The sequence below is a fragment of the Oleisolibacter albus genome (assembly GCF_003336875.1).
Classification (GTDB): Bacteria; Pseudomonadota; Alphaproteobacteria; order Azospirillales; family Azospirillaceae; genus Niveispirillum; species Niveispirillum album.
Genome location: NZ_QGNJ01000003.1, coordinates 1 through 57671, shown reverse-complemented (window position 1 = coordinate 57671; position 57671 = coordinate 1). Strand labels below are relative to the sequence as shown.

General features: G+C 69.8%; 42 protein-coding genes and 1 pseudogene (1 of these 43 running past the window's edge). 18 read left to right on the top strand and 25 right to left on the bottom strand.

Features of this window, described 5'->3' with window-relative positions; genetic code table 11:
- Positions 1-520: the start of an HD domain-containing phosphohydrolase gene (locus DK368_RS05230; protein WP_114392697.1), read on the bottom strand. Its footprint begins 551 nt before the window's first position; the window shows 520 of its 1071 coding nt (coding positions 1-520); the start codon lies at positions 518-520; its stop codon lies beyond the left edge, outside the window.
- Between the two features lie 146 nt (positions 521-666).
- Here DK368_RS05230 and DK368_RS05225 point away from each other — a divergent pair, with 146 nt between their 5' ends.
- Together DK368_RS05225 and DK368_RS05220 are read left to right on the top strand one after the other, a co-directional pair.
- Positions 667-3981 carry a PAS domain S-box protein gene (locus tag DK368_RS05225; protein ID WP_162305877.1) on the top strand — a complete coding sequence of 1105 codons (3315 nt, stop codon included), beginning with the start codon at positions 667-669 and terminating at the stop codon, positions 3979-3981.
- 179 nt (positions 3982-4160) lie between these two features.
- A complete protein-coding gene (locus DK368_RS05220) occupies positions 4161-5081 on the top strand; it encodes a helix-turn-helix transcriptional regulator (RefSeq protein ID WP_162305876.1) in 921 nt (306 codons plus the stop codon).
- 57 nt (positions 5082-5138) lie between these two features.
- Here the strand turns inward: DK368_RS05220 and DK368_RS05215 are convergent, their stop codons facing one another.
- The 3 genes from DK368_RS05215 to DK368_RS05205 all read right to left on the bottom strand — a co-directional run bounded on the left by DK368_RS05215 (position 5139) and on the right by DK368_RS05205 (position 8330).
- Positions 5139-5432, bottom strand: coding sequence for a Nif11-like leader peptide family natural product precursor (locus tag DK368_RS05215; RefSeq protein ID WP_162305875.1), 294 nt, complete (start codon positions 5430-5432; stop codon positions 5139-5141).
- Positions 5433-5654: 222 nt separating this feature from the next.
- Positions 5655-6890 (bottom strand): TetR/AcrR family transcriptional regulator, encoded by a 1236-nt coding sequence (locus DK368_RS05210; protein WP_114392690.1) that lies wholly within the window; start codon positions 6888-6890, stop codon positions 5655-5657.
- Positions 6891-7085: 195 nt separating this feature from the next.
- Positions 7086-8330, bottom strand: coding sequence for a multidrug effflux MFS transporter (locus tag DK368_RS05205; RefSeq protein ID WP_114392688.1), 1245 nt, complete (start codon positions 8328-8330; stop codon positions 7086-7088).
- A 501-nt stretch (positions 8331-8831) separates the two neighbouring features.
- Between DK368_RS05205 and DK368_RS05200 the strand changes: the two genes are divergently transcribed.
- A complete protein-coding gene (locus DK368_RS05200; protein WP_162305874.1) occupies positions 8832-10208 on the top strand; it encodes a PAS domain-containing protein in 1377 nt (458 codons plus the stop codon).
- Between the two features lie 21 nt (positions 10209-10229).
- Here DK368_RS05200 and DK368_RS05195 read toward each other — a convergent pair whose 3' ends face one another.
- Complete coding sequence (locus DK368_RS05195) at positions 10230-10889, bottom strand: LysE family translocator (protein ID WP_114392684.1); 660 nt, start codon at positions 10887-10889, stop codon at positions 10230-10232.
- A gap of 362 nt (positions 10890-11251) precedes the next feature.
- Between DK368_RS05195 and DK368_RS05190 the strand changes: the two genes are divergently transcribed.
- Both DK368_RS05190 and DK368_RS05185 read left to right on the top strand, forming a co-directional pair.
- Positions 11252-12220: a ParA family protein gene (locus DK368_RS05190; RefSeq protein ID WP_240002346.1), complete on the top strand. Its 969-nt coding sequence runs from the start codon at positions 11252-11254 to the stop codon at positions 12218-12220.
- 2 nt (positions 12221-12222) lie between these two features.
- Positions 12223-13098 (top strand): ParB/RepB/Spo0J family partition protein, encoded by an 876-nt coding sequence (locus tag DK368_RS05185; protein ID WP_114392680.1) that lies wholly within the window; start codon positions 12223-12225, stop codon positions 13096-13098.
- A gap of 43 nt (positions 13099-13141) precedes the next feature.
- On the opposite strand, the gene pstB is transcribed toward DK368_RS05185, so the two are convergent.
- The 6 genes from pstB to DK368_RS05155 form a co-directional block, all read right to left on the bottom strand.
- Entirely contained in the window at positions 13142-13951 is an 810-nt protein-coding gene (gene pstB / locus DK368_RS05180; RefSeq protein ID WP_114393114.1) for a phosphate ABC transporter ATP-binding protein PstB, read from the bottom strand.
- Positions 13952-13953: 2 nt separating this feature from the next.
- Positions 13954-14805: a phosphate ABC transporter permease PstA gene (gene pstA / locus DK368_RS05175; RefSeq protein ID WP_114392678.1), complete on the bottom strand. Its 852-nt coding sequence runs from the start codon at positions 14803-14805 to the stop codon at positions 13954-13956.
- Positions 14806-14811: 6 nt separating this feature from the next.
- Positions 14812-15795 (bottom strand): phosphate ABC transporter permease subunit PstC, encoded by a 984-nt coding sequence (pstC, locus tag DK368_RS05170; protein WP_240002345.1) that lies wholly within the window; start codon positions 15793-15795, stop codon positions 14812-14814.
- Positions 15796-15942: 147 nt separating this feature from the next.
- Positions 15943-17007, bottom strand: coding sequence for a phosphate ABC transporter substrate-binding protein PstS (gene pstS, locus DK368_RS05165; RefSeq protein ID WP_114392676.1), 1065 nt, complete (start codon positions 17005-17007; stop codon positions 15943-15945).
- A 398-nt stretch (positions 17008-17405) separates the two neighbouring features.
- On the bottom strand, positions 17406-18551 hold the full coding sequence (locus DK368_RS05160) for a cytochrome-c peroxidase (RefSeq protein WP_205028052.1): 1146 nt from the start codon (positions 18549-18551) through the stop codon (positions 17406-17408).
- A gap of 11 nt (positions 18552-18562) precedes the next feature.
- Positions 18563-21049, bottom strand: coding sequence for a TonB-dependent receptor plug domain-containing protein (locus DK368_RS05155; RefSeq protein WP_162305873.1), 2487 nt, complete (start codon positions 21047-21049; stop codon positions 18563-18565).
- A gap of 259 nt (positions 21050-21308) precedes the next feature.
- Between DK368_RS05155 and DK368_RS05150 the strand changes: the two genes are divergently transcribed.
- Positions 21309-22127, top strand: a complete 819-nt coding sequence (locus tag DK368_RS05150; RefSeq protein ID WP_114392672.1) for an energy transducer TonB — start codon at positions 21309-21311, stop codon at positions 22125-22127.
- On the opposite strand, the gene DK368_RS05145 is transcribed toward DK368_RS05150, so the two are convergent.
- On the bottom strand, positions 22096-23727 hold the full coding sequence (locus DK368_RS05145) for a sensor histidine kinase (RefSeq protein ID WP_114392670.1): 1632 nt from the start codon (positions 23725-23727) through the stop codon (positions 22096-22098). The genes DK368_RS05150 and DK368_RS05145 overlap by 32 nt on opposite strands.
- A 238-nt stretch (positions 23728-23965) precedes the next feature.
- On the bottom strand, positions 23966-24364 hold the full coding sequence (locus DK368_RS05140; RefSeq protein ID WP_114392668.1) for a DUF2934 domain-containing protein: 399 nt from the start codon (positions 24362-24364) through the stop codon (positions 23966-23968).
- Between the two features lie 29 nt (positions 24365-24393).
- Between DK368_RS05140 and DK368_RS21255 the strand changes: the two genes are divergently transcribed.
- Both DK368_RS21255 and DK368_RS05135 read left to right on the top strand, forming a co-directional pair.
- On the top strand, positions 24394-24639 hold the full coding sequence (locus DK368_RS21255) for a hypothetical protein (RefSeq protein WP_155524477.1): 246 nt from the start codon (positions 24394-24396) through the stop codon (positions 24637-24639).
- 95 nt (positions 24640-24734) lie between these two features.
- The gene (locus DK368_RS05135; RefSeq protein WP_114392666.1) at positions 24735-25385 is read left to right on the top strand and encodes a LuxR C-terminal-related transcriptional regulator; all 651 of its coding nucleotides are present in this window, start codon (positions 24735-24737) and stop codon (positions 25383-25385) included.
- 62 nt (positions 25386-25447) lie between these two features.
- On the opposite strand, the gene DK368_RS05130 is transcribed toward DK368_RS05135, so the two are convergent.
- Positions 25448-25756 carry a SemiSWEET family sugar transporter gene (locus tag DK368_RS05130; RefSeq protein ID WP_205028051.1) on the bottom strand — a complete coding sequence of 103 codons (309 nt, stop codon included), beginning with the start codon at positions 25754-25756 and terminating at the stop codon, positions 25448-25450.
- Between the two features lie 248 nt (positions 25757-26004).
- Between DK368_RS05130 and DK368_RS05125 the strand changes: the two genes are divergently transcribed.
- The 3 genes from DK368_RS05125 to DK368_RS05115 all read left to right on the top strand — a co-directional run bounded on the left by DK368_RS05125 (position 26005) and on the right by DK368_RS05115 (position 30325).
- Complete coding sequence (locus tag DK368_RS05125) at positions 26005-27531, top strand: ribonuclease J (RefSeq protein ID WP_162305872.1); 1527 nt, start codon at positions 26005-26007, stop codon at positions 27529-27531.
- 111 nt (positions 27532-27642) lie between these two features.
- The gene (locus DK368_RS05120; protein ID WP_114392661.1) at positions 27643-29007 is read left to right on the top strand and encodes a PQQ-dependent sugar dehydrogenase; all 1365 of its coding nucleotides are present in this window, start codon (positions 27643-27645) and stop codon (positions 29005-29007) included.
- 97 nt (positions 29008-29104) lie between these two features.
- On the top strand, positions 29105-30325 hold the full coding sequence (locus DK368_RS05115; protein WP_114392659.1) for a hypothetical protein: 1221 nt from the start codon (positions 29105-29107) through the stop codon (positions 30323-30325).
- A gap of 7 nt (positions 30326-30332) precedes the next feature.
- Here the strand turns inward: DK368_RS05115 and DK368_RS22245 are convergent, their stop codons facing one another.
- From DK368_RS22245 to DK368_RS21600, 4 genes are all read right to left on the bottom strand, one after another.
- Positions 30333-31568, bottom strand: a complete 1236-nt coding sequence (locus tag DK368_RS22245; protein WP_275668472.1) for a methyl-accepting chemotaxis protein — start codon at positions 31566-31568, stop codon at positions 30333-30335.
- Positions 31569-31599: 31 nt separating this feature from the next.
- Entirely contained in the window at positions 31600-32124 is a 525-nt protein-coding gene (locus DK368_RS05105; RefSeq protein WP_114393110.1) for a PAS domain-containing protein, read from the bottom strand.
- Between the two features lie 276 nt (positions 32125-32400).
- A complete protein-coding gene (locus DK368_RS05100; protein WP_162305871.1) occupies positions 32401-33903 on the bottom strand; it encodes a PepSY-associated TM helix domain-containing protein in 1503 nt (500 codons plus the stop codon).
- Positions 33896-34468: a hypothetical protein gene (locus DK368_RS21600; protein WP_162305870.1), complete on the bottom strand. Its 573-nt coding sequence runs from the start codon at positions 34466-34468 to the stop codon at positions 33896-33898. Before DK368_RS21600 ends, DK368_RS05100 begins: the two co-directional genes overlap by 8 nt.
- A gap of 250 nt (positions 34469-34718) precedes the next feature.
- On the opposite strand from DK368_RS21600, the gene DK368_RS05090 reads away from it, so the two are divergent.
- Positions 34719-36917, top strand: coding sequence for a hybrid sensor histidine kinase/response regulator (locus DK368_RS05090; RefSeq protein WP_162305869.1), 2199 nt, complete (start codon positions 34719-34721; stop codon positions 36915-36917).
- A 6-nt stretch (positions 36918-36923) separates the two neighbouring features.
- Here the strand turns inward: DK368_RS05090 and DK368_RS05085 are convergent, their stop codons facing one another.
- Entirely contained in the window at positions 36924-38594 is a 1671-nt protein-coding gene (locus DK368_RS05085) for an aminotransferase class V-fold PLP-dependent enzyme (protein WP_205028050.1), read from the bottom strand.
- Between the two features lie 281 nt (positions 38595-38875).
- Between DK368_RS05085 and DK368_RS05080 the strand changes: the two genes are divergently transcribed.
- From DK368_RS05080 to DK368_RS05060, 5 genes are all read left to right on the top strand, one after another.
- Entirely contained in the window at positions 38876-41158 is a 2283-nt protein-coding gene (locus tag DK368_RS05080; protein WP_114392649.1) for a TonB-dependent receptor, read from the top strand.
- Positions 41159-41256: 98 nt separating this feature from the next.
- Positions 41257-43347, top strand: a complete 2091-nt coding sequence (locus DK368_RS05075; protein ID WP_162305868.1) for an alkaline phosphatase D family protein — start codon at positions 41257-41259, stop codon at positions 43345-43347.
- Between the two features lie 182 nt (positions 43348-43529).
- Positions 43530-43742, top strand: a complete 213-nt coding sequence (locus DK368_RS05070) for a hypothetical protein (RefSeq protein ID WP_114392645.1) — start codon at positions 43530-43532, stop codon at positions 43740-43742.
- Entirely contained in the window at positions 43742-45856 is a 2115-nt protein-coding gene (locus tag DK368_RS22240) for a cysteine peptidase family C39 domain-containing protein (protein WP_114392643.1), read from the top strand. Before DK368_RS05070 ends, DK368_RS22240 begins: the two co-directional genes overlap by 1 nt.
- Positions 45843-47783, top strand: coding sequence for an ATP-binding cassette domain-containing protein (locus tag DK368_RS05060; protein ID WP_114392641.1), 1941 nt, complete (start codon positions 45843-45845; stop codon positions 47781-47783). Before DK368_RS22240 ends, DK368_RS05060 begins: the two co-directional genes overlap by 14 nt.
- Positions 47784-47821: 38 nt before the next feature.
- Here the strand turns inward: DK368_RS05060 and DK368_RS05055 are convergent, their stop codons facing one another.
- From DK368_RS05055 to DK368_RS05035, 5 genes are all read right to left on the bottom strand, one after another.
- On the bottom strand, positions 47822-48358 hold the full coding sequence (locus DK368_RS05055) for a cyclic nucleotide-binding domain-containing protein (RefSeq protein WP_114392639.1): 537 nt from the start codon (positions 48356-48358) through the stop codon (positions 47822-47824).
- A gap of 42 nt (positions 48359-48400) precedes the next feature.
- Positions 48401-51271, bottom strand: coding sequence for an NHLP bacteriocin export ABC transporter permease/ATPase subunit (locus DK368_RS05050; protein ID WP_114392637.1), 2871 nt, complete (start codon positions 51269-51271; stop codon positions 48401-48403).
- Between the two features lie 15 nt (positions 51272-51286).
- The gene (locus DK368_RS05045; RefSeq protein ID WP_240002344.1) at positions 51287-53404 is read right to left on the bottom strand and encodes an NHLP family bacteriocin export ABC transporter peptidase/permease/ATPase subunit; all 2118 of its coding nucleotides are present in this window, start codon (positions 53402-53404) and stop codon (positions 51287-51289) included.
- A gap of 71 nt (positions 53405-53475) precedes the next feature.
- Positions 53476-54741, bottom strand: coding sequence for an NHLP bacteriocin system secretion protein (locus DK368_RS05040; protein WP_114392633.1), 1266 nt, complete (start codon positions 54739-54741; stop codon positions 53476-53478).
- 304 nt (positions 54742-55045) lie between these two features.
- Positions 55046-55594 (bottom strand): TetR/AcrR family transcriptional regulator, encoded by a 549-nt coding sequence (locus DK368_RS05035; protein WP_114392631.1) that lies wholly within the window; start codon positions 55592-55594, stop codon positions 55046-55048.
- A gap of 89 nt (positions 55595-55683) precedes the next feature.
- Here DK368_RS05035 and DK368_RS05030 point away from each other — a divergent pair, with 89 nt between their 5' ends.
- On the top strand, positions 55684-56703 hold the full coding sequence (locus DK368_RS05030; RefSeq protein ID WP_114393108.1) for an NADP-dependent oxidoreductase: 1020 nt from the start codon (positions 55684-55686) through the stop codon (positions 56701-56703).
- A 264-nt stretch (positions 56704-56967) separates the two neighbouring features.
- On the opposite strand, the pseudogene DK368_RS05025 reads toward DK368_RS05030, so the two are convergent.
- Positions 56968-57522 (bottom strand): annotated as a pseudogene (locus tag DK368_RS05025) (IS630 family transposase); the annotation flags it as partial.
- Positions 57523-57671: the final 149 nt, after the last annotated feature.

Here is a 57671-nt window from a genome sequence, read left to right as displayed (position 1 = left end):
CCCCGGTCTCCGGGTCGCGATGCTCCAGGGCGCCGGCCAGGCGCGACACCAGTTCACGTTCGCGCGCGCGGAGCTGGGCCGTGGCCGCCGCCACCTGCTCGGACAGCACCTGGGCCTGATGCGCCAAGGCCAGATGAGCCCGGCGCAACGTCAGCATATTGCGCAGGCGGCCACGCACCTCCGCCGGCTGCAGCGGTCGGACCAGGAAATCGTTGGCTCCCAGATCCAGCGCCTTTTGTCGCACGGCCCGGTCGTCATTGGCCGTGATCATGACCACGGGCACGCCTTCGTTGGCGGGATCGGCCCGGAACGCCTGAAGGAAGGCGAAGCCGTCCATACCCGGCATCATCCAGTCAACGACCACCACATCGGCCTGGTTCCGCCGGCACCAGTCCAGGGCCTCGGCGCCGTCGGACGCGCTGGAGACCTGCAGTCCCCCGATCTCTCCCGCAATGCTCTCCAGCAGAAAGCGGTTGACCGGCACATCGTCGATGACAAGGACATTGAGCCGTGTCCGCATGCGAATTCTCCGCCAATGTCCAACCCATCACCCTTCGCATAGATACCGGGAGATGGCCGGCAAAGTTAAGCTATCCACTGGGCTAGCGTTTGGTCTGGACACAATTCAAGATGAGCAATTCCGCGGCATTGCGGGGACATCGGCCGGTGATTGCGATCTGGGCGGTCACCGCCCTCGCAATCATGGCCCTGTGGATCACGGCCACTGCCCTCAACCAGCGTATCATGCGCGAGGCGCTGGAGCGCGCCGAACGTGATACGGGAAATCTGGCCCAGACCATCGCGGAGCAGACGCGCCGCACCATTGCCGGTGCCGACCAGGCGCTGCGTTTCATGGCCCTGGGTGTGCAGCGGGATGACGCTGCCATGGCGGATGTCGACAAGATCATGCGCACCGCCGTCGACAGTTCCGACACGGTGCTGCAGCTGGCCTATATCGGCGCGGACGGCATGCTGCGCCAGACCAGTGTGGCCGGGGCGAAGACCGGCATCGACCTGTCGGACCGGGAGCATTTCCGCGTCCACCGTGACCGCGCGGATGTGGGGCTGTTCATCAGCAAACCCGTTTTCGGCCGCGCCTCGGGCAAATGGTCGATCCAGCTGACGCGGCGCATCGAACTGGCCGATGGTCGCTTCGGCGGCGTGGTGGTGGCGTCGCTGGACCCCTATTATTTCAGCCGCAGTTTCGCCGACGTGGATGTCGGGCCGGGCGGGACCATCGCCATCCTGGGCCTGGACGGCGTGCTGAGGGCCCGTGCCGTGCTGGATGATGCCATCATGGGCGCGGATCTCAGCGGCAGCCCTGTGGTGGCGGCGGCCCGCACCCGGATGGCGGGGTTCATGACGCAGACCAGCGCCATCGACGGCATCGAACGGCTGGTCAGTTTCCGCCAGCTGCCGGGCTATCCGCTGCTGGTGGTGGCCGGAGTCTCCAAGGCGGCCTTCCTGGGCGATGCCCAACGCACATCCCTGCTCTATCGCATGGTCGCGGCCGCCTGTACCCTGGCCCTCCTGGGTTTGGCCCTTGTGGCCGCCCGCTTCGCGCGCAAGCAACTCCAGGCCCAGGCCGACCTGCGGGCCCAGACCGCCCGGCTGGAGATGAGCAAGCAGCGCTTCCGCGATCTGGCGGAAACCGCCTCCGACTGGTTCTGGGAAACAGACTCGGAGCTGCGGCTGACCGGCATCACCGGCCCCCATGCCCCCTCGCTCCAGGATGACACGACCATCCTGGGACAGCCCGTCATGGATGTCTTCCATCCCGGAGAAGCCGATATCCGCGCCATCTGGACCGCCGTATCCCAACGCACAGCCTTCCGCGGCCTGGAAGGCCATCTCGGCATCGGTGGCGAGGAGCATGTGCTGCTGATCAGCGGCCGCCCGGTGTTCGACGCCGACGGCCGCTTCATCGGCTATCGCGGGGCGGCCAGCGACATCACCGAGCGCCGCCGGGCCGCCGCCCGCCTGGAAGCCAGCGAACGGCGCTACCGCGCCATGTTCGAAGCCGCGGGACAGCCCATCATCACCATCGACGACACCGGCATCGTCGATGGCTTCAACCCGGCGGCCGAGCGGCTGTTCGGCTATGCGCCGGATGAGGTGCTGGGCCGCGACGTCACGCTGCTGATGAGCAGCTTCGAGGCGGCGCGCCACCTGCAACGGCTGGTCAATTACCTGCGCACCGGACGTGCCCCGCTACCGGGCACCGTGCTCCAGCTGGAAGGGCGACGGCGCGACGGCCAGGAGGTGCCGCTGGAGGTGTCGCTGTCCGGCTGGCTGGACGAAGGGCGGCGCTGCTTCACGGCCATGATCAACGATGTCACCGCCCATCGCCAGCTGGAAGCCGATCTGCGGCGGGCCCGCGACGAGGCCGACCGGGTCAGCCGGCTGAAGGGCGAATTCCTGGCCACCATGAGCCACGAAATCCGCACACCGCTGAATGGTGTGCTGGGCGCCCTCAGCCTGATCGAGCGGCCGGGGCTGGCGCCGGAGCAGCGGCGGCTGGTGGACATGGCGCTGGCCGCGGGTGCAGCGCTCCGCCAGCTCATCGACGAGATTTTGGACCTGTCGAAGCTGGAATCCGGCCGGGCGGAGTCCGACCCGGTGGATTTCGCCCCGGCGGCACTGCTGGACGAGATCCAGGCGCTGTTCCAGCCGGAAGCGGAGATCCGCCAGCTCGGGCTGAGTGTGCGGGTGGACCCCGATCTGCCGCCGCGGCTGCGGGCCGACCGCAGCCGCATCCGCCAGATGCTGCTGAATTTCATCGGCAATGCCCTGAAATTCACCGCGGCCGGCCGGGTGGAGGTGTGGCTGCGGCCGGATACCGACCAGACCGGCCGTGCCTGTCTGCGGGGCGAGGTCCGTGACACCGGCATCGGCATCGCGCCCGATGTGCTGCCGCGCCTGTTCGAGCGCTTTACCCAGGCCGACGGCTCCACCACCCGCCGTTTCGGCGGCACCGGCCTGGGACTGGCCATCTGCCGGGAGGTCTGTACCCTGTTGGGCGGCCGCATCGGGGTCGAAAGCCAGCCCGGACAGGGCAGCCTGTTCTGGTTCTCCGTACCCTGGGAGCCGGCGGCCGAGGAGCCGGCGGAGCCGCCGGCAGCGGAAATCCTCCCCGCTGGTGAGGTCGCGCCGGCCCCCGCCGTCATTGCGCCGCCGCCCCCCGTGCGGCCCGTGGCACCGGCCGACTTCCCGGCACCGGCCCGGCCGGCGGCCGGGATTCACCCCCTGCGCATCCTGGTGGCCGAGGACAGTGTCATGAACCGCGACATCGTCCGGCTGATGCTGCAGCGCGCCGGGCATGATGTGGTCGAGGTGCAGAACGGCCGCGAGGCGGTGGATGCGGCCAGCCGGGACGGCCTTGACCTGATCCTGATGGACATGCAGATGCCGGAGATGGACGGGCTGGAAGCCACCCGCCGCATCCGCAGCCTGGGCGGCGCCAAGGGCCGCGTGCCGATCCTGGCGCTGACGGCCAATGCCGCCGATGCCGACCGCGCCCGCTGCCTGGAGGCCGGAATGAACGGGTACACGGCCAAGCCCATCACACCGGACAAGCTGTTGACGGCCATCGTCAGCACCGTCCGGGATGCGGCGGCGAAAGCCGCGCCACCGGCCAATGTCCAGGCCATCCCCCCCGCCAACGACCGCGGCCGGGTGCTGTCGCTGATCGACGCCGATCAGGTGCATGCCATCCGCGCCGCCATCGGTGCCTCGGGCTGGCGCCGGGCCGTCACCATGCTGGATGACCAGGTGGCCCGTGACATGAGCGAGCTGGCCAATGCCGGCGACGATGGCACCTTCCGCTCCGTCGCCCATCGGCTGAAGGGCACCGCGGCCGGTATGGGCGCACAGCAACTGGCCCAGCTGGCGGCGGATGCGGAGCAGGAGGGCCGGATCGATGTGCCGGTGCTGCTGCGCGTCATCAACGAGACGGTCATGGCCCTCCAGGCCGTTGACTGACCTTCTGCCGGCGAATCTCAATCCCGGTTGATCTTTTCCCGCACGCCCTCGACGGCGCTGCGCAAAAGTGGCTGTCTTCCCGCGATATGCCGGCTCTGCCACCAAAGGACGTGGTGCGGCCCGGCGGTTCGGCCGGCAAGCCGTTCAGGCCCGGCATGGCTGACACAGGGAATGACGCCGTGGATCAGACCTGGGTGATCGGAGATGTGCCGCCCTCCGCGCATGCCGCCGCCGAACCCCGGCGGGACAGCCTCTGGCAAAGCCATGACCTGCGCCCGGACCTGAGCATCAGCCTGCTTGACGGCGCACCGGCCCAGCCGCTGCGCGTCAGCCACGCCGCGCCGGGAGCCTGGAACCATCTGCTCATCCTGTTGCAGGGCCGGGTCGATCTGTTGCCCGACGCCCGTGGCACCACGGGCTCGCAGCCGCCGTTGACGACGGGGCGGCTGCACCGGGTCCGGAGCTGCAACAGCGGCCTGCATCTGGCGCTGACCGCCGGCGAGACGGTACGTGGAATCATGGTGCATGCGTCGGCCTCCATGCTGCGGCCGCTGCTGCCGGACGACAATCCGGCATGCGGTCCGGAGCCGGTGCTGGACAGCCGGCCCGCCGGGGCCGCGTGCCTGCGTGTGGCGGACAGCCTGTTTGTCGACCGCATCGCCATCCCCGGCCTGCAGACGCTGATGCTGGAATCACGCTGCCTGGAGTTGCTGGCCCTGGCCCTGGCCGACCTCGCCCAGCCGCCGGCGGATGACAACGGTCTGTCCCGCCGCGAGCACAGGCTGGTGGCCGACGCGCGCGACCGGCTGCTGGCCGATCTCACCACCCCGCCCTCGTTGCGCCAACTGGCGGATGCCGTCGGGCTGAACGAGAAGCGCCTGAACGAGGGCTTCAAGGCCCTGTTCGGGGTCACGGTCTTCGAATGCCTGCGCAATGCCCGGCTGGAAAAGGCGCGCTGCCTGCTGTTCCAGGAGGAGCTGCCGTTGAAGGCCATCGCCTGGCAGGTGGGCTACAGCCACGTCAACAACTTCATCACCGCCTACCGCAACCGCTTCGGCGAACCCCCGCGCCGCCACCAGAACGGCCCGCGGGAAGGCTGATGGCGTAGACCGGGCGGGAGAATGGGATCCCGCCACGGCACCGCAACTCTCCTTGGTTCAGCCGGGCCAGCCGTCCTTGCTGCCATAGCCGCCGATGGCCCCGGACCCGGCGGAGACGATCTCCAGCTCCAGGTCGGTCAGGGCATCGTCATTGGCCAGATCGATGAAGGATTTCAGATCGCTGAGCGCCAGCTCCACGCTGGGCGCGTCCACGCTCAGGCCGCGGCGGGCGCTCTCCTCCACCACGGCGGCCACCAGCTCCTCCGGAGTGCGGCAGGCGGCGAGCCGGCCCATCACGGCCTCGTCCTCGCGGACCAGGCGGTAGAACTCGATCAGGGCGGCTTCACTCATGCTCGTCATCCCGGCGCAACGGACCTTGGGGAACCAGGGGCGACCGGCGCACGGCCGGACCTTGGGCCGCCCCGACGCGGGATGTCAAGCCAGCCCCGCCGCACCGCCGGCAGGGACGGATACGGACAACCAGTATGACGTGCCGGGCCACACGCCTTCCAGCCGGGCCGGCTCTGTCCGCCGGTGGAAACGCTATGCCCGCCCGCCAGGCCCGCGGCCAGCTCAGCCCAGCCGGGGCCGATCGGCATACAGCCCGAAGAACAGGGTGGAGGCGTAATAGGCGATGGCGCGGTCCTTGGGCATCTTGGCCGCCCAGCCCGTCAGCTCGTAGGAGGCGTTGACCATGGCCATCACCGCCTGACTGGCCACCAGCGGGTCGATGGTCGCCACCGATCCCTCGCTGATGCCGTCGATCATCATGCCGGCGAAGCGGCGGGCGATGCGGTTGGAATGGTCCACCACCTGCAGCCGCACATCCATGGGCAGGGCCTGCAGGGCGATGGTGCGCAACAGCGGCGCCTGCTCGTCGAACTGCACATTCAGCAGCGTCGCCGCCGCCGTGGCCAGCCGGTGGAAGTGGCTGCCCGGCTCCGTCAGGGCCACGCGCTGGGCCTGGGTGATGGTGGCCAGGCTGCGCCGGAAGCAGGCCAGGACAAGATCGTCCTTGGCGTCGAGGTGATGGTAGAAGCTGCCCTTGGTGACATTCAGCTCCGAGGCGATGCGGTCGACCGAGGCACCGCGATAGCCCCGCTCATTGATCAGCTTCGTGGCCGCCGCCAGGAAGTTGCGCTTGGCCCCGTCCTCCTCCTCCGGATCGGTCAGGGTCCGGACGGCGGGCGCCCAGACCATGCCTTCCGGGGCCAGGCCGCGCTCGAACAGCTCCAGGAAACGGTGGCGGACGCGGTCGTAATCCTCCACGTCGTAGCGCGGCAGCCATTCCGGCAACCAGAACAGGTTTTCCACCAGCACATGGGTGCGGGCCGTGCGCAGCCACCAGTCCTCCCGGCCGCCATCATCGCCCAGCAACAGGCGGATGCGGCGGAAGATGCCGAAATAGCGCTCCAGCAGGTCGCCGCGCAGCGGGTCCTCCATGGCGCGCAGGTCGGACAGGCGGGCCATGGGCCGGGCCTCGCCCCGGCGGATGGCCGCCAGCAGATCGAAATGCCGGTTGACGAAGCGGGCCACGCGGCGGCGCGGGTCCGGCTCCGTCGCCGCGTCGATCACCAGCGCCTCCAGCCGGTCCAGCGTGGCGGCGAAGCAGGCACAGGCCAGCTGTTCCTTGCGCTTGAAATAATAGGTGACGCTGGTGGTGCTGAGCCCGACGCTCTCCGCCACATCGAACAGGGTCATGCCCTTGGCGCCCCGCTCATTGATCACGGTGGCGGCGGCATCGATGATCAGGTCCCGTTTGCGCCGGAAACGCTCGGTCTCTGGGATTCTTTTTGTTGGCTCGACCATGGTGACCGCTATCTAGCATGCCACCGCCGAGGCCGTCACCGGTCTTGCCACCGGTTACAGCCGCATTTCACGGGGACGGGTATGGGCAGGCCCGGCCTGCCACGAGCGGAACGGGCGGACAAAGGTGTATCTGCCCGCCACAATCGAAAAACCAGTGCGCCCCACGCCCGAAGTCCCGCCTGCGGCGCCGTGCCCCTAGCCCCGTGCCGTCCCGTCGGCCGGGGTGTGGAACAGGGCCAGCCGCCAGCGTTCCGTCTGCAACACCGCCAGCAGGGCCGACACCCCGACGGCGGCGAAGCCGACCAGCAGCGGACGCACGGTCCCGTCGAAGGCCTGCCCCACCATCCAGCCCACCAATGCCGCCAGCGCCGAGGTGAAGAAGCCGATGAAGGACGAGGCAGTGCCGGCCACATGCCCCAGCGGCTCCATGGCCAGGGCATTGCAGTTCGGCATGGCCAAGCCGGAGAAGAAGAAGGCGGCGGCCAGCATCAGCACCAGCAGCGGCAGCGGCGGCTGCGCGGGGAAGCCCAGCACCCCGCCAAGCAGCCAGACGCCGAGATAGAGCACCAGCCCCACATGGGAGACGCGACGCATGCCCAGTTGCATCACCAGCCTGGAATTGACCAGCGAGGCCACCCCCATGACCACGGCGACACCGCCGAACATCAGCGGAAACAGCGCCCCCAGATCATAGAGATCGACGAACAGCTGCTGGGCGCTGGAGACATAGGCCAGCACGCCGCCGAACAGGAATCCTGCCGCCACCGTATAGCCCAGGGTGCGGCGGCAGCGCACCACCTCCAGCACGATGCCGGTCAGGCGCGTGGCCGACAGCGGCACCCGCCGCTCGGGCGGATGCGTCTCCGGCAGGCGCAGCGCGGCCCAGACCAGCGTGGCAACCGCCCCCAGCCCCATCAGGGCGAAGATCCAGGGCCAGGGTCCCAGGTGCAGCACCGCACCGCCGACGCTGGGCGCCAGCACCGGCACCACGACGAAGATCATGATGGCGAACGACATCACCCGCGACATCTCCCGTCCGGCATAGCGGTCGCGGACCACGGCCACGGCCAGGACCCGCGGTGCCGAGGCGCCGAGGCCCTGAAGGAAACGCGCCGCCAGCAGCAGCTGGAAACTGGGAGCAAGCGCAGCCAGCAGGGCGGCCACTGCCATCACCACAAGTCCGACGAACAGCACCGGCCGCCGCCCATAGCGATCGGACAGCGGGCCGCTGAGAATCTGCCCGACGGCAAATCCGGCCATGTAAAGGGTGATGATGAGCTGCCGGTCATTGGCCGTGGTGACGCCATAGCTGGCCGCAATGTCCGGCAGTGCCACCAGCATGACATCGATGGACAGAGCCGTCAGGGCGATCATCACCGCGACCAGGGCGACAAACTCGGCAAAGGACGGGGCGCGGGCAGGCGTCGGCGGGGAGGACATCGGAACCTTCGGCAGGGCGGGACGGGAAGGGTGACGGACAGGGCGAACGGGCGGATCAAGGGCGGTCACGGGCACAGGCAGCCGGAATGGAACGCTTCCGGTCTGAACGGGGCTTGCACCCTCATCGGTCCCCGGCCGTGCCGTCAAGGCCATCTGTCACAGGGTACGCCTGCTCGGCAGACAGACAGCGGCCAGGCCAGTCGATCTATCCTTCGGGATTGGTTTTCATCGGAAAATCCAGCGCGCAGGCCGCTCTGAATACACCGGGGACGAAAAACATACTTCCGTACATCTGGTGAAACCGCTGGTTTTCTTCGACGTTACGCCGCGGAGCCGGGAGCGCGTCAATGATGGACGCCATCAGCCGCGCGCGGACAGGTGGGGATAGGCAATGGTCATGGGCTGGCAGAGCGAGAGACGGGACGCGGCGGCATCACCCGCCGACCTGCCCGCTCGGATTCCGCCGCAGCGGCATACAGACCATCCATGATCCGGCAGGCCGTGAACCACTCCGTCCCCAGCAGCCCAACCCCGGTCCCTGCGACCGAGACCGCCGGCGCGTTCGCCGCGGCGCAACGGGCCGCCCAGGTCGCCGTCCTGGAACAGATCGCCGACGCCTTCTATGCCGTCGATGCAAACTGGCGCATTGTTGCAATCAATGCCGCCGCCGAGCCGCATTTCGCGCTGCCGCGCGACGCCATCCTGGGACGGGGGCTGTGGGAGGTGCTGCCGGCCAGCGCCGGCACCTGGTTCGAAAGCTGGCTGACCACGATCATGGCCACGGGCCGGGCCGATCAGCTTGAAACACAGGGCCTGCACAGGCCGGACCGTGTGCTGGAGATCCGGGCCTTTCCGCTGGATCTGGCTCCGGCGGGGCGGGGCCTTGGGGTGCTGCTGACCGACCGGACCGGGATCCGGGAGGCCGAGTGGGCGTCCGCCGAACAACAATCCGTGCTGGATGGACTCTTGGCAGCGCTGGAGGACGGGATCGTCGCCCGCGACCGGTCCGGCCGCGATCTCCTGGCCGGGACAGCGCAGCAGCAGCGGCACGCGGTCAGCGACAGCGATCGGACCCTTGACCGGCAGACCATGGAGAGCGGCCAGACCATCCGCAGCGAAACGGTCGTGACCACGGCCGATGGCGGAAGCAGAATCCTGGAAACCCTGCGTCGCCCGCTGCGGGACCGGCAAGGCCACATCTCCGGCGTTGTCGGCCTGAACCGTGACGTCACACTCCTGCGCCGGTGCAGTGCCCAGCACGAGATCCTGGCCCGCGAGGTCGATCACCGTGTGCGCAACGCCCTGATGGTGGTGCAGACCCTGGTCCGTCTGGCCGACGCCGACACGGTTCCCGTCTACAAGGGCGCCATCGAGGGGCGGATCGCCGCCCTGGCTGCCTGTTACCGCGTCCTGTCCGCCCATGGCTGGGGTCCGGTGCCCTTGGCCGAACTGGCAGCATCCATCCTGCCGGGCAGCGGTGACGGCGATCCCGGCCAGCCGTCCCGTCTGGTGCTGACAGGGGCGTCCACGGTCCTGCTGCAGCCCGAGGGTGCCCAGGCCCTGGGGCTGGCGCTGCACGAGCTGGCCAGCAACGCCCTGCGTCATGGCGCCCTGTCCACGGACGCGGGCAGTGTCGCGCTTGGCTGGACTCTGCATGCCGACGGCCGGGGGACGCTGCGCTGGACCGAGCATGGCGGTCCCGCCCTGTCCCGTGCGCCACTCCGGCGGGGGTTCGGCCTGCTGCTGCTGGAAACGACCATGCATGACCAGTTGGGCGGTGCGCTCCAGCCGCACTGGGCACGATCCGGCCTGGACCTGACGGTGGAGCTGCCCGCCGGGGTGCTGCTGCCCGGGCCGGTGCCGACTCCCCTCTGCTGACACCCCGGGTCGCCGGACGGGTCAGGGATGGCTGGCCAAGGCCAGCAACCCGCCAGCGGCCAGCAGCAGGCTGCCGGTCACCCGGTTCAGCCATGTCATGGCCACCGCACCCGACAGGCGCACGGCCAGCCGGTCGCCGCTGGCGGCATAGGTCATGATCCAGCCGAACTCGATCACCAGCATCGACACCACCAGCACACCAAGCTGCGGCGCCACCGGCCGGGCAGGATCGATGAATTGCGGGAACAGGGCCGCCATGAACACCAGCGCCTTGGGATTGCTGACGGCCACCAGCAGACCGCGCAGCAACAGGCGCACACTGCCGCCCTCCGCCTCCCCAAGGCGCCCCGCGTCAGCGGACGCACCGGGGGTGGGCGCACCGGCGCGGGCACCGTCCGCCGGCGCACGCCAGGCCTGCACGCCCAGCCAGGCCAGATAGGCGACACCGGCCCATTTCAACAGCTGGAACGCCAGGGGCGATGCCGCCAGCACGGCGCCCAGGCCCAGGGCGGACAGCAGCGCCAGACCGGCCAGAGCCAGGCACATGCCAAGACCGGCCCAGGCGGCCCCCCGAAGACCGAAGCGCAGGCCCAGACCCAGGGCCAGCAGCATGTTCGGCCCCGGCGTCATAGACAGGAAGAAACAGGTCACTAGGAACAGGCCGAGGGTATGGGCGGTCATGACTGAATCCCGGACAGGGTGCGCCAGCCCAAGGGAGCATAGCCGCTCGGTCCATCGCAATGCGGACGACCGGTGGGCTGGGTTGCGGCCGGCCATCGCCTATGCCGACCCTGTACCGGAGCCCTGGTGATCCCGTCGGCGCATCGGCCTGTATTGGGCCATGGCGGCCATCAACCCTGGCGTTGACGAGCCTGACGGAACAATGGCCGCCGCCGCGGACGGTCTGACTGCCGGGCCATCCAATCGACTGCCCCATTGCGTCAACCTTGACCAGTTGCGTCAACTCTGCCAGGGTGAGCCCGTGCTTTCGGGGATGCGCCATGGACGGGCAGGAACTTCGGGCGTTCCGCAGCGCGCGGAACATGAACCAGGGACAATTCGCGGACTGGCTCAACAGCCGGTTGGCGCGCAGCTATGACAAGGCGCGGATCAGCCGCTGGGAAGGCAACAAGGAAGCCATCCCCGAGCCGGTGATCGACCTGCTGCGCCGGGAGGAGGCACCGGCGGCCCGTGCGGCCCGTGTCATCGTGCTGGCCAACCAGAAGGGCGGCGTGGGCAAGACCACCACGGCCAGCAATCTGGCCTATGCCCTGGCCCAGGCCGGGCGCAAGGTATTGCTGATCGACTGCGATCCCCAGGCCAGCGCCACGGTGGCGCTGGGATTGCCGGCGCTGGCGCTGTACAAGGCCGGGCAGACGGTGGCCCATGTGGTGCTGTCGGGCACGCCGCTGGCCGACGCCATCACCGCGGGCGAGCATTTCGACGTGGTTGCCTCCCACATCGACCTGGCCAAGGCCGACGGCACGCGCGAAGCCGGGGCCGAGGTGATCCTGCGCGAGGCGCTGGAGCCGGTGCGCGACCGCTATGACGACATCCTGATCGATGCGCCGCCGAACCTGGGCATCGTCACCAGCATGGCCCTGACCGCCGGGGACCGGGTGCTGATCCCGGTGCGGACCGAACCCATCGACGCCATGGGCGTCAACCTGATCCTGGACACCATCCAGAAGGTGCAGCGCCGGCTCAATCCCGGCCTGCGCATCCTGGGCGTGCTGCCGACCCAGTATGTCAAGCGCAAGAGCGTGGACCGGGAAGTGCTGGCCACCCTGATCGATCATCTGGGCGACACAGCACCGGTGCTGGAGCCGGTGGACTACAATGCGGCCTTCGGCAAGGCGGCGCGGGAAGCGCAGCCGGCGCTGCGCATGTTCCCCACCGTGCCCGCCGTCGCCGTCTATGCCCGTCTGGCCCAGGCCCTGGCGGGCAAGGGCACGCTGCCGCGCGCCACGCGGCCCGTGATCGATGTCGCTGCCAGCGACGCGGAGGTTTGAGCATGGCCGCAAAGACCCGCAAGCCGTCGCCGCTGCTGCAGAGCTTCGGCCAGCAGGCGCAGGAGCGCAAGGCCGGCATCATCACCAGCGACAGCCGCTTCAACCACAGTTTCGAGGCGGCGGTCGACCGCATCCACCCCGATCCCAACCAGGCGCGCCGCCGCTTCGACGAGGAGGAGGTGCGCAGCCTGGCCGCCACCATGGCCGACAAGGGCCAGCTGCAGCCGGTGCTTCTGGCCGATGATCCCGAGCGGCACGGCCATTTCGTGCTGGTGGCCGGCGAGCGGCGCTGGCGGGCGGCGCGGCTGCTGGGCTGGGACAGCCTGCTGGCCATCCGCTACGAAGGCGACCGCCGCGTCGCCGCCCTGATCGAGAATCTCCAGCGCGTCGACCTTTCCCCCATCGAGGAGGCGCGCGGACTGCGCCAGCTGATGCGGGACGAGGGGCTGAACCAAGTGCAGGTGGCCGCCGCCCTGGGCAAGGGCAAACGCGACATCAGCGCCACCCTGTCGATCCTGGGGCTGCCGGACACGCTGCTGGACCAGCTTGCGGCGGCCGGCGCTGCGGGCGGCCCGGAGGTTTCCAAGAACCTGCTGGTGGAAGTGGCCACGGCCGCCGAGCCGGTCCAGGCCCGGCTCATCCCGCTGCTGCTGTCCGGCAAGCTGACGGTGCGGGCGGCACGCGAGGCCAAGGCCGGGGCGGATGCGCTGTCACGCCCGGCCACCAAGCCGGCGCCCCGGCTGTCGCCGGCCGCCGTCCAGGGGCTGACGCAGCGGATCGAGGCCATGCGCAGTGCGGCGACCCTGCTGAAACCGCGCGACCGGGAAGGCCTGTCGCGCCTGCGCGACGCCATCGACGCCCTGCTGGGAAAGGGCTGATCCCCGGCGGGCGGTGCGGCGCGGCGCGGCGACGGTCGCCGGGTCAGCCGAAGCGCCCGGTCACATATTCTTCGGTCTTGGGGTTCTGCGGATTGGTGAACAGGGCGTCGGTGCGCCCGAACTCGATCAGCGTGCCCAGATGCAGGAAGGCCGTCCAGGACGACACGCGGGCGGCCTGCTGCATGTTGTGGGTGACGATGGCGATGGTGTAGTCGGCCCGCAGCTCGTCGATCAGCTCTTCCACCTTGGCGGTGCTGATCGGGTCCAGGGCGCTGGCCGGTTCGTCCAGCAGCAGGATGGTCGGCTGCACGGCGATGGCGCGGGCGATGCACAGGCGCTGCTGCTGGCCGCCGGACAGCGACAGGCCGGACTGGCGCAGCTTGTCCTTGACCTCGTCCCACAGGGCGGCGCGGCGCAGCGACTTCTCCACGCGCTCGTCCATCTCGGCCCGCGACAGCTTTTCGTACAGCCGCACACCAAAGGCGATGTTGTCATAGATGGACATCGGGAACGGGGTCGGCTTCTGGAACACCATGCCGATCCTGGCCCGCAGCAGGTTCAGATCCTGCTTGGGGTCCAGGATATTCTGCCCGTCCACCAGCACCTCGCCCTCGGCCCGCTGATGCGGATAGAGGTCGTACATGCGGTTCAACACCCGCAGCAGGGTGGACTTGCCCGACCCAGAGGCGCCGATGAAAGCCGTCACCTGCCGATCATGCAGCGGCAGGCTGACATCATGCAGGGCGTGGAAGCCGCCGTAATAGAAATTGAGATTGCGCACCTCGACCTTGGGCACATCCTGCCCGTCATAGGGGTTCTGCTGGCGCAGCGAAACGGAGGCGTGGGGGCGCATGGTCATGTGCGGTTCCCTTTGTTGCGGGACAGGCTCCGCGCAACGATGTTGACGGCAAGGATGGTGACGGTGATCAGCAGGGCGCCGGACCAGGCCAGGGCCTGCCAGCGCTCATAGGGGCTGAGCGCGAACTGGAAGATGGTCACCGGCAGGTTGGCCATCGGCGCGTTGAGATTGGTGCTCCAGAACTGGTTGTTCAGGGCCGTGAACAGCAGCGGCGCCGTCTCGCCGCTGATGCGGGCGAAGGCCAGCAGCGCGCCGGTGACCAGCCCGGTGCGCGCCGCCCGGTAACTGACCATGGTGATGACGCGCCAGCGCGCAGCGCCCAAAGCGGCGGCGGCCTCGCGCAGACTGTCCGGCACCAGCCGCAGCATGTCCTCGGTGGTGCGCACCACCACGGGCACGACGATGACGGCCAGGGCCACGGCACCGGCCCAGGCCGAGAAATGGCCCATGCGCAGCACCATCAGCTCATAGATGAACAGGCCGATGATGATGCTGGGGGCGCTCAGCAGGATGTCGTTGATGAAACGGATGGTGCCGGCCAGCTTGCCGGCCCGGCCATATTCGGCCAGCCAGGTGCCGGCCAGGATGCCGACGGGCGTGCCGAGCAGCATGGCGATGCCCGTCATCAGGATGCTGCCCATGATCGGGTTCAGCAGACCGCCGCCCTCCGACCCCGGCGGCGGCGTCATCCGGGTGACCAGGTCCAGGGTCAGGCCGGACAGGCCGCGCACCACCAGGGTCGACAGCACCAGCAGCAGGAACAGCAGGCCGATGCCGGCTGCCGCCATGGACAGGGTCAGCGCCAGGCGGTTCACCAGCTTGCGGCGGCGATAGAAGCCGTTGTTCATGGTGTCTTACTTCCCTGCCTTGCGGTCGAGACGCAGCAGCATGGCCTTGGCCAGCGCCAGGACGGAGAAGGTCAGCAGGAACAGCACCAGCCCCAGCCCCACCAGCGACGAGGTGTAGAGCGTGCCGGTGGCCTCGGTGAACTCATTGGCGATGGCGGAGGAGATGGTGGTCCCCGGCGCCATCAGCGAGGTGGAGATGCGGTGGGCGTTGCCGATGACGAAGGTCACGGCCATGGTTTCGCCCAGGGCGCGGCCCAGGGCCAGCATGGCGCCGCCGACCACGCCGACGCGGGTGTAGGGGAAGACCACGTTCCACACCACCTCCCAGGTGGTGCAGCCCAGGCCGTAGGCGCTTTCGCGCAACAGCGGCGGCACGGTCTCGAACACGTCGCGGGTGATGGCGGCGATGAAGGGCAGCACCATGATGCCCAGGATCAGCCCGGCCGTCAGCACGCCGATGCCGTAGGGCGGCCCCTGGAACAGGGCGCCGATCACCGGAACCTGACCCACCGTGTCGATCAGGAAGGGCTGCACGGTGCGCTGCAGGAATGGCGCCAGCACGAACAGGCCCCAGATGCCGTAGATGATGCTGGGAATGCCGGCCAGCAGCTCGATGGCGATGCCGATGGGGCGGCGCAGCGGCGCCGGGCACAGCTCGGTCAGGAACACGGCGATGCCGAACCCGACCGGCAGGGCGAAGGCCATGGCGAAGATCGAGGTGACCAGCGTGCCATAGATGGGCGCCAGGGCGCCGAACTGGTCGGTCACCGGATTCCAGACCTCGGTGGTCAGGAAGGCCGGACCGAAGGCCCGCAGGGCCGGCCAGGCACCGACGGCGATCGACAGGGCGACACCGCCGAGGATGACCAGCACCAGGATGGCCGATCCCATGGTGAAACCATGGAAGGCACGGTCGCGCCGGTTTTCCCGCCCCGCTTGCTGGGCAAACGGATGCGGCACTTGCTGTTCCATCAGGTTCTGCACAGTCACCCGAGCATCCCACAGCCGTGACGCCTGCCCAGACGGGCAGGTCCATCAATGGAAAAAGAGGGGGGCGTCCCCGCCCCCCTCGGCAAGACTGACCCCCTACCCTGTCGGGAGCCGGCCTGTAAAGAGCCAGAGTCGCTGTCGGCGCCCTTACTTGGCGGCGGCCAGCACCGGCTTGCCGCTGGCATCGGTGATCTGCTCGGCCCAGGTCTTGGTGACCATCTTCACCACGGCGTCGGGCATCGGCACATAGTCCAGCTGGTCGGCCATCTGGCCGCCCTTGGCATAGGCCCAGTTGAAGAACTCCAGCGCCTGCTTGGCGGCGGCGGCATCATCCACCTTGGCCGGCATCAGGATGAAGCTGGCGCCGGTGATCGGCCAGCTCTCGGCGCCCGGCTCGTTGGTCAGCACCACGGCGTAACCCGGGGTCCCGGCCCAGTCGGCATTGGCGGCGGCAGCCTGGAAGGTCTTGCTTTCCGGATGCACGATCTTGCCGGCCTGGTTCTTCAGGGCGGCGTAGCCCATCTTGTTCTGCTTGACGTAGGCATACTCGACATAGCCGATGGCGCCGTCGGTCTGCTTCACCATGTTGGCGACGCCTTCATTGCCCTTGGCGCCAATGCCGACCGGCCACTGCACCGAGGTGTTGGCGCCGATCTTGCTCTTGAAGTCCGGGCTGACCTTGGAGAGATAGTCGGTGAACAGGAAGTTGGTGCCCGACCCGTCGGAGCGGTAGACCGCGGCGATGGCGGTGCTGGGCAGGGTCAGGCCCGGATTCAGCGCCTTGATGGCCGGATCGTTCCAGGTCTTGATGTCGCCCATGTAGATCTTGGCCAGGGTCGGGCCGTCCAGCACCAGCTTGCCGGCGTCAACGCCCTTGACGTTGATGGCCGGAACGGCGCCGCCCATGATCATGGGCCACTGAACCAGACCGGCTTCCTTCAGATCCTCGGCCTTCAGCGGCATGTCGGAGGCGCCGAAGGTCACGGTGCGGGCCTTGATCTGCTTGATACCGCCACCGGAACCGATGGACTGGTAATTCAGCCCGATGCCGGTTTCCGACTTATAGGCGTCGGCCCACTTGGCATAGACCGGGTACGGGAAGGTCGCGCCGGCGCCGCTGATTTCGGCAGCCGTGCCCGTGCCGGCAACGCCGACGGCGATGGCGGCCCCCAGCAGCGCACCGCTGAACCAGGCCTTGGACAGGAAGCTCATTGTTCACTCCACGCTTGGAGACGTCGATAGATCGTGCCGGTCACCGTCGGCCGGCGACCGCATGGGTCAAGCGGCGCCACCCTAGTCGGGTTTTGTGACAGTTTTTGTGCAGTCTGGAAAATTTCAGACCTGCCCAGCGGACCAACGCCGATTGCGGCAGAAATGGGGCGGACCCGTCACAAGACTGGTCTGCCTTTCGGCAGAAGGGGACAGATCCGGCGCAGTACCACTGTCGCAACCCTATCACTTCTTTACATCAGGGGACACGAGAGAGCTTCTGCATGACTTTCGTCTTCGCTGCCTCACCCTGTGGCCCGGGATCAGGCGACTCCATGACAGGAGCCGATCTGTCCCGGGATACGGGCCGGCAAGGATGGGGCGCAGCCGGTTGCGGGTGGTTACAGGGTGCGCAGGAAGGCTTCCAGCGCCTCGCGCTCCGGCTTGGTCAGACCCAGCTTGCGCAGCAGCGGCGTTGTGGTCGGGAACAGCGGGTCCCGGGCCTGGGCCGCCGTCGGGCGCGGCCGGGCGCCGCCGGCATTATAGAAATCGACAATGTTCTCCAGTGAAGGAAACAGCCCGTTATGCATGTAGGGGCCGGTGCTGGCGATGCCGCGCAGCGACGGCGTGCGGAAGGCCCCCACATCCTCGGCCTTGCCGGTTACGGCATAGCGGCCGAGATCCTGGCGCTCGCGGCCATAGAAGCTGAGACCGAGATTGTGGAACTTCTCGTCGCTGAACAGCGGGCCGTTGTGGCAGTTGGCGCAGCCGGCCTTGGTCCGGAACAGGTGCAGCCCCTGCAACTCCTGGTCCGACAGGGTCTGCGTCCCCTTGGCCAGGGCCCGGTCCCACTTGCCGGGCCGCGGCTTGATGGTCCGCTCATAGTCGGCCAGGGCCATGGCAATCTGGTCCAGCGTGACCGGTCCCGGACCGAAGATGGCGGCGAAGCGGGCGGGGTAGTCGCCGCTGCCGTTCAACCGCGCCTCGATGTCGGCGGGCTGGCCGTTCATCTCGATCGGGTTGGTCATCGGCCCCTTGGCCTGCTCCTCCAGGCTGGCGGCGCGGCCGTCCCAGAAAAAGCTGCGCCGGTGGGCCACGGCGATCAGCGTGGGGGCATTGCGCGCCCCCCGCTGCCGGTCATGCCCGAAGGAGCTGCGCAGCCCGTCCCCCCAGCCCAGCTCGGGATTGTGGCAGTTGGAACAGGCGATCTGTCCCGATCCCGACAGGATGGGATCATCGAACAGCTGCTTGCCCAGGGCCACCTTCTCCGGCGTCGACGGATTGCCGGCCGGCTCGGCTATGGCCGGCAACGGCCCGAACTCGGTGAAGACGGCCCCGTCCAGCAGGGTGGGCCGCGGCCAGCTCTCCGGCGGGCCGGCATAGAGCCGGCGCAGGTCCGCCATATCCGTCGTGGTGATGTCGGGCATGGCCGCGTCCGGTGCGGCTTTCACCGGCGACGCCTGGGCCGGTGCTGTCTTGTCCGCTGCGGCGGCGCCGGCCCCGGCCAGCAGGGCCAGCCCCAGGCCGGCCATCATCCAGTTACGCATGATCGGCCCCGTCAATAGGTGTAGGTCAGGCCCAGCCACACGGACCGGCCCATCTGATAGGGGTTGGAGGCGCTGGTCTCGGTGTTGGGCAGCGCATCCAGCACGTTGGTGATGCGGGCCTCGGCCGTCAGGCCGCCGAAATCCGTCTCGACCAGCTTGGCCTGGACATTGAGGCCCAGATCCAGCCAGCCCTTGTAATGCCGCTCTTCCCAGACATCATAGGAGACGCCGCCGACGGTGATATTGGCCCCGGAATCCTGGATGCGGTCGAAATCCGCCTTCCAGCGGCCCTGCAGCACCGTGGTGATGCGATCCTCCCACCAGCGTGAGGTCAGGGCCGCATTGATGGTCCAGGGCGTGTTGAAGTCCAGCCGGCGGTTGCGGGCGATGATCTCCGCCTCCGATGTCACCCGGCCATTGAAGTAGATGAAGCTGTCCTCGGCCTCCTGATCGTCGGCCGGGTCGAAATAGGTTTCGGAGTTGCTCTTGGTCTTGGTCCAGGCGGCATTGACGGCAAGGCTGTGGTTGCGCCAGGTGCCGGCCCATTCCGCCGACAGGCCGCGATAGCGGCTGTGGCCGTCATTGCTGACCTTGTAATCCATGAAGTTGCTGGTCTTCCCGGTCACCAGGTCGACATAGGTGACCCTGTCCGCCGTCAGGCTGCGGGTCAGCTCGTCCTCATTGTTGCGCAGGATGCCTTTCAGCCGCAGCGTGCCCCAGGGCAGCGGGGCCGTGAAGGCCGCCGTCAGCTCGTCGGAATAGGGCGTGTCGAGGTCGGCATCGGAGTAGCGGGTCGATTTGGAGTAGCTGTAGAGCGTCCAATTGTCGGAATAGATCTGGTTGCCGCCACTGACCGTGGCCGTGCGCTGGTAGGCATAATTGTCCGGATATTTCTCACGCATGGCATAGCCGAGGAAGCTGCGGCTGTAATAGCGGTTGGCGCCCAGGGTCAGGGTGGTGTCCCAGGGCAGCGCCGTGGCCACGCTGAGGCGCGGGCTGACATCGTGGTTGCCCAGGAAGCTCTCGTAATCATACCGCAGGCCGGCCCGCACCTCGAACCGGTTCCAGGTGACATTGTACTCGCTCCAGGCATTGAAGCTGTCCAGCGCCACGTTGATGTCGTAGGCCTTGTAGATGCTGTACTGCGTCAGCACTGTATCGCCGGTCACGCAGGCGACACTGGTGTTACAGACGATCTTGCTGCCGGTGACACCGCGGCTGTAGGCGTAATTGTCTTCCGGCCGCTCCTTCTCCGCCTCGACCCGCGTATATTCGGCGCCCAGGCGCAGGGTGCCGGCCGTATCGAAGCGATGCGTCCACTGGCCCTTGAGGCTGGTGTCTTCCTGCTGCTGGTTGAGATCACCGAAACCGCCCTGGCTGCAGTTGCTGCTGCTGCAGAAGGAGCCGCGCTGCGACTTGGATGGCCAGGAATAATGGATCGGCGCCCAGTCGCGGTCCATGTCGGACTGGACATAGGACAGCTTCAGCGACCAGTCGTCCTGGCTGCCTGTACGCGCCAGATCGAGATAGGAGGACAGGCCGCCACCATGGGTGCGGGACGTGTCATCGATGCGGTTGTTGGACGAAAATTCGCTGGTGTAGGGGCTGTAGGTCACCTGTGCCGTCAGCAGCAGATCCTCGCGCAGATCGTGTTCGGCCTTCACCAGCAGATTGTCGCTGGTGCTCATGCGCGGCGAGGCCCCGCCGCCATAGGTCGCGGCCTTGTAATAGGTCACCTCGGACCGGCTGCGGTTGGCGCCGACCAGCACGCGGGTCCGGTCGGTCAGCGGCATGTTCAGCGTGCTGCCGAAGCGGAATTTCTGAAAATCCACCTTCTTGGGGAGATCGTCGCCGAAGGCCGCCTTGTCGGCCTTGCTGACGCGGAAATGCACCATCCCGTCGCTGGTGTAATTGCCGGTGGCCGTGGCCGCCCAGCGCGCCTCCGGCCGCTTGGTCTGCACATCGACCACGCCGCCGGTGAAGCCGCCATATTCGGCGCCGATGTTGCTGTCCTCGACGGTGATGCTGCCGATCAGGGCCGGATCGACCCAGATGCTCTGGGCGTGAGCCCCGGCAACCTCGTTCCAGCTGGCGGGATTCGATGCGTTGGAACTGGCGGCGTCGAAGCGCGAATTGGCCCCGACCCCGTCGATGGAGAAATAATTGTCATAGAAGCGGCCGCCCGAGATCGAGATGTCGGAGGGGCGCAGATCCTGGATGTCGGTGGGATCGGTGCTGTACTGGCTGCGGCTGAACTGCACATGCGGCAGGACCTTCAGCAGCTCCATGGCGTCGCCATTGCCGGTCTGGCGCGCCTGCACCGAATCCTGGCTGATGACCGAGCGGCCGGTGGCCACGGTATCGTTGCTGCTGTAGGCGGGCGCCGGGGCCGCGGCGCTTTCCTCCACGGTGATGGTCGGACGCGGGTCCTGGCCTCCCGCGCTCTGGGCCGCGGCTCCACCGGTCAGCAGCGCCAGCACGGAAACGCCGACCAACATACGGCTGCGTGCGCAACCGGCTCCCCCCAACTGCATTCCTGCTCCCCTTGCGTTCAGATTGTCTTGGCAGTGGCTGCATCCACCGCCTCCGAATGGGGAAGGCTGTGTAATGCAATTGCGACTAATGTGCAATTGCGACTAAACTGTTCGCAGGTCGCGATCGTCGCAGCCCTGCGCTGCGCCGACCGAAGCGGCCCGTTGAACGGAGTGTCCTGGGGTGAATGCCCGTCCTCAACCTGTTGCGGTTCCCTCCGCGGTCATGGACCGGCCGCGTCGGCCCCCGGCCCGGGCCAAGCTGCGGCTCTTGCCGAAGCCGCTGTGGCGGCTGCGCCGAACGGCGCCGCGCCTGGGGTTCGCCGGCCAGCGCCCCCTGTCGCTGGCGCTGGTGATCGCTGCCCACCTGACCCTGGCCGTTCTGCTGCTGTCCCCCCTGGCCGCCAGCTGGACCCCGGCCGTGCAGCACCGGGGCGATGGCTCGCGCGGAGCCAGCCGGGGCGCCCTGATGTTGCTGCCGCTGTCCGCCGTCCCGACACCACGCCCTGTTTCCGAGTCGCCGGCCCGCCTGCACCTGCCCCTGCCGGACCCGGTGCGTCCGCCGCCGCTGACCCAGATCCGCTGGCGGGTGGCGGCGCAGGCGCCGCCGGAACGGGCAGCGCCCCCGTCCGCCCTGGCCTCCGTCGCCGCGGAGGCTGGCAACCAGGGCGACGCCGGCAGCAGCCTGGACCGGGTCCACACCGATACCGGCCGCTCGGGCAACCAGGGCGGCGGCGTGGTGCAGCCCGCCTCCTACGAGGCCGAGATCCTGGCCTGGATCAACCGCCACAAGCGCTATCCCCGCGATGCCGTGCGCGACCGGATCGAGGGCGTGGTCGGCATCGCGCTGGAGCTGGACCCCTGGGGCCGGCTGCTGCGGGTGGAGCTGCTGGCCAGTTCCGGCAGCGACAGTCTGGACCGGGCCGCCCTGCAGCAGGTCCGCGACGCCGCACCGTTCCCCCGGCCGGATGCGCCCGACTGGCAGCGCAAGCGCATCGCGCTGAACATCGCCTTCACGCTTCGGGAGCTGGAGAGGACGCCGTAACCACGGGGCTGCCATCGCGCGCCGGCGCGTCGGACACCGGCGGCAGGCTGACAGGCAGGGTGATGGTGAAGCAGGTGCCTTGCCCCGGACGGCTGTCCAGGTCGATATCGCCCCCCAGGGCGCCAGTCACCAACGTATGGACGATATGCAGTCCCAGCCCGGTCCCGCCGGCATCGCGCCGTGTGGTGAAGAAGGGGTCGAACACCCGGCTCTTCACGTCCGGTGTCATACCGGTGCCGTTGTCCTCCACCACCAGCTGAATGCGATCGCCGGGACCCGCCCGCACACCGACGATGATCTCCGGCTCCTCGATCCCGGCAAAGGCGTGGAACACCGCGTTCTGCACCAGATTGACCAGCACCTGGGCCAAGGCCCCGGCGCGGGTGGTGATGGGGAAAGCCCCGCCCACATCCAGGGTCAGCCGGACCCGTGCCCCCTGCAGCAGCGGTTCCAGACTGAGCAGCACGTCGCCGACATAGGCCCCCAGCTCCAGCCGGCGCACCGCATCACTGCTCTGATCGGCCGCCACCTGCTTGAAGCTGCGTACCAGGTTGCCGGCCCGTTCCAGATTCCGCACCAGCAGGGCGAAGCCTTCCCGCATGCCGGCCAGATGCGCCTCCAGCTGGTCAAGACGCAATGTGCGCTCCTTCAGGGCGCGTTCGACAGCCAGTTCCTGCCCGGCCAGCTGGGTCGCCATGGTCAGGGCGATGCCCAGCGGCGTGTTGATCTCGTGCGCAACGCCGGCCACCAGCTGCCCCAGGCTGGCCAGCTTCTCCTGCTGCACCACCCGCGCCCGCGTGTCCCGCAGGGAGGTCAACGTCGCCTGCAGCTGCGCGTTGGCAGCGGTCAGGTCGGCCGCGCGGCGGCGGGCTTCGGTCGCCAGCAACAGGCGGTCATGATCGTTGCGCCGCACCGCCTCGAGCGCCAGCGTCGTGGCCAGCTGGTGTCGGGTGGCATAGAGCAGGAAGACGAAGCAGGCGATTCCGGTGGCAATCGTGGCCGTCGCCCCATAGGCGACGCCGGCCAGCATGCAACTGCCGAGAACGGGATAGGACAGGGCGGTGAAGGCCGGACTGTAGGCCGACAGGGTCATGGCCGCCGATCCGCAGACCCCGAACAGGATACAGATCACGAACATGAAGACCAGCGGATCGGCCGTGACACCGGGCAACCAGGGCACGGGCAGATGGACCAGGGCCAGACCGGCAGCCACGGCCAGCATCCGCCGGCCCCAGGCCCGGGCCGAGCGCCCGGGATTCACCGGCCCGCTGACGCCCGGCACCAGCAGGGTGCGGCAGAACACGACAGCCAGAGCGAAACCGAACCAGCCCAGAAGCCAGGGGCGCGGCACCTGGGTCCAGAGCACGGCCAGCAACAGCAACAGCGCACACAGATTGCCGAAGGCGGCGCTGCCCTGGATACGGGCCATGGCACGGATCGGCTCGATGGGCCGGGCATTGATGTCCAGTTCCAGGATCAAGCGTCGGCGCAGCCGGAGCGCCAGGCCCGGAGTCCGCTGCCGCGACGGATTCTGTCCGTGATCCTGATCCACGCGGCTGTCCCGGGCAGCCTGGGAATGGGTCTCCGGCTCTGACGTCATCGGCGCTCCCGGTGGGCACAGTTATGGCGGCCCGCGTGACCGCACCTTTCCAGACGTGGTAGTCGCCGGCCGGCCTACACGCAATACGGATCATGTCCGGCGCGCAGCACCACCGGCACGGCCAAAACCGTACCGGGGATGGCAACACCGGCTGTCGGGACACATTGATCGGAACGGACGACCGTGCCGGACTGACTGTGTCCGGAACGCGGATCGTCGAGGCGGCGGGCGCCGAGGCTCAGGCGGCGACGCTGTCCACGTCGCGCCGCGTCCGCACCAGCGTCTCGGCCCGCAGCCAATGCTCCATGCTGGCGCCATGGGGCCGCCCTTCCTCCAGCCAGATGAAATAGGCCTGCAGCGCGATCTCGTCGCTGAGATCCGCAGGCTGCTCCGGTGCGGCGGCGGCGGCCTCCGCCGCGGCGGGGGAAGTCCGCTTGGCCGCGGCCTTAGCCGGGGTCTTTGCGGCCGGTTCCGCCTTTTCGCCCTTGGCCTTCCGCGATGCGCCGGCCTTTCCCGGCGGAACGGACGCCGCTGCCTGGACCTCGGCGCTCGGCGCGGCAGCCGCTTTCGGCTTGCGCCGGGCAGGCTTCACGGGTTCGACGGTCGGCTCAGCCGGGCTTTCGGTGGTGATCGCCATTACATCCTCCGCGACAGGTCAGTGGGGGCATGAACAATTCACGCCACCGAACGACTCCCGACATTGATCCAGAGCAATTCGCCGACCCAAGCCTGTCCCGGCAGGGACGCACGGGCGGCACCATCCGCGACCGGAGGCGACAGCCCCTCTCGACCAGCAACAGTCCTGATGGAAAAGGTATTCACGTCAATCTTTCGGTACTTTCCCAGGGCGTTATTTTCACAGGCGGTAATCGGATCGAACCCATCTGTGACAAAGATGGGGTGATGTTGTGAGAAAGCGGGGGGGATGGTTAACGATACCTTTACGGCCACCTGAAAGATAGGCAACGTCTCCGCCACGCACTCGACCAATCGCATTGGAGATCGACATGAATTCTACCCCCGTCGTCGTTGCCGACTCGAACCGCCTGTTCCGTCAGGGTCTGGCCACACTGCTGGCGGAGCACGGCTTCACGGTCGTGGCGGGTGCGGCCACCGCTTCGGAGTTGAAGGGCCAGGGCAGCGAGGCCCGCGTGGTGCTGTTCGACGTTCGTGATGGTGTCGCCGCGGCGGTGGCCGCCCTGCGGGAAGCCTGCCCGCAAGCCCGCATCATCATGCTGAGCGAGGGGACCGAGCCGCGGCGTCTGGCCGAGGCGCTGCAGGCCGGCGTCGATGGTTGCCTGCTGAAGGACAGCGACCCCGCCATCCTGGCCGAGTTCCTGCGCCTGGCCCTGATGGGGGAGAAGGTGTTCCCCAGCGCCATCGCCACGCTGCTGATGTCGGGCGGCGCCAGCACCGCCCCGACCCAGGCCGCCGGGCACAAGGGGCTGTCCCAGCGCGAGATGCAGATCCTGCGCTGCCTGGTCCGCGGCGACAGCAACAAGATGATCGCCAACCAGCTGGGCATCACCGAGGCGACCGTGAAGGTCCACCTCAAGAGCCTGCTGCGCAAGATCAACGCCTCCAACCGCACCCAAGCCGCCATCTGGGCCATGAACAACGGCTTGGCCGAAGAAGGCCTGGCGGCCAAGGCCGCCTGACTGGGAAAGCGGGTGCGGATCACCGCACCCGCCCCGGAAGGGGGCTGTAAGCCCGCGGACGGTCACATCCTGGCGGCTGCCCCATCCGCCGGACACGCGCGCGTCCGCCGCCGCGACCGCAGCGTCAGCACCAGGATGGTGCCGCTCAGCAGAAAATTGACACTGTTGAACAGAACCACCGGCAGGCTGGCAATCAGCAGGCCATAGCCGACCCACAGCGCGAAGGCCGAGACGGTCACGGCGTAGCCCCGGCTGGAAATGGCGCTGCAATCGCCGGAGCGCCACAGCTTCAGCACCTGTGGCACGAACCCGGAGCTGCCCAGCGCGCCGGCAACCAGACCCACCGCTGTCGCCATCCAATCCTGTTCCATGGACCCTGCTCCCGCTCGTCACGCAATCCGGCAACAGGCCGGGCTGACCGGTCCTCCGCACACAGCTCTGCTGCCGGCCAGCGGCAACAGGGGACCGCGTGCGGCCGTTCCCGGAGAGCCCGTCCAGCGGCGTTCCGACCCGGCCGGACCTTTTGCGGCGCAGCAGGTGTCCTTGCGCGGCGCAGCAGGCGGCCATGCCGCAGTGTCGGTTGACAGGCCGGGGGGCCGGCCTCATCTTCCCGGTACAGATGAAGCAAGAAAATGATCGTGTTCCCGCCGGGAGCACCGCCGCCCAGACTTCCGTTGTCCGGAACGGGGCGGACCATCGCGACGGTATCGTCGTCCCCTTCCACCGCTATACCGACTTCGGCAGCCGCTGGCCCGTGCCCAGCGCCGAGGAAGTGCTGGTCGTGCCGTTGGGCGGCCTGGGCCGCATCGGCATGAACTGGACCCTGTACGGCCATGCCGGACAATGGCTGCTGGTCGATGCCGGCATCGCCTTCCCGCCGGAGGATCTGGACGAGGTGGACAGCATCGTCCCCGATCCGGCCTTCCTGCGGCCCATCCGCGACCGCCTGGTCGGGCTGGTGGTGACCCACGCCCATGAAGACCATATCGGCGGCATCGACAAGCTGTGGCCGCTGGCGCTGAACTGCCCCATCTGGGCCACGCCCTTCGCCACCGGCATCCTGACCCGCCGGCTGGAAGAAGCCGGATCGCTGGCCCAGGTCACGCTGCACACCTATCCCGTGGGCGGTGCCTTCGATGTGGGGCCGTTCCACATCCGCTCGGTGCGCATGACCCACTCCATCCCGGAGCCCGTGGCCCTGGCCATCGGCACGGCGGCGGGCACGGTGCTGCACAGCGGCGACTGGAAGTTCGATCCCGAGCCGCTGATCGGCGAGGCCACCGATTTCGACATGCTGCGCCGGCTGGGTGACGAGGGCGTGCTGGCCATGCTCTGCGACAGCACCAACGCCCACAAGGAGCTGCCGATCACCTCGGAGGCCCAGGTGCGCGCCGCCTTCCAGCGGTTGTTCGCCACGCGCAAGGGCCAGATCGCCATCTGCTGCTTCTCCACCAATGTGGCACGCATGGCCTCGGCCGCCCTGGCCGCCCACGGGACTGGCCGCCACATCGCCCTGGCCGGCCGCTCCATGCGCGCCAACGAGGAGACGGCGCGCACGCTGGGCCTGCTGGACGGCGTTCCGGAATTCCTGGCCGAACCCTCACACCTGAAGGGGCTGGACCGTCGTCAGGTGGCCCTGGTCTGCACCGGCGGCCAGGGGGAGGAGCGGGCCGCACTGGCCCGGCTGGCCAAGGGCGACTGGCGCCTGCCCGCCTTCGGCCCCGGCGACACCGTGGTGCTGTCCGCCCGCGTCATCCCCGGCAACGAGGCGGCGGTGGAAGCCGTCGTCTCCAAGCTGCGGGCGCGCGGGGTCGAGATCATCATGGGCACCGATCTGGTCGACGGGCTGCCGGTGCATGTCTCCGGCCATCCCGGCGCCAACGAGCTGCGCCAGCTCTACGAACTGGTCCGCCCGCGCTTCGCCATGCCGGTCCACGGCACCGAGATGCATCTGGAAGCCCATGCCCGGCTGGCCCGCGGCTGCGGGGTCCAGGCCGCCATCGTTTCGGAGGAAGCGGAACTCATCCGCCTGGCCCCCTGCGGCGCCCGCGTCATGGGCCGGGTCGATGCGCCGCTGCTGCATCTGGAAAAGGACGAACGCGGCAACCGCGTCCCCTACCGCCCCGCCGCCGCCATCGCCGGCTGACCAGAGGACGGGGGCGGACCTTTTCCCACGCGGATCAACCGCATCCCGGGGAACCCCCGTCCCCCTCCCGGCGTTGCCGCTGGCAGTTGCCCATGACCTCAGGGACCTGCCATGCGTGCGAGATTTCTGCTGGCGGCTTTGTTGCCGATGGCCCTGGCCGCCTGCGGTGACGAAGCCCAGCTTCCCGTCGCCGCGGGCAGCGGCCCCAGCCCGCAGCTGCCGGCGCCGGCTGAAAGCCTGATCCCCACCGTCAACATCGCCCCGGCCAAGGGCTGGCCCCAAGGGGGCAAGCCTGTCGCAGCCGAGGGCGTGCAGGTCATCGCCTTCGCCGAGGGGCTGGACCATCCGCGCTGGCTGCATGTGCTGCCCAATGGCGATGTGCTGGTGGCGGAGAGCAACGCCCCGGCCACGGACAAGCCCTTCAGCCTCCGTGGCTGGGTCATGGACCGGGTCATGAGCGAGGCCGGCGCCCGCACCCCCAGCGCCGACCGTATCACCCTGTTGCGCGATGCCGACGGCGACGGCGTGGCCGAGATCAGGACGCCGTTCCTGGAAAAACTGCATTCCCCCTTCGGCATGGCCCTGGTGGGCGACAGGCTCTATGTCGCCAACGCCGACGCGCTGGTGCGCTTCCCCTACCAGCCGGGCCAGACCCGGATCGCAGCGCCGGCGGAGACGGTGGTGGATCTGCCGGCAGGCCTCAACCACCACTGGACCAAGAACGTCATCGCCAGCCCCGACGGCCGCCGCCTGTATGTCACCGTCGGCTCCAACAGCAATGTGGGCGAGAACGGGCTGGAGATCGAGGACGGCCGCGCCGCCATCTGGGAGGTGGACCCGGCCAGCGGCAGCCACCGCCTGTTCGCCACGGGCCTGCGCAATCCCAACGGCCTGGACTGGGAGCCCGCGACCGGTGCCCTGTGGACGGCCGTGAACGAGCGGGACGAGATCGGCAGCGATCTGGTTCCGGACTACATGACAATGGTGCGGGACGGCGGCTTCTATGGCTGGCCCTACAGCTATTACGGCCAGCATGTGGACGAGCGGGTCGCGCCACAGCGGCCCGACCTGGTGGCCAAGGCCATCGTGCCGGATTATGCGCTGGGGCCGCATACGGCCTCGCTCGGCCTTGCCTTCGCCCGCGGGGACGCCCTGACCGGCCGCTTCGGCGCGGGTGTGTTCATCGGCCAGCATGGCTCCTGGAACCGCGACCCGCCCAGCGGCTACAAGGTGGTGTTCGTGCCCTTCCGCAACGGCCGCCCTGACGGCCTGCCGCAGGATGTGCTGACCGGCTTCCTGGACGCCGACGGCAACGCCCTCGGCCGGCCGGTCGGCGTGGCGGTCGATGGCGGCGGCGCGCTGCTGGTGGCCGACGATGTGGGCAACAGGATCTGGCGCCTGATCCCGTCCGGCGCCCCGGCCACGGCCACGGCTCCACCTGGACCCGGCGCGGCCGACACTGCCGGCCCCGATTGAAGACGCATCTTTCCGCGCCACCGATCAGCTTTGCATGGCATTTCATCAACTTTACATCTATATCGTTTGGATAGTTGAGTGAGCGCGGGGGCATGGCATGGCGGCGATCCCGCCAGTGGCACCGGAGGAGATACCGGCACTTCAGGATGCGGCGCTGCGCCAGCGCCTGCGGGTCCTGCTGCTGGCCTCACCCACCGTGACCGGCGGCAGCCTGCAACTGATCGGGCTGGAGGCCCTGCGCGCCCGCGTCGGCCCCCGGTGGGACCGGGTGAGGGACCGGGTCCTGCTGCTGGCCGAGCGTCTGCTGCACCAGCATCTCAGCCCACATGATGTCTGGCTTCAGGTCGGGCCCGACCGCTTCCTGGTCCTCTTCGCCGATGGCAGCCGGGCCGAAGCCGTCTGCGCCCGTCTGGTGGCCCAGTTGCAGGAGATGCTGCTGGGCAGCGAGGAGACCCGGGATATCGGCGTTCAGGCCCGGCTGGGCCAGGTGGACGGGCGGCAGGGCGCGGAGGGCGAGTCCTTGCACGCCCTGCTGCGGCAGACCGGCGCTCCGACCCCGCCTCCACCGCGGCCGGACCCGCTGGCGTCGGTGCATCTGGCCTTCCGCCCGGTCTGGGATGCCCGGCACCAGGTCGTATCGATCTATCTGGCCCGGCCCTGGCGTGATCGCGAGGACGGGCACCGCCTCTGGGGCCATGAAACCGCGGAGCATTGGGGTGATCCGCACAGCATCCTGGCCCTGGATCTGGCCATGCTGGACCGTGCGCTGGAGCAGTTGCAGGATCTGTATAACAACCGCTTCCGCTGTCTTCTGTCGCTGCCGCTGCATTTCGAAAGCCTGGCCGTCCTGGCCCGGCGGCGGCAGGTCCATGCCCTGTTGCGGGCCGTGCCGCCGCACCTGCAATCGCTGCTGATCTTCCATCTGGCTGGACTGCCCAGCGGCATTCCCGTGGGGCGTCTGACCGAGCTGGCCTATGCCGTCCGGCCCTTCTGCCGGGCGGTCATGGCCCTGCAGGATCTGGGGGCCGGCGATCTGCCGACCTATGCCGCCGCCGGGCTGCAGGGGGCCGGGACGCGGCTGTCGCCGCGCGCCGATCCGGACCGGGCCTTCCGCGATCTGCAGAAATTCGGCCATCAGGCCCGCAAACTGCGGCTGGACGCCTTTGTCGAAGGCATCGACAGGCGCCCCCTCTGCCTGGAGGCGGAAAAGGCGGACATCGGCTACCTGGCCGGTGACCTGATCGGCGGCTGGCGCGACACGCCGGAACATATGCGCCGCTTCAGCCGGGACGAGGTGCTGTCCGGCCTGCTGACCTGAGGCCGGATCAGACCACCCGGCGCAACTCGCCCAGGAACCCGTGCAGGGCGCTGCCCAATTGCTGCGCCTGCCCTGACAGCGATCCCGCCGCCCCCAGCACCTGCTGTGCCGCTGCACCGGCGCCCGCCGCTGCCGTGCGCACCGTATCGATACGGCCCGACACCTCGGCCGTGCCGGTGGCGGCCTGATCCACATTGCGCGCGATCTCGCCGGTGGCGGCAGCCTGCTCCTCGACCGCGGCGGCGATGGTGGCCATGGTGCTGTCGATCCGCCCCACCACACTGCCGACGGCCTGGATGGCCGCCATGGCGTCGCCGGTGGCCTGCTGGATGGCCATGACCTGGAGACCGATCTCCTCGGTGGCCTGGGCCGTCTGGTTGGCCAGCGCCTTGACCTCCGAGGCCACCACGGCGAAGCCCTTTCCCGCCTCCCCGGCCCGTGCCGCCTCGATGGTGGCGTTCAGCGCCAACAGGTTCGTCTGTTCGGCAATGGCGCGGATCAGGGACACCACCTCGCCGATGCGGCCGGCCGCCTGGGCCAGCTTGCGCACATCCCCGTCGGTGGCGGCGGCCTGGTCCGCGGCCTCGCGCGTTACCGTGGTCGAGCGGTTGACCTCCATGGCGATTTCGGTGATCGAGGCCGACAGCTGCCGCGCCGCCGCCGCCACCGTCTGCACATTGGCGCTGGCCTGATCGGAGGCGGCGGCCACGGCCGCGGCCTGCCGTGTCGACTCCCCGGCAACGCCGTCCATCGATGTCGCCGCGGCCTGCAACTGGCCGGCAGCCCGCTCCACGGCTCCCATCACCTCGGCCAGCGATTGCTGGAACCGGTCGGTGACGCCGCGGAAGCCGCTGATGCGCCCCCCCATGGCCGTCGTGGCCCCGTTGATGGCCCGGGCCGAACGCAGGAAGCCGCCCTGCATGCCCTGCTCGATGATGCGGCGGTGGTAGCGCTGCTCGCTGACGGCTTCCAGTGAGGCCTGGGCCTCGCGCACGAAGGCGTCGGTCCGGTCGGCGAAGTCGTTGACCGCGTGCAGCAGGCCGCCCACCGGCCCCCTGTCGTCGATGCCGATGATGCGGGCCTCGAAATCACCCTGTTGCAGGGCCACCAGGGCCGTCGTCGCCCGATCGAGATCCCGCCGCAGCCGCCGCACCACCAGCACGCTGACAGCACCGGTCAGGCCCGCGGCGAGGGCGGCAACGGCCGCCGCCGGGGTGCCGATGGCCAGAACGGCCGCAACCAACCCGAATCCGAGCCCCAGCCAGCTCGCGGCTTCAAGCCTGAAGAGAGAAGATGAAGCGGTCATAATCCATCCCCTGCGCCTGCAAGCGCTGCTCCAGCAGCGCCTGCGCCGCTTCGATGCCCTTGGCGCGCGACACCGCCTGACATTCCGTGTTCAGCAATGTGCGGTACAGGGGCACCATGGTTTCTTCGATGATGCGCCGGTCCGGCCGACGCCGGTTGGAATGGAAACCGGCAATCTGCCCATCCGCCGCCAGCGTCGGCGTCACATGGGCAAAGACCCAGTAGTGGTCGCCATTGGCGGCGCGGTTCAACACATAGGCGAAGATTTCCCGGCCGGCCTGAACCGTGGTCCAAAGCAGGCGGAAGATGCAGGCCGGCATGTCTGGATGGCGAATGATGTTATGCGGCGCGCCAATCGCGGCGGACTCATTCAGATCCGATATATTGAGGAAGATGTCATTGGCGTAGGTGATGCGGCCGGAACAATCGGTCTTGGTGACAATGACGTCGTTCTCTTCGAAGAATCGTTCCCTGCCTGTCATTGCTTTTGACATCACGCCCATCCCGGTCGGTGAACCTTGCGTTCCTCCAGCCCCGGATCTCTGTGGATCTTCAGGACGCCGATCAGATATCGTCAATCCATTCATATGTCCATTGATTTGGATAGGTCATAGTCCCGGCGGCCAACGATCCGGCAGCCGACAGTGCGGCCGGCAACGGCTCGGCATCGGCGCACTGGATCATCGATGCTGGCAGCACCGGCCCGCAGGCATCGTGCGGGCCGATAATCGCCCTGGGGCGGTCACGGGCAATAACCGCCGGTCAATGGCTCAGGAGCGGCCGACCGGGGCAAGACGGCCGGCCCGGTCGCGTCCCCAGCCCAGGGACAGCCCCATCGCCAGGGCCATGGCGACCAGAACGCCGTCCATGATCCAGGCGGCGGGGTCGATGGCGATGCCCTGCCAGCGCACACCGTGCAGCAGGGCCACAGCCAGCAGCAGCCCCCCTGTCACCGCCCGCAGGCGACGCGCCAGCCGCCTTGCCTCCAGCGCCGGAATGGCCGTGACAAGGGTCAGCAGCGTCACCGCCCAGAACACTGGCAGTGGCGGCAGATCGGCCGCCTGGACAGCCAGCGCCGTGACGGCGAAAGCCACGGGCTGTCCCCAGAAGACAGCCGTCCACACCCGTTCCCAGCCGGGGGCCGGATCGCCGCGGTCACGGCGGCGGGCCAGCCAGATGGTAATGCCGGTGGAGGTGACCAGACACAGGGCCAGGCCCAGCACGCCATAGGCCAGCTTGACCGGCAGGCCGCCGAAACTGCCGAAATGCAGCGGTTGCATCGCCGCCAGCACCTGCATGCCGGCCACACCATGGTCATAGCCACCGCGGTGCAGGAAGACGCCGGCGCCATCGAAGCTGTAGGTGTCGGGTCGGGCCAGCTGGTCCGGCGCCTGGGCGGAAATCACCACCATCTGCCCCGCCTGCCCCGCATGTTCCAGCTGGATATAGGACAGGACGTCCCCCGGCGTCTGCGCCTGCACCTGGGCCAGCAACGGGACGATGGCCGGAAGCGGTGCCGGCGATGCGTCCTGCCCCGGCTGGGGGCCGAGCACGGCCTCGATGGCGCGGGTGGTATCGCCGCCATAGGCGGCATAGGCCAGCACATTGACCACCAGCCCCGACAGGCCCAGGAACGCCCCGGTCAGGGCCACCGCCAGATGGAACGGCAGCCCCCAGACGCTGAGACGGTTGTGCAGGTCGGCATCCTGCAGCCGGCGCGATCCGCCCCAGCGCAAATGGAAGGCGTCCCGCAGGATGCGGGGATGGGACAGGATCCCGGAGATCAGCAGCGACAGCAGCGCCACGCCGATGATGCCCACCAGATACATGCCCCAGGGACGGGCATGGAAATCGTAATGCTGGCGCAGCATGAAATCGGTCCAGGGCAGATGTTCCGGCATGACCAGCCGGCCCTCGGCATCGGCATACCAGTCGCCTTCCTTGCCGCTGTCATGGTCGTGATAATTCACCGCCAGCCGCGGCAGGCCGCGTCCCGGGGCGATCAGCAGAAGATCGTGCAGGGCATCATCGGCCGCCGCCTTGGCCGCAACCCCATGCAGCGCCGCCTCGGCCGCCTGCGGCTGCAACGCGGTCACCAGCGGCGCGTCGGGCTGCTCCCAGCGGGCGAACTCGGCATGGAAGACGGCCAGCAGCCCGCTGAAACAGACGAGATGGATCAGGGCGGCGAAGGCGATGCCCAGGGCGGAGTGGCCGGCCAGCATGGAACGGACGAACCCGCCCTGGCCGGGCATGGCAGTGGTGCGGTCAGACATGCAGCACCAGCGGCAGCAGGGCGGTGGCATAGCCGGCGACGGCCACCCCGGTCAGCACCAGGGCGGCCCGGCCGACGCGGGCGTCGCACAGGGTCCAGGCCATGCAGGCGGCCCACAGGATCGGAACCAGCAGTCCCCCCAGGACCAGACGGGTCTGTTCGACCATCGGTCCCTGCATGGCCATGGCGATGCCCACCCCCATGGCGGCCAGCAGCCCCAGAGGGCCGGCCAGCAGGAAACGGGCCATGCCCAGCCAGCGGCTGGTGCGGCGGACGGCCGGTACGGCCGCCGGAGCGCGGCGGCGCAACCGCTCGGGCCGGACCTCCACCCCCAGAACGACAGCCGCCAGCCCGATCAGACTGAAGCACAGCAAGCCGAAGGGAAGGCCCAGATCGGGACCGGCCATCCAGGCCCACAGCAGCAGCGACAGCAGCAGCAGACACGCTCCCGCGGCCGCCACCAGGGCGCGCCAGGGCAGGCCGGAGCGCGCCCAGACCAGACGCAGGGCCAGAACCCCCGCCCCCATGGCCGCCACGCCGGGCACCATCGTCAGCAGACCGGACACCGGTGGACCCTCCCCTCTCCATCCCAATTCAATGGACCGGTTATACGCGAACGACTCGCATTTTCAATTCATTCCCGTGCCCGCCTGCCCGTGCCCACCGGTCGTGTCAGGAGTGGTGGTGCCAAGTCCCGCCGGCCCTATGACAACCCGCCGAGTGACGGCGGCAGAGCCGCACGTTAAAGATGGCGGACAGGGTCAAAGGCGCATCCGCACGCGCATGGCACCGTCCGCGACTCCCCGGAGATGGAATTTGGCGTCCCACGATCCCGCCCGTCCCCTGTATGCCCTTCTGCTCGCCTCGATTCTGGTGCCGGGACTGGCCTGCATCGGGGCGGGCTGGGTCAGTTGGCGACAGCTGCGGGCCGAGGCGGAGAACCGGGCGCTGACCACCGTGTCCATGCTGCATGAGCATGCCCAGAAAGTCTTCGAAATCAACGAGGTCATGCTCGACTGGCTCGACCAACGCCTGCAGCGGCTGTCCTGGGCGGAGATCGCCGCCTCCCCCGTGGTGCATCAGGACATGATGCGGGTCAAGGGCACCTCGCGCCAGATCAGTTCGATGCTGGTGGTCGATCCGGCCGGACGCATGGTCGCCAATACCCGCCGCTTCCCGCTGGAGGGGCCGGTCGACATGGCGGAGCGGGACTTCTTCCTCGCGGCCCGCGACAACATAGGCAAGGCCTATGTGGGGGCGCCCGTCGTCGGGCACCTCAGCCAGTTGCCGATCCTCAATATCGGCCGGGCCAGATCCTCGCCGGACGGACAGTTCAACGGGGTCATCGCCGTTGCCGTTCTCACCAGCTATTTCACCGATTTCTATGGGAAGGTGTTGCAGTCGCCGCGGGATTCCGTGGCCCTGATCCGGGCCGACGGCAGCATGCTGGCGCGGGTGCCCGATGTGGCGGGCATGCCGGCACGGCTGGGACCATCGGTGCCGCTGATGCAACAGATCGGAAAGACCGACCGGGGGGTCTACCGCGCCGTGTCCGCCATTGACGGCGTGGAGCGGCTTTATGCCTACCGCCGGGTTGGCGACCTCCCGGTCTATGTCAGCTGTGGGCTGGATCTGCGGGCGTTCCGCCAGATCTGGTACCGCAATCTGGCACTGTTCTGCTTTTTCGCCCTGCTGGCCGCCGCCGGCCTGTTTTCCGTGGCGCTGCTGGCGCTGCGCCGGACGCGGCGCGAACAGGCCGTCCTTGCCGCGCTGGCAGCGGAGGTGAAGCGGCGCGAGGGCGTGGAGGCACAGTTGCTCCAGGCCCAGCGCATGGAAGCCATCGGCCAGATGACCGGTGGCGTGGCCCATGACTTCAACAATCTGCTGCAAGCCCTCAATGGCTGCCTGGAGATGGTGGAGCGCCGGGTCCAGGACCCGCAGGTGACCGGTCTGGTACGCGCGGGCATCGACACGGTTGAACGCGGCGCCCGGCTGGTGCGGCATCTTCTGGCCTTTGCCCGGCGGCAGCCACTGGCACCGGAAGCCGTTGATCTTGCGTCCCGGATCCGCGGCATGCGCGACCTGCTGGACCGGTCTTTGCGGACCGATATCCGGGTGGACCTGGACCTGCCGGCCGATCTGTGGCCGCTGCTGGCTGATCCGATCCAGCTGGAACTGGCCATCCTCAATCTGGCCGTCAATGCCCGTGATGCCATGCCCCAGGGCGGGCTGCTGCGCCTGTCGGCCGCCAATGTCACCCTGACCCCCGGGGATCAGCCCGACGGGCTGGACGGGGAAGCGGCCGACGGGCTGATGGGCGATTTCGTCCGCCTGACAGTCACCGACACCGGGACCGGCATGCCGCCCGAGGTGCAGGCCCGCGCCTTCGAACCCTTCTACACCACCAAGGAGGTCGGCCAGGGCTCCGGCATGGGGCTGAGCATGGTCTATGGCTTCGTGCGCCAGTCCGGCGGCGGCGTCCAGCTGTCGAGCCGGCCGGGCAGCGGCACCAGCGTGGTGCTGCTGCTGCCGCGTTCGCCGCGGCCGCCCGAGCCGTCCCTGGCCGAGGCACCGGCCGCCACCCGGCCCGGCAACAGCGGCACGGTCCTGCTGGTGGAAGATGACGCGGCGGTGGGCATCGCCGTCGAGGATATGCTGGCGGCCGCCGGGCACCAGGTGCACCGCGTCCTGTCGGGCACGGCGGCCCTGTCCGTCCTGGACCAGCGCCGTCCCGTCGATCTGGTCCTGTCGGACGTGATGATGCCCGGCGGGCTGACGGGACTAGATCTGGCCCGCGAGATCCGCCGCACCCGGCCGGATCTGCCGGTGATCCTGATGACCGGGTTCAGCACGGCCATTGCCGAGGCCGAAGCCGAGGGACTGACGGTGCTGGCCAAACCCTGCCGTGCGGAAACATTGCTGCGCACCGTGGCCGACATGCTGGACCGCCGCGGCGGCACGCCCCCACACCAGCCACCGCGCGCCCCCCGCTCAGGCGGACCAGCCCCGGTCTGACCCCGATCAGGCGAACCAGCAGAGATCCTGGGGAATGTTCTCGGGCAGGGAACGGCTCTCGCCGGCCCCGGAAGCGAGTGTCGCCAGCAGGTCGCGGGCCTGGCGGAGACAGGCGTCGGCGTCGGGCGCATCGGCCGGGGACGCGGCGGACGCCGCGGGCAGCACCAGCCCCCGCACCACAGCGGCCAGATCGACCGGGGCCGGCTCGGGCTGCCAGCCCTCACGCCGCCAGCCGCCCGTGCGGGCATCGCAGCGGTAGAGCGGCAGGAAGCGGTGGCCATGCTCGGCCACGAAGGCCACGGCCTCCAGCACGAAATCCACCTCGGCGTCGCTCATGAGATAATGCAGGTTGATGCGGGTCCATCCCGGCCGCAGCAGGGTCAGCCCGTCCGTCACCGCCTGCTCGAAGCCGCGCGACCGCTCCGGGTCGATGCCCAGCAGGTGATGGGCATAGGGGCCGGCGCAGGAACAGCCGCCGCGGGCCTGGATGCCGAACAGGTCGTTCAGCAGCTGCGTCACGAAGGTGTAGTGCAGGCGCCGCTCGCCCCGGCGCACCACGAAGGACAGGATCGACAGGCGCTCCGGCCCGCCGGCTTCCGCCTCCAGCACCGGTCCCAGGATCTCCAGGTTCGGCACCGCGGCCAGCCTGTGCCGCGCCCGGCGGTACAGCGCCTGTTCACGCGCCTGGATGGCCGCGGCGCCGAGGGCCTGCTTGACCTCGAACACCAGCCCGGCGCGGATGGCCCCGACGATGGAGGGTGTGCCCGCCTCCAGCCGGCGGATGATGTCGCGGTGATAGCGGTGCCCGCTGGGGGAGACGAAGGCGACCGTGCCGCCGCCCGGCTTGGGCGGGGGAACGCTGTCGCGCACCAGCCGCCGCTTCAGCACCAGCACGCCCGGCGTGTCCGGCCCGCCGGGGAATTTGTGCGGCGACAGGAAGATGGCGTCCTTGGCCGGATCGGTCCCCGGCTCCGCCGGCGGGTTCATGGCGATGGGCAGATAGGGGCCGGCGGCGGCATAATCCCACAGGGCCAGGGCGCCATGGCGGTGCAACAGGCCGGTGACCCGGTCCACCGGCGTCATCACCCCGGTGACGTTGGAGGCGGCGGAGAAACTGCCGATGATGCGCCGCCCGGCATGGCGCCGCAGCCGCGCCTCCAGATCCGCCAGATCGAGGCCCCCGGCCGCGTCCAGCCCCACCACCTCCACCTCGGCGCAGGATTCGCGCCAGGGCAGCTCGTTGGAATGATGCTCGTAGGGGCCGATCAGCACCAGCGGCGGCTCCCCGGCCACCGGCCGGTCCAGCCCCAGGATGCGCACCATCATGTTGACGGCGGTGGTGGTGCCGGTGCCGCAGAAGATGACGGCATCCTCCGGTCCGGCGCCGACGGCGGCGGCCACGCTGCGGCGGGCGGCCTCGCGCAGGGCGGTGGTGCGCCGCCCGGTCTCCGACGTCTCGGTATGGGAATTGGCATAGAAGGGCAGAACAGCCCGGCGCAGATGATCCTCGATGAACCCCAGCGCCCGGCCGGAAGCGGTCCAGTCGGCATAGACCACCCGCCGCGGCCCGAACGGGCCGGTGAAGACCGCATCGCCACCGATCAGCGCGGCCCGTACCCAGTCGATCAGCCCGCCGTTCCCGGTCTCGCAGAGGGACTCGTTCCCGCTCACCGCCATCCCCGTCGCCTGTTCCGTTCTCTGGTCCGTGGCCCGGCCGGACCCGGACTGACGGACATAGCCCCGCACCGCGACGGCAGCAACTTCTTTTCTACAAATTGGCAGATGTGGAATGAACGTTTCGGCAGCCAGGACACACCCCGCCGCCGATTCTGTTCGCTCAAAAAACATTCATGCGTGCATCATCTTGCCGTAACAGTTCTCCCTATCCTGCCAGCCTGACATGAACCCGGCGGCCATGACCCGCCGGCACGGCCATATCGGGTTGGGGGAGAAAACTGATGCGCGCAGACACTGTCCGGCGGACCACGTTGTTGGCCGGCGGCGCCCTGGTCGCCATGCTGGCAGCCGCTCCGGCGCTGGCGGAAGAGACCGTCCTGGAAGAGATCGTGGTCACCGCGCAGAAGCGCGCGCAGAGTGCGCAGGACGTTCCCATCGCCCTGACCGCCTATACCGGCGACGATCTGGCCAGGCTCGGCGTCGATCAGCTGGACAAGCTGTCGAACTATGTCCCCGGCCTGCAGATCCAGCTGCAGAGCCCGAACAATCCGGGCTTCGTCATCCGCGGCATCACCTCCGACAGCGGCTCCGCGCAGGAGGAGGCGCGGGTGTCCGTGTTCGTGGACGGCGTGCCGGCCAGCCGCGCCCGCGGCGCCAACATCGAGATGTTCGACCTGGAGCGCGTCGAGGTGCTGAAGGGGCCGCAGGGCACCCTGTTCGGCCGCGGCGCCCAGATCGGCGCCGTCAGCATCATCACCGCCAAGCCCGACACGGACGCGGTGGCGATCAATGGCCGTGTCGCCATCGGCGATTACGGCCAGAAGACCTATGAGGCCGCCGCCAATGTGCCGCTGAACGACAAGGTCGCTATCCGTGTGGCCGGCATCAGCCGCGACCGCGACGGCTATATCGACAATCTGGCCGGTGGCGAGGCCCTGAACGGTGTCGGCGTCAAGGCCCTGCGCGGTTCGTTCCTGCTGCTGCCGGTGGAGCGTCTGACCGTCACCGGCATCGTCAATTACCAGGAGGACGACTACACCGGCACCTCCTTCAAGAACAAGGTCTTCGCCCCCCAGGGCGGCGACACCAGCCCCTTCTCCGCGGCCCAGCTGAACCGCGGCGAGGGTCTGGGCGTGGACCGCAAGCTGTTCAATGCCACGCTGAACGCCGAGTACGAGATCAACGACGCGCTCAGCCTGACCAGCATCACCGCCTACCGCGAATTCAACGCCTGGGAGGATTTCGACGCCGACGGCAGCCAGGCCTATCTGCTGGAATTCGCCGAGGACGCCCAGGGCACGCAATGGTCCCAGGAATTCCGCCTGAACTACAAGGTGGATGACAAGCTGGAAGGCTTCGCCGGCGTCAGCTACTTCTACGAGGACGGTTTCCAGCGCGTACCGCTGAGCACCGACGAGCGCCAGCTGGCCGTGTTCAATCCGGGCGGCGCCCTGCCCTTCCCCAATTTTGGTCCGATCATCACCCCGGCCGGCACCCTGAATCCGCTGGTGGCGCTGCTCGGCCTGCCGCCCACGGCAGGCAACCCGCTGCCCTTCCCGCTGCCCGCGCTGGCGACGGGCGAATTCACCAACTTCGGCACCAACAAGGCTTACGAGGCCTTCGCCGACGCGACGTACCACGTCACGGAGGAGTTCTCTCTGACCGGCGGCCTCCGCTTCACCCACGAGGAGCAGGATTCGGCCTTCGTCCAGTCGGTCAGCCCGACCGCCATCCTGCTGCCGGCCCTGTTCCCGAACGTGGCCCGGCGCGAACTGTCCGAGGATTTCAACAGTGTCGTCGGCCGCCTGGTCGCCACCTATCAGCCGAACCGCGACAGCCTGTTCTATGCCAGCGTCGCCCGCGGCCGCCGTCCGGCCGTGGTGCAGGTGGACGCCACCAACAGCGAAGTGCTGAAGAACGAGATCGTCTGGAGCTACGAGGCCGGCACCAAGCTGACCTTCCTGGGCGACCGTCTGCGGGCCAACGCCTCGGCCTTCTGGTACGATTACAGCAACTTCCAGACCTCCGTCCGCGTGCCGAACAGTGCCCTGACCCGCGTGGACGATGCCGGCGAGGCCCGGTCCTACGGCTTCGAGCTGACGCTGAATGCCCGCGCCGCCGACTGGCTCGACCTGTTCGCCACCTACGGCTACATCAATGCCCGCATCGACGACGAGGATTCCAACGGCAATGCGCAGGCGCTGGGCGGCAACACCTTCCGCCTGACACCCAAGCACGCCTTCTCCCTGGGCGGCACCGCGACCTATGGGCTGGACGCAGCCGATGCGGAGATCTTCTTCACCCCCAGCTTCACCTTCAAGTCGCGGGTCTATTTCGAGGATGCCAACACGCCGGGCATCGAGCAGGGTCCCTATGGCCTGCTGAACCTGCGCGCCGGCATCCGCTCCGCCGACGGCCGCTGGACGGCAACCGCCTATGTGGAGAATGCCCTGGACCGCGAATACCTGATCGACGCCGGCAATACCGGCGCCTCCTTCGGGCTGCCCACCTACATCGCCGGCCCGCCCCGCTTCTACGGCGTGGAATTCGCGGTGAAGTTCTGAACCGACGCCATGCCGGCCCCGCCCCGCGGGCGGCGGCCGGCATGTCCACCCGCTCGGGTCCGCTGTCCCGCTGCGCCCGCAGAAGAAGAGTACGATCCATGTCCCGTCCCGATCTCAACCGCCGCTCCTTCCTTGACCTGATGCTGGCCAGCGGCGCCATGGCGGCTTTGACGGCCGGTCTGCCGCTTCTGCCCGGCATCCGCCCGGCCGCCGCCGCCGACAGCAACCGCTTCCACTTCCCCCAGGGGCTGGCTTCGGGCGATCCCATGCCGGACCGGGTGGTGCTGTGGACGCGGGTGGAGGCGCGCGACACCGCCGCCGCCGGCCAGCCGGTGACGCTGACGGTGCAGATGTCCGACACCGCCGAGTTCCGCACCGTGGTGCTGGAGAAGACGGTCACGGCCAGGCCCGAGCATGACCATACCGTGCGCGTGCTGGTGGACGGGCTGAAGCCCGACCGCACCTATCATTACCGCTTCATCGCCCCCGACGGGGCCGTGCCGGAATTCATTGGCCGCACCCGCACGGCGCCGGCACCCGACGCCGACCGCACGGTGCGTCTGGCCTTCGTCTCCTGCCAGAATTTCGAGGACGGGTTCTATGGCGCCTACCGCACGCTGCTGAACCAGGACAAGGCAGCCGGCGACGCCGGCATCGATTTCGTGCTGCATCTGGGTGACCAGATCTATGAGACGGTGGGCGACAGCGGCGCCCGCACCATCCCGCCCCTGCCCAGCGGCGGCGGCGAGACGAAATGGGGTGCCGCGCGCAACGCCCTGACCCTGGCCGATTTCCGCTATCTCTACCGCACCTACCTGTCCGACCCGGACTACCGGGAGGCGCGGGCGCGCTTCCCCTTCATCTCGATCTGGGACGACCACGAATTCGTCAACGACTACTGGCAGACGGTCATCACCTATACCCCGGCCGGCCAGTCGGCCCCCAGCGCCAAGCTGGCCTCGAACCAGGCCTGGTTCGAGTACATCCCCGCCCTGCTGACCGGCACCGTGGGCGTGCGGGGCGTGGCGCCCGCGGCCAAGGATTTCCAGCCGGCCAGCGTCAGCGACGTGGACGGGCGCAACGCCCCCGTCGATGACAACAACCTGCTGCAGGAACCCAACAGCCTGGCGGCCATCAACAGCCTGACCATCTACCGCAGCCTGCGCTTCGGCCGGCATGTGGAACTGGTGCTGACCGATACGCGCAGCTACCGCTCCGACCATGCGGTGCCGGACGAGCTGGCCATGGCCATCACCGGCCAGGCCACCTACATGCTGCCGCTGTCGCTGGTGCGGCTGATGGATGCCGGCCGCACCGCCAATGGCGGCAACCCGCCGGCCATGCTGCCCCTGGGCGACAAGCAGGTGCCGAACCCGCGCAAGGACCGGCCCGCCGGCACGCTGCTGGGCGGCCCGCAGAAGGACTGGCTGAAGCGGACCCTGGCCGGCAGCGATGCCACCTGGAAGATCCTGGCCAGCTCGGTGCCGTTCCTGCCCATGCGCATCGACATGGCCGAGATCAACCCCAAGGCCGAGACGCTGGTGCTGACCGCCGACGCCTGGGACGGCTACCCGACCGAACGGCAGGAGCTGATGGGCTGGCTGCGGCGCCAGGGCATCACCAATGTGGTCGCCCTGACCGGCGACCATCACCAGACCTTCGCCGGCCTGATCTATGAGGATTACGAAGCGGCCAAGCCCGTGCCGGTGTCGGTGGAGTTCAGCATCACCGGCATCGCCAGCACTCCGGTCTTCACTGCCTTCGCCGCCGTGGCGTCGAAGGACGACAATCCGCTGAAGCCGCTGGTGGTGGGCGACGGCGCCCGCTTCGGCCGCCCCGGCGACGTGGTGGAGGCGCTGAACCTCACCCTGCGCCATGGCACCAAGGCGGCGATCACGGCTGCCAAGACCGGCGATCTCAAGGCCGCGCTGGCGGCCAGCAACCCGCGGCAGAACCCGCATCTGCGCTATGTCGACACCCGCTCCAACGGCTTCGGGCTGGTGACCGTGGGCGCCAAGGGCGTGCATACCGCCCTGGTCACCACGGCCCTGGCCACCAGCCATTACGGCGAGGCCGGCGCGCCGGTGCTGCGCACGGCCCATTTCACGGTGAAGCCCTGGTCGAAGGGCCAGAGCCCGGCGCTGGACGCGCCGGTGGTGGACGGGCAGCGCCCCTTCCCCATGGCCTGATGCCGGCCAACCGGTCCCGGCGGCGACAGGCGCTCCGCCGGGACCGCCGTTGTTTCTGCCGCGCAGAGAGCGGCAGGGCTCCGCCATAGACCCGCCACCTTGACGGCAGCGCCCCCCTGGCCGCAGACACTGGCCCCGTCAGGCCGCCCCATACGGGGCCGCAGGAAGGAGCGCGCGCAACCGTGTCCGGCGGGGAACAGAGTCAAGACCAGGGACGTCCGGAAGAGAAGCGGACGCCCGCGGCGCCGGGACCGTTCCGTCAGGCCGCGCTGGACCGGCTGGCCTCGCCCGAGCATCTCGACCGGCCGGTGTACCGGCCCGCGGCCGCCCATGGCATCGGCCTCATGTCCTGGCTGCTGATCGGGCTGACCCTGCTGCTTCTGGTCCTGGCCTGATGCGCAAGCCCGCCGCTGTCCGCACCGCCGCCCCCGCCACCCCCGCCGTGCGTCAGGCCGAGGTGGCGGAATGCGGGCTGGCCGCCCTGGCCATCCTGCTGGGCGTCCATGGCTGCCATGTGGGGCTGGAGCCGCTGCGCCGGCTGTGCGGCGACACGCGGCTGGGCACCAGCGCCCGCACCCTGCGCCGGCTGGCGGAGGCCTACGGCTTCCAGCTCCGCGCCTTCCGCTGCGATATCGACCGGCTGGGCGGACAACCCGTCCCCTTCATCGCCCACCGCGCCTTCATCCATTTCGTCGTGGTCGAGCGGATGGATGGCGACAGCCTGCTGATCAACGATCCGGCCTGCGGTCCCGTCCGGGTGCCGCTGGCGGATTTCGCCGATGATTTCTCCGGCGTGGTGCTGCGCCTGGTCCCCACCGACACGGCCAAGCGCCAGGGCCGCGGCTTCCGGCCCCTGGCCGGCCTGCGCGATCTGCTGACGGGACAGGGGTGGGCGCTGGCCGGGGCCATCGCCGCCGGGCTGGTTGCCGGCCTGATGCAGATCGCGGCCTGTCTGGCGCTGGCCCGGCTGGTGGCGGACATGCTGGCGCCCGACCTGCCGGCAACACCCATGGCGGCCACCCCGGCCGCCCTTGCCGCCGCCGGCGCGCTGGGCCTCGCCGCCCTGCTGGCGACCCTGGGCGCGGAACGCGGGCTGCAGTCCGTGGCCGCACGGCTGGGCCGGCACGAACTGGCCGCCGGCTTGGACCGGCTGTGGCGGCTGCCCACCCGAAGCCTGTTCAGCCATGCCCCCGCCACGCTGGCCGGTCAGGCCCGGCTGGGACTGGATCTGGCGGCCCGCAGCGACCTGCCGGCCCTGGCCACGCAGGCGGTGACCGCCCTGCTGGCCTTGGCGCTGCTCTGGGGAACGGCCCCCCTGGCCGGATCGCTGTTGTCTGCCCTGCTGGCGGCGGAAACCGCGCTGCTGCTGCGGCCGTTCCTGCGCCGGGGCGATCCGGCCCCCATCCAGGCCGCGGCCGTGCCGCAACTGGCGCCGGGGGCCGACATCTTCGCCGATTACGGCCGCCACCGGCTGGGCGGAGCCGAGGCGGAGCTGGTGGCGGAGTTGGGGGGGCGGCTGGCCCTTTCCCTGGAGAGCACCGACCGGGCCGCCGCCACCCACCGTCTATTGCATCGGACCCGCCCCGCCCTGGGTGCGGCCCGCCGCGTGCTGTCGGTGCTGCTGGCGGCCCTGCTGCTGACAGAGGGGCGGATGACGCCGGCCCTGCTGGTGCTGCTGCTGCCGGAACTGGCCGCAGGCTTCCCCGCCCGTCTGGCCCGCTGGGAGGGATGGACCCCGCTGGAAAGCCTGCTGCTGCACCGGCGCACCCTGGACCAGGGCGGCGAGACGGCGCAGACCGATGCCGGCGCGGGCGGGCCGCGGACACCGGGTCCCGACATCGGGACCGTGGAGCCGGCGCCGCTCTGGCCCGACGGGCTGTGTGCGGAGAGCCTGGGCTGCACCGATCTGATCTCCGGCCGGGTCCTGTTCCACGATCTCACCCTGCGGGCCGCGCCGGGACAGCAGCTGGCCATCCTCGGCCCGTCGGGCAGCGGCAAGTCGGTGCTGGTGCGGCGGCTGAGCGGGCTGGAGAGCGAGGCCGGCGACCGGATCCGGCTGGATGGCGTGCCGCCGGCCGCGGCCCCGCCCGGCACGGCGCTGCTGCTGGATGACAGCTGGAGCGTGCTGCCGCTCAGCGTGCGCGACAATCTCTGCCGCGGGCTGACCCTCGACGATGACCGGCTCCAGACCGTGCTGGAGGAGGTGGAGCTTGCCGCCGACCTCGCCCCCCGCGGCGGGCTGGATCTGCGTCTGCACACCGGCGGCGCCGAACTCAGCGGCGGGCAGCAGCGCCGGCTGCTGCTGGCCATGGCCCTGCTGCGGGCACCGAAGCTGCTGGTGCTGGACGAGCTGCTGGACCGGCTCGAACCGCCGCTGGCCCGGCGTATCCGCGCCGCCATCCGCCGCCGCGGCATCCTGTTGCTGGTGGTGACCCGGCGGGACGAGGATGCGGACAGCTACGATCAGGTGATCCGCCTGGGACCGGAGGCCGGCCATGCCGCCGGATGAGACGGTGCTGCGCACCCTGCTGGATCATCTCCAGAGCGGCCGTGGACATGCGCGGACGGACGGCACCGACCCGGCCCGCTGGCGGCAGGCGGCCCCGCCGCTGGGCCTGCGCCTGCGCCGTGTCCGCCCCCATGGGGCGGACTGGTGGCGCCGCGACCTGGGGCCGCTGCTGGTGACGCTGGCCGGCCGGCCGGCCCTGCTGCTGCCCCGGCCGGGCAGGATCCCGCTGCTGGTGACGGCGGCGGATGAACCCGGCCGCCCCCTGGACGAGGGGACGGCTACGGCCCTCGGTTCCGACGCCTTCATGCCCTATCCCCGCTTCCCCCGCGACCGGCGCGGGCTGGACGGCTGGTGGTCGCTGCACCGGCTGGACGGGGCGCCCCCCTCCTGGGCGTGGCCGCTGGCCGCGGCGCTGGCCCAGGCCCTGCCGGCCCTGCTGCTGGCGCGGGGGCCGGGCTGGACCGGGCTGGCGGCCGGTCTCGCCCTGGCCGGGGCCGCGGCGGCCCTGGCCACGGTCAGCCGCCTGGCCGACGGGCGCCACCGCGGCCGCCTGATCTCCCAGCGCCTGCAGGCGACGGTGTGGGACCGGCTGCTGGACCTGCCGGCGGAGCGCGTGCGCCGCCAGCCGGCCACGGCCTGGGCCACGGCCGCGATGCGGGGACTGGCCGGCGCCCACCGCCGGCTGGCGGCGGCCTCGGCCCTGGACTGGGGTCTGTGCGGCCTGCTGGTGCCCCTGGCCGCCCTGTCCTGGCTGTCGCCGGCCACGGCCCTGGCCGTATCGCCGGCGCTGGCGGCCCTGACCGGCCTCGGCTGGGTCCTGACCGAAGGGGCCGAGCGGCAGAACCGCAGGGCCGGGCGGGCGCGGGAGGAGTCGGGTCCCCTGCTCACGGCCCTGGTCCGCGCCCTGCCCCAGCAGCGCCAGGCCGGCACCGCCGCCTGGCTGAGCGGCCGCGTGCAGGCCCTTCTGACGCGGGAACTGGCGGCGGATCGGTCGGCTGCCTGGCGGCGGGCGGCGGCCGACCGGCTGCGCTTCGCCGGCGCCCTGCTGACGCTGCCGCCGGTGCTGGCCGTTGCGCCCTTGCCGACGTTGCCGCCGGGGCAGGACCCGGGCATCCTGACGTCGGGTCCGCTGCTGCTGGCCGCCCTGCTGCTGGGCCTGCAGGCCGGGGCCGGGTCCGCCCGCCTTGGACATGCCCTGGGCCTGGACCGCTCCGGCCGACGCGATCTGGCCGCGCTGGAGCCGGTGCTGGCCCTGCCGCCGGACAGCGGCGCCGGCGCGCCGGTGCCGGCCTTCGACAGCCTGACGGCAGAGGACCTGTCCTTCACCCATCCCGGGGCCGCCCGTCCCCTGTTCCATGGCCTGGGCTTCCAGCTGGCGCGGGGGCAGGTGCTGGCCCTGGTCGGGCCGTCCGGTGTGGGCAAGACCACGCTGATCCGCCTGCTGGCCGGGCTGGACCAGCCCACGACCGGCCGTATCGCCGTCGATGGCGTCACCCTGGCCCATCTCGACCCTGCCGGCTACCGCGCCCATGTGGCCGCCGTGTTCCAGGACGACAGCGTGGCCGTGCAGACCGTGCGCTCGGCCGTGGCCGGCAACGGCCCGCTGGACGGACCGGCCATCTGGGCCGCGCTGCGCTTCGTCGGGCTGGAACCGGCGGTGACGGCCCTGCCCATGGGGGTGCAGACGCTGGTGGCCCAGGGCCTGTTCCCCGGCGGGCTGGTGCATCAGTTGCTGCTGGCGCGCGCCCTGGCCCGGCGTCCGCGTCTGCTGCTGCTGGACGAGGCGCTGGCCTTCCTCGATGTGGCCACGGTCCGGCCGATCCTGGAGGCGCTGCGCGCCCAGGGCATGATGATCGTGCTGACCTCGCACCGGCCCGAGATCACGGCCCTGGCCGACCGCGTCATCGACCTGACGCCGGCGGGCTGAGGGCCCTCGCCCCGCCGCGGGGACCGGCCGGGATCGGATCAGCCCCCCGCCAGGATCTTCAGCATCTGCTCGAAGCGCAGACCGGCCATCGACACCTGGTCCAGCACGGTCTCGTCCAACTCGTCGGCCAGCAGGGCGTCGCCGCCGATGGACCCGTCCGGCCCTGTGGTCATGCGCTGGGTGGTGCTGCGCAGGCGGTCGGCCAGGAACACGGCCAGCGCCTTGTAGAATCGGGCGGCGAAGCCGCTGTCGCCGGCCAGCCGCGCCTCCATGGCGCGCTTGTCCAGGGCCAGCACCTGGCAGCCTTCGCCGGCCCGCACCGTGGCCGAGGGCGGCGCGCGGTCAACGAAGGACATCTCGCCCAGCACCTCGCCGCTGCCCATGCGGGCCAGCACGCTGCCGTCGGCCAGCTCCACCGTGACCTCCCCTCCCAGCACGATGAACAGATCATCCGCCGGCTCGCCCTGGCGGATCAGCACGTCGCCGGGCCGCGGGCGCAGGCGCCGGCCGGCCCCGGCCATCCAGGCCATGTCGGCGTCGTTGAGAAGGCCCATGATGTAGAGGACTTTACGCATGGCGGACTCCGGATTGGATCGACGGCCAAGGGCCTGGAGACATCACTGCACCAGCTGGCGCTGGGCCAGCGTGGCGAAGGGACCGGGGCTGTCGATCAGGGCCTCGTAGCGGCCGGACTGCACCAGCCGCCCCTTCTCGATGACGAAGATGCGGTCGACACCCTGGATGGTGCTGAGCCGGTGGGCGATGACGATGCGGGTGACGCTCAGCTTGCTCAGCGTCTCGGTGACGATGGCCTGGGTGCGGTTGTCCAGGGCGCTGGTGGCCTCGTCCAGCAGCAGCAGCCGCGGCCGGTGCACCAGGGCGCGGGCGATCAGCAGGCGCTGGCGCTGGCCGCCGGACAGGGTGCCGCCGCCCTCCATCAGCACGGTGTGCATGCCCATGGGCATCTCTTCGATATCCCGGTCCAGCCCCACCATGCGGGCGGCGGCCCAGGCATCCTCCAGCCGCAGTCCCGACGGGCCCAGGATGTTGGACGACAGCGACCCCGCCGAGATGCGGCCGTTCTGCAGCACGACACCGATCTGCCGGCGGACCGCCGCCATGTCCAGCCGGCTGGCCGTCCTGCCGTCGAACAGCACTTCGCCCGTTTCCGGCCGGTCGAAGCCCAGGAGCAGGCGCAGAATGGTGGATTTGCCGCTGCCCGACGGGCCGACCAGGGCCACGAACTGGCCCGGCTCGATCTCCAGGTCCAGACCGTCCAGCACCGCCGGACTGTCGCTGCCATAGCGGAAGCGCACCTGGCGCAGCGCCACACCGCCCTGCAGAAGACCCGGCGGCTCGGACTCCGCCGTCCCCTCGGGCACCGCCTCCAGCAGAGGCTTGGCCCGCTCGATCAGCGGCAGGGCCATGGTCAGGCCGGAGGAGGCCTTGCCCAGCCCGACGATGGCCGCCATCAGCTGCCCGAAAGCGGCGGAGAAGGCGACGAAGGCGCCGGTGGTCATGGCCTGCCGGGCCTCGCCCGCGGCGACATTCCCGCTGGTGGCCGCCGCCGTCAGGTCGGCCTTCAGGAAGTAGGCCAGCGCCCCGAACAGCACGGCCGTGCACAGGGTGGGCAGGAAGGCCATCACTGTCTGTTCCACCGCGGCCCAGCGCCGCCCGGCCACGAAGCGGTCGCGCTGGTGGGCATAGCGCCGCGCCCACTCGGCCATGGCCCGCTTCTCCGCCGCCGCCGTGCGCAGCTTGCCGATGCCCATGATCAGTTGCAGCACGAAGCCGTCCAGCCGGCCCTGATGGCGGATCCGCTCGCGCTCGTGCCGCAGTTCGGCCAGCGAGGTGCCGACGATGACGGCGGTGGTGGCCAGCGACAGGACCAGGGCCACCAGGGCCAGCCGCCCGTCATAGCTCAGCAGCAGCCCGAACCCCACCAGCCCGAACACGGCGCCCACCAGCCCGCCCGTGACATTGCTGCCCAGGATGGCGCGGGCATTCTGGATGCCCAGCAGCCGGTCGGCCAGATCACCGGCGGTGAAGCCGCGGAAGAAGCGGGCCGGCAGCCGCAGCAGCCGGTCCATCAGCGCCGGGGCGGCATTGATCTCGAACCGCGCCTCCAGCCGTTGCAGCGCCAGCCCGCGCACCAGCTCGAAGGCGCCCTGGCCGATGGCCGCCGCCACCAGCCCCGCCATCAGCGCCAGCAGCGCCGGCACCTCGCCATTGGGCACCAGACTGTCGAAGGCGATCTGCATGCCCTTGGGCACGGCCAGCCCGACCAGGGCCGCCGCCGCCCCCGCCAGGGCCAGACGCAGCAGGTCGCGGCCATTGCCGCGGGCGCCCAGCCGCATCAGGTCGCGGAAGCGCAGGGGGTCCGCCGGGAAACTACGGTAGAGCTGCCAGGCCTCCGGCTGCAGCCGGGCCGCCAGATCCGCATCCAGCGGCGCATCCAGGCCCAGCCCGGCCACACGCCAGCCCTTTCCCGCCGGCAGCAGGGCCACGGGCCGCTTCTCCTCGTCCAGGAAGGCCAGCAGGGCGTCGGCGGCGCTGCGCTCCCAGCCGGGCCGCAGCAGCACGCGCCGGCGGCGCAGGCCCATCTGGGCGAAGGTCTCGTCCACACCGGTGCCCGGCGGCGGCGCGGCGGTAAGTGCCGGCATCGGCTCGCCCAGATGCAGCAGGATCCGGGCGATGGCCGTGGTCAGCGGCTCGCCCGTCTCCACCGCCGGGCTATGGTCGCGCCCGTCCAGGGCGCCGGCCAGCCGGCCCAGCCCGCGCGACAGCGCGTCGGCCTCGTCGCGGGCGCGCTGTCCGGCCACGGCCTCGCCGGCCCGGGCCTGACGGCGCAGGCGCTCGGCCACGGCCTCCAGCACGAAGGCGTGGAAGCGCGCCAGCGGCGGCGGCACAGCCCCAGTGGGCTCCAGGACCAGCGTCGTCTCTTCCGGGGCCGTCAGCCACAGCCGGTCCACCAGCGGCAGCGGCGGCGCCCCGGCGGCCACGGGGTGGAAGCCCAGGAGATCGGCCGTGCCCCGCTCCACCCGCAGCCAGAGCACGCGCCGGGCATCGGCCGCCAGAGTGGCACCGGCGGGCAGAATCTGTGCGCCCGGTTCGGCCACCCGCTCCGACCAGGGCATCTCCAAGGCGGCGGCCTGGGCCAGCCGCACGATCCAGGCCTCCGCCGCCGCCGCGTCCGGCGCCGCGCCGCAGCGGCGGGCACGGGACCCCAGCGAACCCACGGCCAGCAGATGCAGCCCGGCTGCGGGCGCCACATCCAGCAGCACACCGCCCTGCGGCACCCGGAACAGATGGTGGCGGCGGCCGTCACGGCCGGCGCCGTCGCGTTCCACCGCGAACAGGTCGAAGAACCCGTCCTCCACCCGCCAATAGCCGTCCCCGGCGCCGTCCAGCACCAGCGGGTGGCGATAGCCGCCCTCGAACAGCGGTCCCGTCCGGGACGTCTCCGCCGCTGTCTCCAGCGTGGTCATGCGCGCTCCATCGGCTCAGTGGGCGGAGATCAGGCGGGCATATTCGCCGCCCTGGGCCAGCAGCGCCTCGTGGCTGCCGCGTTCGACGATGCGGCCCCGCTGCAGCACCACGATCTCATCGCAGTCACGCACCGTGCTCAGCCGGTGGGCGATGATGATGCAGGTGGCGCCGCGGCGGCGCAGCCGGTCATCGATCTCCTTCTCCGTGGTCGGGTCCAGCGCCGCCGTGGCCTCGTCCAGCACCAGCACCGACGGATCGCTGACCAGGGCACGGGCGATCTCCAGCCGCTGGCGCTGGCCGCCGCTGAAATTGCCGCCACCCTCCTCCACCCGCGCCTCCAGCGTGCCGGGGCGGGCCGCCACCTCGTCCAGCAGGGCGGCATCCTCCAGCGCCCGCAGCAGCCGCGCATCGGGCACGGAGCGGTCCCACAGGGTCAGGTTGTCGCGCACGGTCCCCTCGAACAGGAAGATGTCCTGATCCACCGCGGCCAGCAGCCGGGCGCGCTCCGCCGCCGGGATCTCGGCCAGCGGACGGCCGTCGATGCGGATTCTGCCCGACCAGGGCTGGGCCAGCCCGGTCAGCAGCCGGCCCACCGTGGATTTGCCGCTGCCGGAGCCGCCGACCAGGGCCACGCGCATGCCGGGCTTGAGATGCAGGCAGAAATCCTGGATCAGCGGCGGGTCCAGCGGGCTGTAGCCGAAGTTCAGCCCCTCGATCTCCACCTCGCCGCGGGCCGGCGGCAGCCCGCCTTCGGGCAGATCGAGGCAGGGGTCGGTGGCGTTGGCGAAGGCATCGTCGATGCGCGACAGATCGGCCCGCGCCGACTGGGCCTGGCTGGACAGGCCGACGAAGCGGCCGATGGGCTCGGAGAAGCTCTCGGCCAGGCTCTGGAACGCCACCAGCGTGCCGATGGTCATGGCCCCGTCCATGACCCGCGTGGCCCCCAGCCCCAGCACCACCACATTGGCCAGGGTGCGGAACAGCGTCGGTGCCGCCGCCAGCAGCACCTCCATCTGGCCCAGGTCGCGCCGCACCTCCAGCAGATTGGCCTGATGGCCGGCCCAGCGCTCGAAGGCCTGGTTCTCCAGACCCGACGCCTTCAGCGTTTCGATGGATTGCAGGGCACCGATGGAGGCGGCCGCCAGCTTGGCCCCGGCCGAGGCCTGACGCTGGCTGGACTGGCGCTGGTGGGCGGCGATGGCACGCAGCAGCAGCATGTTGGGCAGGGCCATGCCCACGGTGACGGCGCCCAGCAGCGGATCATAGCTCAGCACGATCAGGCCCAGGCACAGGCAGGTGGCCAGATCCAGGGCGCTCTGCGCCATTTCGCCCGACAGCAGCCGGGCCACCCGGTCATTGGCGGCGATGCGCTGGGCCACGTCGCCGGCGTGGCGCTGGTTGAAGAAGCCCATGGGCAGACGCAGCACATGCCAGACGAAGCGGGCGGCGCCGACGACACCCAGCCGCGTCTCCAGCCGCAGCAGCAGCGTCTGCTGCACCAGGGTCAGCCCGGCGCGCAGGGCCGCGGTCAGCACCATGCCGACCAGCAGCGGCTTCAGCCAGCCGTCCTGCCCGCCGACCAGCACACCATCGACGAAGATTCGGGAAAAGGCGGGGATGGCGACACCCGGCACCACCAGGGCCAGGGCGGCCAGGGCGATGAACAGCACCGCCGGCCGCGACGAGCGCAGCCGCGTCGCCAGCAGCGACAGCAGACCGGGACGGGCACCGCCGGGCTGGAACCGCTCCCCCTTCTCGAAGGCCAGCACCACGCCGGTGAAGCCCTCGCCGAACTCCTCCAGTGTCACGGTGCGCGGGCCGCTGGCCGGATCGTTGAGGAACACCCTGTTCCCGGCCATCCCCTCCAGCACCAGGAAATGGTTGAAGTTCCAATGGACGATGGCCGGCAGCGGCAGGTCGGCCAGCCCCTCCACCTCTTTCTTGAAGCCCTTGGCGGTCAGGCCGAAGCCGCGGGCGGCCTTCAGCAGGTTGCTGGCCTTGGCCCCGTCGCGGGAGACGCCGCAGGCGGCCCGCAACTGTTCCAGCGGCACCCAGCGGCCATGATGGGCCAGCACCATGGCCAGAGAGGCGGCGCCGCACTCCACCGCCTCCATCTGCAGCACGCTGGGCACCTTGCAGCGCCGACCTGTCCCCGGCCGGCTGCTGCGGACCGCCCGCTGCCATACTGCGCGCAGTCCGGACATCATAGGCCGGTCGCCGCCCGCAGCAGCGGAATGACGAAGGACAGGGGCGACTGTTCGCGCACCGTCACCTCGGCGTCGGCCGGCGTGCCGGAGGTCAGCGTCAGCTCCGGTCCGGCGCCGCCGGCCCAGCGATAGCCGCTGGCCGTGCCGCTGTCGGGCACCAGATCGATACGGGCGGCGAAGGGCGGCCCGTCCTTGGAGAACTGGTTGACCAGCTGGTCGTTCTGCAGGGTGGCCTGCATGGCCTGCGGCGTGGACGGGAAGTCGGACACCGCGACCACCGTTCCGACCAGGGTGCCGAACTCCTCCTTCTTCACCACCGACGGGGCGATGCGCACGCTCATGCCCGGCTTTACCTGCTTGCCGGTCTTGGGCGGCAGATACAGCACCAGCTGCAACCCGCTGCGGCCGCTCTCCACCGCCACCACCGGCGTCCCCGCGGCGACCTGCGTCCCCACCGGCGCCTTGATCTCATTGACCCGCCCGCTGGCCGGGCTGCGCACGCTCTGGCGCTGCTCCAACAGCAGTTCGGCATCCTGGAGCTTGCGCCGCGCCTCGGCCAGATTGCCCTCGGCCGTGCGCAGTTCGCGGTCGTCATTGTTGCGGGCGGCGATCTCGTCGGCCTCCAGTTGGATCAGCTGGCCGCGGGCCTCGGTGGCGGCCTGCCTGGCCTCGGCCAGTTCCTGCCGCGTGGCATTGACGCGCTGGGCCGTGATGAAGGACCGGCTCAACAGCTGTTCCTCGCTGGACAGCCGCGCCTCCAGCACCTTGGCCTTGGCCTCGGCATTGGTCAGGGCCTGGGTGAACAGGGTCCGGCGGGCGGCGCCGTTGGCCTGCCGCGCCTCGGCGTAGGCGGCAAGCTGGCGGCGCATCTCCTCCAGCCGTGTCTCCAGTTCCCCGACGGTGGCGCGGGCATTCTCCACCCCCTGCACCAGATCGGGCTGGGCGATGCGGGCGACCACGGCGCCTTCCCTCACCGCGTCCCCCACACCGACGCTGAGGGCGACCACGGCGCCGCTGCCGGTGGCGGTGGCGGCGAACAGCTGGCCGCCGGCATTGACCAGGATGCCCGACCCCTTGACCCGCGTGGGGATCGAGCCGGTGATGCTCCAGACCAGGGCCGCCAGCGTCAGCGCCAGCAGCACGGCCAGGGCCAGCCAGTCCAGCGGCCGGGCCACCACCATGACCTTGTCCAGCTGGTCCGGTGACGCCAGCCGGTCCAGCGCCGCCTTGCGGAACAGGCGGGTCGCCTCGGGCGCCGACATCTCAGCGGCCGTCCCGGCCCGCCGGCCCGCCCGGGACCGGCCCGATGGCGGCGGTCCGGCCGGATGCGGAGCGGCTGTCGGCAGGACCGGGGGCAGCAATGCGGCGGGCAGGAAGCGGGGCCACGGTCGGTTCTCCTGGGCGGCTCGGCGGAACGGGACGGCCGGCCCCGGCGGGCCGGCCCGAACGCAGTACCCTAAGGGGGCGATGGTTCGCAGGGCGACGCTTATCTTCTATGCCGCCGGCCCCCGGCGCTATGCAGCGCCGGCCCTACCGAGGCCGGCACCGCCCGCACGCGCCCGCGGCTCACGGCGTGGTCAGGATGGCGCCGCAGATGATATCGAACAGGTGATCGGCCCGGGGCACCAGCGGCGGCTGTTCCGCAAGCCATGCCAGTGCGCTGATCAGGGCGAACAGGTCGTTGCCGTCCATGTCGAGCCGCGCCGCCCCCGCCGCCTGGGCCCGGTGCAGAAGCCGTGTGCCGGCGGCGCGCAGACCGGTGCAGGAGACATGCAGCGCCGACTCCTCGTCCGAAATCGCGGCCACCATCAAGGCGATGGCGCCACGGCAGCTGTAGGTCATGGCGACCGCTTCCCGCAGCCAGGCGACCAGGGCGCCGCCGGCCTCATCCGAACGCTCAAGATCCGCCGCCCGCCGTGCCAGCGCATCGAAATCGCTGCGCAGAAGGGCATCGAGCAAAGCCTCCCTGGTCGGGAAATGGCGGTACAGCGTGCCAAGCCCCACACCCGCCGTGCGGGCGATATCACGCAGCGACGTGTCGGCCCCGTGTTCGCTGACCAGCTGCCGGGCCACGGCGAGCAGCTGGTCGTAGTTCTTCTGGGCGTCGGCTCTCATCGTTTTCCTTGACAAGCGGATCAGTGTTCCGTTTATAACCGGATCAGTGTTCCGCATCTCATAGCATGTCCGCTCAGATGGAGAAAGCCATGCCCAGCGACCTGATGAAGGCCGTCCGCATCCACGCGTTCGGCGGTCCCGACGTGCTGGTCTATGAAGATGCCCCCAGACCGTCCCCCGCGGCCGGCGACGTGCTCGTCCGGGTTCACGCCGTCGGCGTCAATCCGCCCGACTGGTACCTGCGCACCGGCTACCGGTCGCTTCCGCCGGAATGGCGGCCACCGGGGACGTTCCCCATCATCGTCGGAACGGACATTTCCGGCACCGTCGCCGCGGTCGGCGATGATGTGCGGGGCTTCGCCGTCGGCGACGCCGTCTATGCGCTGGTGCGCTTTCCCGACGGTGTGTTCGGACTGAGCCAGGCCTATGCCGACTATGTCACCGTGCCGGCAGCGCAGCTGGCCTTGAAGCCGGCGGGCATCGACCATGTGCATGCCGCCGGCGCCCCCATGTCCCTGCTGACCGCCTGGCAGTTCATGATCGACCTGGGTCACGACGTGCCGAACCCGCTCCAGCCCGCCCGGCATCAGCCGGTGCCGCTCAGGGACAGGACCGTGCTTGTCAATGGGGCCGCGGGCGGTGTGGGGCACCTTGCCGTGCAGATCGCCAAACGGAAGGGCGCCCATGTCATCGCCGTGGCCTCCGGACGGCATGAGGCGCTGTTGCGCGATCTCGGAGCGGACCAGGTCATCGACTATACCAGGACGGCGCCCGAGGAGACCGTGCGTGATGTCGATCTCGTCATCGATTCCGTGGGCGGACCGGCCGCAGGGCGTTTCCTGCGCACGCTGAAACGCGGCGGCGCCCTGTTCCCGATCTTTCCCCTGGGCTTTTCCGGCCACGCGGAAGCCCTGGCGCGGGGCGTCACGGTATCGGCGACCCAGGTCCGCTCGAACGGCGCGCAGTTGCGGGAGGTCGGGGCTCTGCTCGATGACGGGAGCATCCGCATCGTCATCGACAGCACCTATCCGCTGGCCGAGGCGCGCAAGGCGCACGAACGGGCCGAGGGCGGGCACATCCAGGGCAAGATCGTGCTCACCGCCGATTGAGGGGGGACTGGCCGGCGTCTTGTGGACAAAATTCCTCAATCATGCTTCCCTGACCCGGATTGCCCCCGCGGCAATCCGGGTCTTGGACAGCGTTTATACAAGAGAACGTCTTTGCCTAAGGCGACAGGGGCGACAGACGCCAGACCCCGTCACCTTTGTCGCATTAAGGATAAAAATCCTTTAGAATCCACACATTGCCAGGCGACATGCCGGTGCGCCGAGGGTGCGTTTGTCGCGTTAAGGTCAGCTTAGAGCGGTTTCCGCTCACTCTGGCTCATAGCCTGCTGCGGTGAAGAAGTTCGCGCATTCAGTTGGCGTGAAGCGGTCGATGAGGGTGCCGATGGCGTTCCAGAGGCCATCGACGGTGCGTTCGGCGGCCTTGCGCAGCAGCGTTTTCAGCTTGGAGAAGGCGTTCTCGATCGGGTTGAAGTCGGGGCTGTAGGGTGGCAGGAACCGTAGTTCTGCGCCCGCCGCTTCGATGGCGGCACGGACGGCCGGGGATTTGTGGCTGGCAAGGTTGTCCATGATCACGACGTCTCCGGGCCTGAGTTCCGGGACGAGGACCTGATCGACATAGGCCTCGAAGGATCGCCGGTTGATGGGGCCGTCGAGCACCATCGGCGCGACGAGGCCGGACAGCCGCAGACCGGCGACGAAGGTCGTGGTCTTCCAGTGGCCGAAGGGGACGCCCATGCGCAGCCGCTCCCCCCGGGGCGCCCGGCCATGGGTGCGTGCCATGGCGGTGGAGGCCCAGGTCTCGTCGATAAAGATCAGCCGCTCGGGATCGAGATCGGGCTGGGCCTCGAACCAGGCCAGCCGCTGCCTCAGGATGTCCGGCCGGGAGGGTGTCAGATCTTTTGTGTAAATGAGCGGCCCCGTGGGATCCTGTTTCACAAGGAGACCACGGAATGCCAATTGACGACGAGATCATAGAAAAGCTGCTGGCTGGCTACGAGAAGCCGGAAGAC

Excerpts from the sequence above, each read along its gene's own strand:
- DK368_RS05215 (WP_162305875.1), bottom strand. The coding sequence starts at position 5,432 with ATGAGTGAAGCCGCCCTGATCGAGTTCTACCGCCTGGTCCGCGAGGAC.
- DK368_RS05210 (WP_114392690.1), bottom strand. The coding sequence starts at position 6,890 with ATGGTCGAGCCAACAAAAAGAATCCCAGAGACCGAGCGTTTCCGGCGC.
- DK368_RS05205 (WP_114392688.1), bottom strand. The coding sequence starts at position 8,330 with ATGTCCTCCCCGCCGACGCCTGCCCGCGCCCCGTCCTTTGCCGAGTTT.
- DK368_RS05195 (WP_114392684.1), bottom strand. The coding sequence starts at position 10,889 with ATGACCGCCCATACCCTCGGCCTGTTCCTAGTGACCTGTTTCTTCCTG.
- DK368_RS05190 (WP_240002346.1), top strand. The coding sequence starts at position 11,252 with ATGAACCAGGGACAATTCGCGGACTGGCTCAACAGCCGGTTGGCGCGC.
- DK368_RS05185 (WP_114392680.1), top strand. The coding sequence starts at position 12,223 with ATGGCCGCAAAGACCCGCAAGCCGTCGCCGCTGCTGCAGAGCTTCGGC.
- pstB (WP_114393114.1), bottom strand. The coding sequence starts at position 13,951 with ATGCGCCCCCACGCCTCCGTTTCGCTGCGCCAGCAGAACCCCTATGAC.
- pstA (WP_114392678.1), bottom strand. The coding sequence starts at position 14,805 with ATGAACAACGGCTTCTATCGCCGCCGCAAGCTGGTGAACCGCCTGGCG.
- pstS (WP_114392676.1), bottom strand. The coding sequence starts at position 17,007 with ATGAGCTTCCTGTCCAAGGCCTGGTTCAGCGGTGCGCTGCTGGGGGCC.
- DK368_RS05160 (WP_205028052.1), bottom strand. The coding sequence starts at position 18,551 with ATGCGTAACTGGATGATGGCCGGCCTGGGGCTGGCCCTGCTGGCCGGG.
- DK368_RS05155 (WP_162305873.1), bottom strand. The coding sequence starts at position 21,049 with ATGTTGGTCGGCGTTTCCGTGCTGGCGCTGCTGACCGGTGGAGCCGCG.
- DK368_RS05150 (WP_114392672.1), top strand. The coding sequence starts at position 21,309 with ATGGACCGGCCGCGTCGGCCCCCGGCCCGGGCCAAGCTGCGGCTCTTG.
- DK368_RS05145 (WP_114392670.1), bottom strand. The coding sequence starts at position 23,727 with ATGACGTCAGAGCCGGAGACCCATTCCCAGGCTGCCCGGGACAGCCGC.
- DK368_RS05140 (WP_114392668.1), bottom strand. The coding sequence starts at position 24,364 with ATGGCGATCACCACCGAAAGCCCGGCTGAGCCGACCGTCGAACCCGTG.
- DK368_RS21255 (WP_155524477.1), top strand. The coding sequence starts at position 24,394 with ATGAACAATTCACGCCACCGAACGACTCCCGACATTGATCCAGAGCAA.
- DK368_RS05135 (WP_114392666.1), top strand. The coding sequence starts at position 24,735 with ATGAATTCTACCCCCGTCGTCGTTGCCGACTCGAACCGCCTGTTCCGT.
- DK368_RS05130 (WP_205028051.1), bottom strand. The coding sequence starts at position 25,756 with ATGGAACAGGATTGGATGGCGACAGCGGTGGGTCTGGTTGCCGGCGCG.
- DK368_RS05125 (WP_162305872.1), top strand. The coding sequence starts at position 26,005 with ATGAAGCAAGAAAATGATCGTGTTCCCGCCGGGAGCACCGCCGCCCAG.
- DK368_RS05120 (WP_114392661.1), top strand. The coding sequence starts at position 27,643 with ATGCGTGCGAGATTTCTGCTGGCGGCTTTGTTGCCGATGGCCCTGGCC.
- DK368_RS05115 (WP_114392659.1), top strand. The coding sequence starts at position 29,105 with ATGGCGGCGATCCCGCCAGTGGCACCGGAGGAGATACCGGCACTTCAG.
- DK368_RS05105 (WP_114393110.1), bottom strand. The coding sequence starts at position 32,124 with ATGTCAAAAGCAATGACAGGCAGGGAACGATTCTTCGAAGAGAACGAC.
- DK368_RS05100 (WP_162305871.1), bottom strand. The coding sequence starts at position 33,903 with ATGTCTGACCGCACCACTGCCATGCCCGGCCAGGGCGGGTTCGTCCGT.
- DK368_RS05085 (WP_205028050.1), bottom strand. The coding sequence starts at position 38,594 with ATGGCGGTGAGCGGGAACGAGTCCCTCTGCGAGACCGGGAACGGCGGG.
- DK368_RS05080 (WP_114392649.1), top strand. The coding sequence starts at position 38,876 with ATGCGCGCAGACACTGTCCGGCGGACCACGTTGTTGGCCGGCGGCGCC.
- DK368_RS05075 (WP_162305868.1), top strand. The coding sequence starts at position 41,257 with ATGTCCCGTCCCGATCTCAACCGCCGCTCCTTCCTTGACCTGATGCTG.
- DK368_RS22240 (WP_114392643.1), top strand. The coding sequence starts at position 43,742 with ATGCGCAAGCCCGCCGCTGTCCGCACCGCCGCCCCCGCCACCCCCGCC.
- DK368_RS05060 (WP_114392641.1), top strand. The coding sequence starts at position 45,843 with ATGCCGCCGGATGAGACGGTGCTGCGCACCCTGCTGGATCATCTCCAG.
- DK368_RS05055 (WP_114392639.1), bottom strand. The coding sequence starts at position 48,358 with ATGCGTAAAGTCCTCTACATCATGGGCCTTCTCAACGACGCCGACATG.
- DK368_RS05050 (WP_114392637.1), bottom strand. The coding sequence starts at position 51,271 with ATGACCACGCTGGAGACAGCGGCGGAGACGTCCCGGACGGGACCGCTG.
- DK368_RS05040 (WP_114392633.1), bottom strand. The coding sequence starts at position 54,741 with ATGTCGGCGCCCGAGGCGACCCGCCTGTTCCGCAAGGCGGCGCTGGAC.
- DK368_RS05035 (WP_114392631.1), bottom strand. The coding sequence starts at position 55,594 with ATGAGAGCCGACGCCCAGAAGAACTACGACCAGCTGCTCGCCGTGGCC.
- DK368_RS05030 (WP_114393108.1), top strand. The coding sequence starts at position 55,684 with ATGCCCAGCGACCTGATGAAGGCCGTCCGCATCCACGCGTTCGGCGGT.